Source organism: Mycobacterium ahvazicum (assembly GCF_900176255.2).
GTDB lineage: Bacteria > Actinomycetota > Actinomycetes > Mycobacteriales > Mycobacteriaceae > Mycobacterium > Mycobacterium ahvazicum.
In genome coordinates this window covers 848,251-905,466 of the sequence record NZ_FXEG02000005.1, presented here as the reverse complement: position 1 = coordinate 905,466, position 57,216 = coordinate 848,251, and the positions used below count along the sequence as shown (strand labels likewise).

Annotated in this window: 55 protein-coding genes, 1 tRNA gene and 1 pseudogene (2 of these 57 cut by a window edge); 36 read left to right on the top strand and 21 right to left on the bottom strand. The window is 67.5% G+C overall.

The window, feature by feature from the left end; all coding sequences use genetic code 11:
• Positions 1–639, top strand: the 3' portion of a protein-coding gene (locus tag MAAFP003_RS25485) for an MBL fold metallo-hydrolase (protein WP_096290394.1). Its footprint begins 156 nt before the window's first position; 639 of the gene's 795 nt are visible here — the last part of the coding sequence; its start codon lies off the left edge, out of view; its stop codon occupies positions 637–639.
• Between the two features lie 115 nt (positions 640–754).
• On the opposite strand, the gene crp is transcribed toward MAAFP003_RS25485, so the two are convergent.
• Positions 755–1,429, bottom strand: a complete 675-nt coding sequence (gene crp, locus MAAFP003_RS25480; RefSeq protein ID WP_036465140.1) for a cAMP-activated global transcriptional regulator CRP — start codon at positions 1,427–1,429, stop codon at positions 755–757.
• 84 nt (positions 1,430–1,513) lie between these two features.
• Complete coding sequence (locus MAAFP003_RS25475) at positions 1,514–1,900, bottom strand: hypothetical protein (protein WP_096290393.1); 387 nt, start codon at positions 1,898–1,900, stop codon at positions 1,514–1,516.
• A 173-nt stretch (positions 1,901–2,073) separates the two neighbouring features.
• Between MAAFP003_RS25475 and nth the strand changes: the two genes are divergently transcribed.
• From nth to marP, 4 genes are read left to right on the top strand one after another with little or no spacing between them, the layout of a single operon-like run.
• Complete coding sequence (nth, locus tag MAAFP003_RS25470) at positions 2,074–2,754, top strand: endonuclease III (RefSeq protein ID WP_096290392.1); 681 nt, start codon at positions 2,074–2,076, stop codon at positions 2,752–2,754.
• 13 nt (positions 2,755–2,767) lie between these two features.
• Positions 2,768–3,412 carry a TlpA family protein disulfide reductase gene (locus tag MAAFP003_RS25465; RefSeq protein ID WP_096290391.1) on the top strand — a complete coding sequence of 215 codons (645 nt, stop codon included), beginning with the start codon at positions 2,768–2,770 and terminating at the stop codon, positions 3,410–3,412.
• A 55-nt stretch (positions 3,413–3,467) separates the two neighbouring features.
• A complete protein-coding gene (locus MAAFP003_RS25460) occupies positions 3,468–4,250 on the top strand; it encodes an NUDIX hydrolase (protein WP_096290390.1) in 783 nt (260 codons plus the stop codon).
• Positions 4,251–4,255: 5 nt separating this feature from the next.
• Positions 4,256–5,449: an acid resistance serine protease MarP gene (gene marP, locus MAAFP003_RS25455; protein WP_096291415.1), complete on the top strand. Its 1,194-nt coding sequence runs from the start codon at positions 4,256–4,258 to the stop codon at positions 5,447–5,449.
• On the opposite strand, the gene MAAFP003_RS25450 is transcribed toward marP, so the two are convergent.
• Positions 5,450–6,400, bottom strand: a complete 951-nt coding sequence (locus tag MAAFP003_RS25450) for an alpha/beta fold hydrolase (RefSeq protein ID WP_096290389.1) — start codon at positions 6,398–6,400, stop codon at positions 5,450–5,452. It lies immediately after the preceding gene.
• Positions 6,401–6,943, bottom strand: coding sequence for a phage holin family protein (locus MAAFP003_RS25445; RefSeq protein ID WP_096290388.1), 543 nt, complete (start codon positions 6,941–6,943; stop codon positions 6,401–6,403).
• Between the two features lie 257 nt (positions 6,944–7,200).
• Here MAAFP003_RS25445 and MAAFP003_RS25440 point away from each other — a divergent pair, with 257 nt between their 5' ends.
• On the top strand, positions 7,201–7,899 hold the full coding sequence (locus MAAFP003_RS25440; RefSeq protein ID WP_096290387.1) for a chymotrypsin family serine protease: 699 nt from the start codon (positions 7,201–7,203) through the stop codon (positions 7,897–7,899).
• Position 7,900: 1 nt separating this feature from the next.
• Here the strand turns inward: MAAFP003_RS25440 and acs are convergent, their stop codons facing one another.
• Entirely contained in the window at positions 7,901–9,862 is a 1,962-nt protein-coding gene (acs, locus tag MAAFP003_RS25435; RefSeq protein ID WP_096290386.1) for an acetate--CoA ligase, read from the bottom strand.
• A gap of 218 nt (positions 9,863–10,080) precedes the next feature.
• On the opposite strand from acs, the gene MAAFP003_RS25430 reads away from it, so the two are divergent.
• Positions 10,081–10,548, top strand: a complete 468-nt coding sequence (locus MAAFP003_RS25430; RefSeq protein ID WP_096290385.1) for a DUF4232 domain-containing protein — start codon at positions 10,081–10,083, stop codon at positions 10,546–10,548.
• A gap of 3 nt (positions 10,549–10,551) precedes the next feature.
• On the opposite strand, the gene MAAFP003_RS25425 is transcribed toward MAAFP003_RS25430, so the two are convergent.
• Positions 10,552–11,367 (bottom strand): LppU/SCO3897 family protein, encoded by an 816-nt coding sequence (locus MAAFP003_RS25425; protein WP_096290384.1) that lies wholly within the window; start codon positions 11,365–11,367, stop codon positions 10,552–10,554.
• Positions 11,368–11,457: 90 nt separating this feature from the next.
• Between MAAFP003_RS25425 and MAAFP003_RS25420 the strand changes: the two genes are divergently transcribed.
• The 5 genes from MAAFP003_RS25420 to MAAFP003_RS25400 are packed head-to-tail and all read left to right on the top strand — an operon-like array spanning position 11,458 to position 17,297.
• Positions 11,458–13,071: a peptide ABC transporter substrate-binding protein gene (locus MAAFP003_RS25420; RefSeq protein ID WP_096290383.1), complete on the top strand. Its 1,614-nt coding sequence runs from the start codon at positions 11,458–11,460 to the stop codon at positions 13,069–13,071.
• Between the two features lie 3 nt (positions 13,072–13,074).
• Complete coding sequence (locus tag MAAFP003_RS25415) at positions 13,075–14,001, top strand: ABC transporter permease (RefSeq protein WP_096290382.1); 927 nt, start codon at positions 13,075–13,077, stop codon at positions 13,999–14,001.
• Complete coding sequence (locus tag MAAFP003_RS25410; protein WP_096290381.1) at positions 13,994–14,857, top strand: ABC transporter permease; 864 nt, start codon at positions 13,994–13,996, stop codon at positions 14,855–14,857. Before MAAFP003_RS25415 ends, MAAFP003_RS25410 begins: the two co-directional genes overlap by 8 nt.
• Positions 14,854–16,524, top strand: a complete 1,671-nt coding sequence (locus tag MAAFP003_RS25405; RefSeq protein ID WP_096290380.1) for a dipeptide ABC transporter ATP-binding protein — start codon at positions 14,854–14,856, stop codon at positions 16,522–16,524. Before MAAFP003_RS25410 ends, MAAFP003_RS25405 begins: the two co-directional genes overlap by 4 nt.
• 11 nt (positions 16,525–16,535) lie before the next feature.
• Positions 16,536–17,297, top strand: coding sequence for a Fic family protein (locus tag MAAFP003_RS25400; RefSeq protein ID WP_096290379.1), 762 nt, complete (start codon positions 16,536–16,538; stop codon positions 17,295–17,297).
• A 431-nt stretch (positions 17,298–17,728) separates the two neighbouring features.
• Here the strand turns inward: MAAFP003_RS25400 and MAAFP003_RS25390 are convergent, their stop codons facing one another.
• Positions 17,729–18,586: an HAD-IB family hydrolase gene (locus tag MAAFP003_RS25390; protein ID WP_096291414.1), complete on the bottom strand. Its 858-nt coding sequence runs from the start codon at positions 18,584–18,586 to the stop codon at positions 17,729–17,731.
• Between the two features lie 492 nt (positions 18,587–19,078).
• On the opposite strand from MAAFP003_RS25390, the gene ssd reads away from it, so the two are divergent.
• From ssd to MAAFP003_RS25355, 7 genes and pseudogenes are all read left to right on the top strand, one after another.
• The gene (gene ssd / locus MAAFP003_RS25385; protein ID WP_096291413.1) at positions 19,079–20,128 is read left to right on the top strand and encodes a septum site-determining protein Ssd; all 1,050 of its coding nucleotides are present in this window, start codon (positions 19,079–19,081) and stop codon (positions 20,126–20,128) included.
• A pseudogene (locus MAAFP003_RS25380) lies at positions 20,125–21,153 on the top strand (TadA family conjugal transfer-associated ATPase); the annotation flags it as partial. The gene ssd and the pseudogene MAAFP003_RS25380, both read left to right, overlap by 4 nt.
• A 390-nt stretch (positions 21,154–21,543) precedes the next feature.
• Positions 21,544–22,344 (top strand): type II secretion system F family protein, encoded by an 801-nt coding sequence (locus MAAFP003_RS25370; protein WP_096290377.1) that lies wholly within the window; start codon positions 21,544–21,546, stop codon positions 22,342–22,344.
• Complete coding sequence (locus MAAFP003_RS25365) at positions 22,341–22,934, top strand: type II secretion system F family protein (protein WP_207768610.1); 594 nt, start codon at positions 22,341–22,343, stop codon at positions 22,932–22,934. Before MAAFP003_RS25370 ends, MAAFP003_RS25365 begins: the two co-directional genes overlap by 4 nt.
• Positions 22,935–22,970: 36 nt before the next feature.
• A complete protein-coding gene (locus MAAFP003_RS25360) occupies positions 22,971–23,162 on the top strand; it encodes a DUF4244 domain-containing protein (RefSeq protein WP_096291412.1) in 192 nt (63 codons plus the stop codon).
• A 23-nt stretch (positions 23,163–23,185) separates the two neighbouring features.
• Positions 23,186–23,488 (top strand): TadE family type IV pilus minor pilin, encoded by a 303-nt coding sequence (locus MAAFP003_RS29755; RefSeq protein WP_243394199.1) that lies wholly within the window; start codon positions 23,186–23,188, stop codon positions 23,486–23,488.
• A gap of 40 nt (positions 23,489–23,528) precedes the next feature.
• The gene (locus tag MAAFP003_RS25355; RefSeq protein WP_341477112.1) at positions 23,529–23,816 is read left to right on the top strand and encodes an Rv3654c family TadE-like protein; all 288 of its coding nucleotides are present in this window, start codon (positions 23,529–23,531) and stop codon (positions 23,814–23,816) included.
• Position 23,817: 1 nt separating this feature from the next.
• On the opposite strand, the gene MAAFP003_RS25350 is transcribed toward MAAFP003_RS25355, so the two are convergent.
• Together MAAFP003_RS25350 and MAAFP003_RS25345 are read right to left on the bottom strand one after the other, a co-directional pair.
• Positions 23,818–24,855, bottom strand: coding sequence for a PAS domain-containing protein (locus MAAFP003_RS25350; protein ID WP_096290375.1), 1,038 nt, complete (start codon positions 24,853–24,855; stop codon positions 23,818–23,820).
• A 313-nt stretch (positions 24,856–25,168) separates the two neighbouring features.
• Positions 25,169–27,484, bottom strand: a complete 2,316-nt coding sequence (locus MAAFP003_RS25345; protein WP_096290374.1) for a DEAD/DEAH box helicase — start codon at positions 27,482–27,484, stop codon at positions 25,169–25,171.
• 248 nt (positions 27,485–27,732) lie between these two features.
• Here MAAFP003_RS25345 and cspA point away from each other — a divergent pair, with 248 nt between their 5' ends.
• The 3 genes from cspA to topA all read left to right on the top strand — a co-directional run bounded on the left by cspA (position 27,733) and on the right by topA (position 31,752).
• Positions 27,733–27,936, top strand: coding sequence for a cold shock protein CspA (cspA, locus tag MAAFP003_RS25340; protein ID WP_007166602.1), 204 nt, complete (start codon positions 27,733–27,735; stop codon positions 27,934–27,936).
• 178 nt (positions 27,937–28,114) lie between these two features.
• Positions 28,115–28,714, top strand: coding sequence for a hypothetical protein (locus tag MAAFP003_RS25335; RefSeq protein ID WP_096291410.1), 600 nt, complete (start codon positions 28,115–28,117; stop codon positions 28,712–28,714).
• A gap of 215 nt (positions 28,715–28,929) precedes the next feature.
• Positions 28,930–31,752, top strand: a complete 2,823-nt coding sequence (topA, locus tag MAAFP003_RS25325) for a type I DNA topoisomerase (RefSeq protein WP_096290373.1) — start codon at positions 28,930–28,932, stop codon at positions 31,750–31,752.
• A 7-nt stretch (positions 31,753–31,759) separates the two neighbouring features.
• Here topA and MAAFP003_RS25320 read toward each other — a convergent pair whose 3' ends face one another.
• A complete protein-coding gene (locus tag MAAFP003_RS25320; RefSeq protein ID WP_096291409.1) occupies positions 31,760–33,442 on the bottom strand; it encodes an adenylate/guanylate cyclase domain-containing protein in 1,683 nt (560 codons plus the stop codon).
• A gap of 89 nt (positions 33,443–33,531) precedes the next feature.
• Between MAAFP003_RS25320 and MAAFP003_RS25315 the strand changes: the two genes are divergently transcribed.
• The 4 genes from MAAFP003_RS25315 to MAAFP003_RS25300 all read left to right on the top strand — a co-directional run bounded on the left by MAAFP003_RS25315 (position 33,532) and on the right by MAAFP003_RS25300 (position 35,713).
• The gene (locus tag MAAFP003_RS25315) at positions 33,532–34,749 is read left to right on the top strand and encodes a DNA polymerase III subunit delta' (RefSeq protein ID WP_096291408.1); all 1,218 of its coding nucleotides are present in this window, start codon (positions 33,532–33,534) and stop codon (positions 34,747–34,749) included.
• Between the two features lie 65 nt (positions 34,750–34,814).
• Positions 34,815–34,890: transfer RNA gene (locus MAAFP003_RS25310), tRNA-Thr, on the top strand.
• A 117-nt stretch (positions 34,891–35,007) separates the two neighbouring features.
• Positions 35,008–35,271, top strand: a complete 264-nt coding sequence (locus MAAFP003_RS25305) for a hypothetical protein (protein WP_096290372.1) — start codon at positions 35,008–35,010, stop codon at positions 35,269–35,271.
• Between the two features lie 67 nt (positions 35,272–35,338).
• Positions 35,339–35,713, top strand: a complete 375-nt coding sequence (locus MAAFP003_RS25300) for a DUF3060 domain-containing protein (protein WP_096290371.1) — start codon at positions 35,339–35,341, stop codon at positions 35,711–35,713.
• Position 35,714: 1 nt separating this feature from the next.
• On the opposite strand, the gene MAAFP003_RS25295 is transcribed toward MAAFP003_RS25300, so the two are convergent.
• Positions 35,715–37,505: a hypothetical protein gene (locus tag MAAFP003_RS25295; protein WP_096290370.1), complete on the bottom strand. Its 1,791-nt coding sequence runs from the start codon at positions 37,503–37,505 to the stop codon at positions 35,715–35,717.
• 32 nt (positions 37,506–37,537) lie between these two features.
• On the opposite strand from MAAFP003_RS25295, the gene MAAFP003_RS25290 reads away from it, so the two are divergent.
• The gene (locus MAAFP003_RS25290) at positions 37,538–38,482 is read left to right on the top strand and encodes a GDP-mannose 4,6-dehydratase (RefSeq protein ID WP_096290369.1); all 945 of its coding nucleotides are present in this window, start codon (positions 37,538–37,540) and stop codon (positions 38,480–38,482) included.
• Here the strand turns inward: MAAFP003_RS25290 and MAAFP003_RS25285 are convergent.
• The 3 genes from MAAFP003_RS25285 to MAAFP003_RS25275 are packed head-to-tail and all read right to left on the bottom strand — an operon-like array spanning position 38,479 to position 40,827.
• On the bottom strand, positions 38,479–38,820 hold the full coding sequence (locus MAAFP003_RS25285; RefSeq protein ID WP_096290368.1) for a DUF2304 domain-containing protein: 342 nt from the start codon (positions 38,818–38,820) through the stop codon (positions 38,479–38,481). The two genes, MAAFP003_RS25290 and MAAFP003_RS25285, sit on opposite strands and share 4 nt — an antisense overlap.
• The gene (locus MAAFP003_RS25280) at positions 38,817–39,518 is read right to left on the bottom strand and encodes a glycosyltransferase family 2 protein (protein WP_096290367.1); all 702 of its coding nucleotides are present in this window, start codon (positions 39,516–39,518) and stop codon (positions 38,817–38,819) included. Before MAAFP003_RS25280 ends, MAAFP003_RS25285 begins: the two co-directional genes overlap by 4 nt.
• Positions 39,519–39,531: 13 nt before the next feature.
• Complete coding sequence (locus MAAFP003_RS25275) at positions 39,532–40,827, bottom strand: hypothetical protein (protein ID WP_096290366.1); 1,296 nt, start codon at positions 40,825–40,827, stop codon at positions 39,532–39,534.
• A gap of 137 nt (positions 40,828–40,964) precedes the next feature.
• Between MAAFP003_RS25275 and MAAFP003_RS25270 the strand changes: the two genes are divergently transcribed.
• The gene (locus tag MAAFP003_RS25270; RefSeq protein ID WP_096290365.1) at positions 40,965–42,038 is read left to right on the top strand and encodes a DUF475 domain-containing protein; all 1,074 of its coding nucleotides are present in this window, start codon (positions 40,965–40,967) and stop codon (positions 42,036–42,038) included.
• 5 nt (positions 42,039–42,043) lie between these two features.
• Here the strand turns inward: MAAFP003_RS25270 and MAAFP003_RS25265 are convergent, their stop codons facing one another.
• Positions 42,044–42,736: a hypothetical protein gene (locus tag MAAFP003_RS25265; protein WP_096290364.1), complete on the bottom strand. Its 693-nt coding sequence runs from the start codon at positions 42,734–42,736 to the stop codon at positions 42,044–42,046.
• A gap of 58 nt (positions 42,737–42,794) precedes the next feature.
• Positions 42,795–43,283, bottom strand: coding sequence for an inorganic diphosphatase (locus MAAFP003_RS25260; RefSeq protein WP_096290363.1), 489 nt, complete (start codon positions 43,281–43,283; stop codon positions 42,795–42,797).
• A gap of 126 nt (positions 43,284–43,409) precedes the next feature.
• Between MAAFP003_RS25260 and dacB the strand changes: the two genes are divergently transcribed.
• The 4 genes from dacB to hpt are packed head-to-tail and all read left to right on the top strand — an operon-like array spanning position 43,410 to position 47,534.
• Positions 43,410–44,795, top strand: coding sequence for a D-alanyl-D-alanine carboxypeptidase/D-alanyl-D-alanine endopeptidase (gene dacB / locus MAAFP003_RS25255; RefSeq protein ID WP_096290362.1), 1,386 nt, complete (start codon positions 43,410–43,412; stop codon positions 44,793–44,795).
• Complete coding sequence (locus MAAFP003_RS25250; RefSeq protein ID WP_096291407.1) at positions 44,792–45,931, top strand: zinc-dependent metalloprotease; 1,140 nt, start codon at positions 44,792–44,794, stop codon at positions 45,929–45,931. Before dacB ends, MAAFP003_RS25250 begins: the two co-directional genes overlap by 4 nt.
• Positions 45,910–46,869, top strand: a complete 960-nt coding sequence (gene tilS / locus MAAFP003_RS25245; RefSeq protein WP_096290361.1) for a tRNA lysidine(34) synthetase TilS — start codon at positions 45,910–45,912, stop codon at positions 46,867–46,869. Before MAAFP003_RS25250 ends, tilS begins: the two co-directional genes overlap by 22 nt.
• A gap of 11 nt (positions 46,870–46,880) precedes the next feature.
• The gene (gene hpt / locus MAAFP003_RS25240) at positions 46,881–47,534 is read left to right on the top strand and encodes a hypoxanthine phosphoribosyltransferase (protein ID WP_096290360.1); all 654 of its coding nucleotides are present in this window, start codon (positions 46,881–46,883) and stop codon (positions 47,532–47,534) included.
• Here hpt and MAAFP003_RS25235 read toward each other — a convergent pair whose 3' ends face one another.
• Positions 47,535–48,233, bottom strand: a complete 699-nt coding sequence (locus tag MAAFP003_RS25235) for an SIMPL domain-containing protein (protein ID WP_423790956.1) — start codon at positions 48,231–48,233, stop codon at positions 47,535–47,537.
• 405 nt (positions 48,234–48,638) lie between these two features.
• Here MAAFP003_RS25235 and MAAFP003_RS25230 point away from each other — a divergent pair, with 405 nt between their 5' ends.
• Positions 48,639–48,938 carry a PE family protein gene (locus MAAFP003_RS25230; RefSeq protein WP_096290358.1) on the top strand — a complete coding sequence of 100 codons (300 nt, stop codon included), beginning with the start codon at positions 48,639–48,641 and terminating at the stop codon, positions 48,936–48,938.
• Positions 48,939–48,946: 8 nt separating this feature from the next.
• Positions 48,947–50,194, top strand: a complete 1,248-nt coding sequence (locus MAAFP003_RS25225) for a PPE family protein (protein ID WP_096290357.1) — start codon at positions 48,947–48,949, stop codon at positions 50,192–50,194.
• Between the two features lie 42 nt (positions 50,195–50,236).
• Here the strand turns inward: MAAFP003_RS25225 and MAAFP003_RS25220 are convergent, their stop codons facing one another.
• From MAAFP003_RS25220 to MAAFP003_RS25205, 4 genes are read right to left on the bottom strand one after another with little or no spacing between them, the layout of a single operon-like run.
• Complete coding sequence (locus tag MAAFP003_RS25220; RefSeq protein WP_096290356.1) at positions 50,237–51,826, bottom strand: HNH endonuclease signature motif containing protein; 1,590 nt, start codon at positions 51,824–51,826, stop codon at positions 50,237–50,239.
• Positions 51,827–51,886: 60 nt separating this feature from the next.
• A complete protein-coding gene (locus MAAFP003_RS25215) occupies positions 51,887–52,900 on the bottom strand; it encodes a zinc-binding dehydrogenase (RefSeq protein WP_096290355.1) in 1,014 nt (337 codons plus the stop codon).
• Entirely contained in the window at positions 52,900–54,087 is a 1,188-nt protein-coding gene (locus MAAFP003_RS25210; RefSeq protein ID WP_096290354.1) for an LLM class flavin-dependent oxidoreductase, read from the bottom strand. Before MAAFP003_RS25210 ends, MAAFP003_RS25215 begins: the two co-directional genes overlap by 1 nt.
• A complete protein-coding gene (locus MAAFP003_RS25205; protein ID WP_096291406.1) occupies positions 54,084–55,052 on the bottom strand; it encodes an alpha/beta fold hydrolase in 969 nt (322 codons plus the stop codon). Before MAAFP003_RS25205 ends, MAAFP003_RS25210 begins: the two co-directional genes overlap by 4 nt.
• A gap of 96 nt (positions 55,053–55,148) precedes the next feature.
• On the opposite strand from MAAFP003_RS25205, the gene MAAFP003_RS25200 reads away from it, so the two are divergent.
• Together MAAFP003_RS25200 and ftsH are read left to right on the top strand one after the other, a co-directional pair.
• The gene (locus MAAFP003_RS25200; protein ID WP_279304559.1) at positions 55,149–55,565 is read left to right on the top strand and encodes a VOC family protein; all 417 of its coding nucleotides are present in this window, start codon (positions 55,149–55,151) and stop codon (positions 55,563–55,565) included.
• A 184-nt stretch (positions 55,566–55,749) separates the two neighbouring features.
• A protein-coding gene (gene ftsH / locus MAAFP003_RS25195) for an ATP-dependent zinc metalloprotease FtsH (protein ID WP_096290352.1) crosses the window boundary here: on the top strand, positions 55,750–57,216 show its 5' portion. The gene runs 888 nt beyond the window's last position; the window shows 1,467 of its 2,355 coding nt (coding positions 1–1,467); it begins with the start codon at positions 55,750–55,752; its stop codon lies off the right edge, out of view.

The window sequence follows — 57,216 nt, the reverse complement described above, 5'->3', positions numbered from 1 at the left end:
GTCATCGTGGACCCGGGACCCGACGACAACGAGCACATCGCCCGGATCGCATCGCTCGGGCGCATCGCCCTGGTCCTGATCAGCCACCGGCACAGCGATCACACCGACGCCATCGACAAGTTGGTCGAGCTCACCGGCGCGACCGTGCGCTCGGCGGGCAGCGGATTCCTGCGTGGCCTCGGCGGCGAGCTGGTCGACGGCGAGATCATCGACGCCGCCAACCTGAAGATCAAGGTGATGGCCACGCCGGGGCATACCGCGGACTCGTTGTCGTTTCTGCTCGACGACGCGGTGCTGACCGCCGACAGCGTGCTCGGCCGCGGCACCACCGTCATCGACAGCGAAGACGGCAGCCTCGCCGACTACCTGGAGTCGCTGCGGCGGCTGCGCGGTCTGGGCCGTCGCACGGTGTTGCCCGGCCACGGCCCCGACCTGGCCGACTTGGAATCCGTCACCACCGGATACCTGACGCACCGTCATGAGCGCCTCGAACAGGTGCGCGCGGCGCTGCGGGACCTCGGCGGCGAAGCGACCGCCCGCGAAATCGTCGAGTACGTCTATGTCGACGTCGACGAGAAGCTGTGGGACGCCGCCGAGTGGTCCGTGCAAGCGCAACTGGACTATCTGCGCCGAGAGTGAAGTCGACGAACGGTCGCTCAGTCCGCCGAGTCTGCGGTGCTGGCGCCGAGACTGCGCTCAGAGTGTGCCCATCGGTCAAATCGTCGCGTTGGACGCAGCCTCGATGAATTGACGACTAACGCGCGCGGCGGGCCAGTCTCTCGGAGTCCGAGATCAGCACGCTCTTACCCTCGAGCCGGATCCACCCACGGTGGGCGAAATCGGCGAGGGCCTTGTTGACGGTTTCCCGGGAAGCCCCCACCAGCTGGGCGATCTCCTCTTGGGTCAGGTCGTGGGTAACCCGCATCGCGCCACCCTCCTGAGTGCCGAAACGCTGGGCGAGCTGCAGCAGCTGCTTGGCCACCCGGCCGGGCACGTCGGTGAAGATGAGGTCGGCGAGGTTGTTGTTGGTGCGACGCAACCGCCGGGCGAGCACCCGCAGCAATTGCTCGGCGATTTCGGGCCGGTCGGCGATCCACGCGCGCAGCGCATCGCGGTCCATCGAAACCGCGCGCACCTCGGTGATCGTCGTGGCGCTCGACGTCCGGGGACCCGGGTCGAAGATCGACAGTTCGCCGAACATGTCCGACGGGCCCATGATCGTCAGCAGATTCTCCCGGCCATCGGGTGACCGGCGACCGATCTTGACCTTTCCCGAGACGATGATGTACAGCCGATCGCCTGGTTCCCCTTCCGCGAAAACGGTGTGTCCACGCGGGAAGTCGACGGGTTGTAATTGCTTGGTCAGTGCGGTGACTGCGCCGGGTTCAACCCCTTGGAAGATTCCTGCCCTTGCCAGGATCTCGTCCACTTTGACCTTCAGCTTTCCAACGAAGTGATATGGGTACCTACCTAGCTCGGGTTACGAGTCTAGAGGTAGGCCAACGTGCCAACGCTACACACGATTGACGTGTCTAGTCGCCTCATATTGCGGATTTCCGCCTGAATGCGCGTGTATTCGCATCGGCAAAGCGCGCGCGGGGGGATCGGTGAACGCGGTGGCGAGCAGCGATTCGGCGCGATGGCGACCGCTGGGCGGCGGGGACAGCGCGAGTTGCTGGGCCTGGCGTCGATGCAGATATTCCAGCGCTTCGGGCATGCCTTCTCGGGCCAGCGTGTGCATATCCATGGCCTGCGCCTGTTCGAGAAACTCGTCGACGTCGGTCGACGTGATCGACTCCCGGCCGAGCTCCTTTTCGAGCCGCCCCAGGCCGAGCGCAGCGAGCATCAGCAGCCCCGGCACGCACGCCACCAGCAACCATGACACAAGGAGAGTAAACATGGCCAAGGTCTCAGGGAGATTACGAAATCAGTACTCTGTCGTAGGTGACAGTGGCACGGCCGTCCGGGCGTTCGAAAACCACCGCGGCTTCCCCTGATTCCAAGCCCGATTCCGCCCTTGCCCGGCGTTGGGCCTCGGAAACCCGAGTCGGTTTGGTGCGTCGCGCGCGCAGGATGAATCGCGCACTGGCACAAGCATTTCCGGACGCACATTGCGAGCTGGATTTCAGATCGCCGCTGGAACTGGTGGTGGCCACCATTCTTTCGGCGCAGAGCACCGACAAACGGGTGAACCTCACGACGCCGGCTTTGTTCGCCAGATATAAGTCGGCACTGGATTATGCGAAAGCCGATCGCGATGAGCTGGAAAACCTCATCCGTCCCACTGGCTTCTTCCGCAACAAGGCGAGCTCGCTGATCGGGCTGGGTCAGGCCCTGGTCGAGAAGTTCGACGGCGAGGTGCCCTCGACGATGGAGGAGTTGGTGACTCTGCCCGGGGTCGGGCGCAAGACGGCCAATGTCGTCTTGGGGAACGCCTTCGACATCCCCGGGATCACCGTCGACACCCACTTTCAGCGGCTGGTGGCCAGATGGCGTTGGACCGAGGAAAAGGACCCGGTCAAAATCGAGCACGCGGTCGGCGAACTGGTCGAACGCAAGGAATGGACCCTGCTGAGCCACCGCGTGATCTTCCACGGCCGCCGGGTGTGCCACGCACGCAAGCCGGCCTGCGGGGTCTGCGTGCTCGCCAAAGACTGCCCGTCGTTCGGGCTCGGCCCCACCGAACCGGCGCTGGCCGCGCCCCTGGTGCAAGGCCCCGAAGCCGAACACCTGCTGTCGCTGGTCGGGCTGTAACACGGCCGGGACGTTGACCCCGAGAACTCGCTGGACCATCGCGATCTTGGCGGTGGTGGCGGCGCTGGTGGCGGCATTCGTCGCGCAACTGCGCGACGACTCCCGGCCAGCCGCGACGACGTCGCCCGCCAGCTCGGGGCCGAATCGAGAGCATCGCGACGCCGACACACCGGCCGCGCTGGCCGGCCCCCGCGCGCGAGCAAACCTGCCACCGTGCCCCGCGCCGGGCAACGGCGCCGGACCCGCGATCCTGCGCGGCGTGGTGGTCGAATGCGCGGCCGACGGATCCACCGTGGACGTCGCGCGTGCGCTGGCCGGCCGCCGGGTGGTCCTCAATATATGGGCGTACTGGTGCGCGCCGTGCGCGGCCGAATTGCCCGCGATGGCCGAATATCAGCGCCGGGTCGCCGCCGACGTCACGGTGGTAACCGTGCATCAGGACGAGAACGAGTCCGCCGCATTGTTGCGGCTGGCCGAGCTGGGCGTTCGGCTCCCGACCTTGCAGGATGGGCGGCGGCTGATTGCCGCAGCACTCAAGGTCGCAAATGTGGTGCCCGCGACCGTAGTGCTGAGACCGGACGGTAGCGTTGCGCAGACGCTGCTGCGCGATTTTGCGAGTGCCGACGAGATCGAGGCCGCGGTCGGAAAAAACGGATGACCGAGTTCGGCGGTCCGACAATGGCTGGGCAGGTGGACCCGACAAGGAGGCGCCGGTGAGTGGTGGGGGTGCCGCCCGCGCGCAGGGGACGGTTCCCCTGACGCCCGACGTCTGCCCGTCCTGGTTGCGCCCGCTGGTCGACAACGTGGGCCAGATCCCGGAGGCCTACCGGCGCCGGTTGCCCCCCGATGTGCTGGCGATGGTGACCGCGGCCCGGGCGGCGTCCGCCAACGACGACCGCGAGGCCGCTGTGCTGGTTCTGTTTTCGGGTCCCGAGTCCGGTCCAGGCAACGGCGCCGTACCCGACGACGCCGACCTGTTGCTCACCGTGCGGGCGTCGTCACTGCGACACCATGCGGGCCAGGCGGCGTTCCCCGGTGGCGCGGCCGACCCCGGCGATCGCGGGCCGGTTGCCACCGCGCTGCGAGAAGCCCACGAGGAGACCGGGATCGACGTCACCCGGCTGTACCCGCTGATCACGATGGAGAAGACGTTCATCGCCCCGTCGCAGTTCCACGTCGTCCCGGTGCTGGCCTACTCGCCCGACCCCGGACCGGTCGCGGTGGTCAACGAGGGCGAGACGGCGATCGTGTCGCGGGTTCCGGTGCGCGCGTTCGTCAATCCGGACAACCGGCTGATGGTTTACCGCGGGGACCTCGGCAATCGTTGGGCAGGTCCGGCGTTTCTGCTGAACCAAATGCTGGTTTGGGGATTCACTGGCCAGGTGATCTCTGCCGTTCTCGACGTCGCCGGCTGGGCAAAGCCGTGGGACACCAACGACGTCCGTGAACTCGACGACGCGATGGTGCTGGTCGGCCGGCAGGGTGGCGGGCGATGAACTCGATGACCCCGTCGCAGTGGCTGGATGTCGCAGTTCTCGCTGTCGCTTTCATCGCCGCCATCTCGGGCTGGCGTTCGGGCGCGGTGGGTTCGCTCTTCTCGTTCATCGGTGTGCTGCTGGGCGCGATCGCCGGGGTGCTGCTGGCGCCCCACATCGTCAGCCACATCGCCGCCCCGCGCGCCAAGCTGTTCGGCGCGCTGTTCCTGATTCTCGCGCTGGTCGTCGTCGGTGAGGTCGCCGGCGTGGTGCTGGGACGAGCCGTGCGCGGCGCAATCCGCAGCCGCACATTCAGAACCGTGGACTCGGTCATCGGGGTGGGGGTGCAGCTCGTCGTCGTGCTCACCGCCGCGTGGCTGCTGGCGACGCCGCTGACCCAGTCGAAAGACCAGCCCGAGCTGGCGGCCGCGGTCCGCGGATCGCGGGTGCTCGCAGAGGTCAACACCATCGCGCCCCCGTGGTTGAAGACTGTGCCCAAACGCCTTTCGGCGCTGTTGAACACCTCGGGGCTGCCCGCGGTGCTCGAGCCGTTCAGCCGCACTCCGGTGGTCCCGGTCGAATCACCGGATCCGTCGCTGGCCACCAATCCGGTGGTCACCGCCGCCGCGCCCAGTGTGGTGAAGGTACGCAGCCTCGCGCCCAGCTGCCAGAAAGTGTTGGAGGGCACGGGATTTGTGATCGCTCCCGATCGGGTCATGACCAATGCGCACGTGGTCGCCGGGTCCAGCAGCGTCCAGATCTACGCCAGCGGTAACCCGTTGGACGCCACCGTCGTTTCCTACGACCCTTCGGTCGACATTGCCATTCTTGCCATTCCGAACCTGCCGCCTCCGCCACTGGCTTTCAGCGACACCGAGGCGAAGACCGGCACCAACGTGGTGGTGCTCGGTTACCCCGGCGGCGGCAACTTCACCGCGACCCCGGCCAGGATTCGCGAGGCCATCAAACTCAGCGGCCCCGACATCTACCGCGATCCGCAGCCGGTCACGCGCGACGTCTACACCATCAGAGCCAATGTGGAGCAAGGTAATTCGGGTGGGCCGCTGATCGACCTCAGCGGTCACGTGCTGGGCGTGGTGTTCGGCGCTGCTGTCGACGATCCCGACACCGGGTTCGTGTTGACCGCCGGTGAGGTGGCCGGCCAGATGGCCAAGATCGGTGACACCCAACAGGTGGGCACCGGGACCTGCGTCAGCTGATCAGTGCACCTGCTCGAAAAACCTCATCAGGTGTCTGTTGATTTCCTCGGGCATCTCTTCGTGGCTGTAATGCCCTGCGCCGGCGACGGATACGTAGCGGCCCTGCGTCGCATAGCGCTGACTGTGGTCGACCGGATCGGCCAGCACGTAGGGGTCGGCGTCGCCGCGCAGATGTAGCAGCGGCACCCCGAGCTGGCGCGACATCGACTTCATGAATCGCCGGCCTTCACCGCGCAGCTGGCTGCGCACCGCCCAGCGCTGGTATTCCAGGGCGCAGTGCGCCGCACCGGGAATCTGGATCGCCGTGCGCAGATAACCGATCGCTTGCGAGAAGTCCTCGGAGGCAACCCATTTGGCGGAGCTACGGTGCTTGACCAGACGCTCGATCTCGGCGCCGTTGTCGCGGGTCAGCAGCCGCTCGGGCCATAGCGGCAGCTGATAGCGCAGCAGGGTCGGCAGCAGTGCGGAACTCTGGTCGCGGCGCGTCAACGCCGATCGGCGCAGCGCCGCCGGATGTGGCGAGCTGACCAGCGCGATGGCGCGCACCAGCCGCGAATGCAGCATTGCGGTGGTCCAGCAGCACAGCCCGCCGTCGGCGTGGCCGACGAGGGTCGCCGACGAATGCCCAAGCGCGCGAATAAGTCCGGCCGTGTCGCCGGCGAGCGTCCAGCCGTCGTAACCACGCGGCGGCTTGTCGCTGCCGCCGTAACCGCGCAGGTCGACCGCGACCACCCGGGCATCGGTCAGCCCACGCAGCTGATGACGCCAGGACCACCAGAACGAGCCGAATCCATGCAGCAGCATCACCAGCGGTCGTGCGGCTGCCGCCGCCGGTGCGCCCGGACCGGTCGGTAACGCCTCGACGACGTGGAATCGAATGCCGTTGGCGTGCACGTCCAAATGGCGCCAAGGCCCGTCGATGCGGACCATCGACGGATCAGGTACTGCCATTTACCAACCTGAGGGGTCGCCGGGGTTGCCGTTCTCGGGCTTGGCGTGCTTGCCGGGTGCGTCGGTCAGCTGCTTGGTCGCGGCGGCGTGCTTGTCGTGGCCCGGGGTGAGCGCGGTGCGCGTCTCCTTGACCGATTCGATGGTCTCCTGTGGTCCGCGGATCCGGCGCACCTTCAGATAGCCCAGCAGCGCCAGCACGGCTCCGACCACGACCATGAGCGCGAACACGATCAGGAAGGCCACCCAGCGCCACAACCAGTTGTCGAGCAGCTCGGCGAGAAAGAAGAAGAAAAAGAAGGTGGAGTAGAACAGCACCACCAGCGCGGCGATGAAGAAGACGCTGCCGGTGAGGCCCTTCTTGATGTCGCGGGTGATCTCCGCGCGGGCCAGCTCGACCTCGGCGCGCACCAGCGTGGACGCCTGCGTCGTCGCGTCTTTGATCAGGTCACCGATCGACGGTTCGCCGGGCCTGGCGTGCGGGTCGGCCAACGGAATCGTGGTCAGCGTGCTCGGCACACCATTACTGCGATCGACCTTGCTCACTAACGGTCCTCTCCGTTGAACTGCCCGGCTCCTGATAAAGCCGCTGCTTGGCTCGCATAGTCGCCGAGCCCGTTCGCTGTCGTCGCGGTTTATGTTGCCATGCGCCGCGATGCCAGACGAGGCCAGCCGAAGTCCGCGGGACCCGGCGACCGAAGGGTCCGGCCGCCGCCATTCGCACAGCAAGAGGGGCGCCGGGGTGATCATCTAGACTGGCGCAGCTGTTCTCCGACATCCGGCCCGCTGATGGGAGTTGCGCATTGCAAACGGCGCATCGGTGCTTTGTGGCGGCGCTGGTGGCCGTGCTCCTCGTCCAGCCCGCTTTGCCCGCACACGTCGCGGCCGCTGACGACCGGGTCCCGATGGGGGGTGGCGCCGGCATCGTCATCAACGGGGACACCATGTGCACGCTGACCACGATCGGCGGCGATGCCGCCGGTGAGCTGATCGGGTTCACCTCCGCGCACTGCGGTGGACCGGGCGCGCAGGTCGCCGCCGAGGCCGCCGAAGGCAGAGGCATCCTGGGCGTCATGGTCGCGGGCAACGACGCCCTGGACTACGCGGTGATCAAGTTCGATCCGGCCAAAGTGGCGCCGGTGGCCAACTACGGCGGGGTCATCATCAACGGCGTCGGTCCGGAACCGGGGTTCGGGCAGATCGCCTGCAAGCAGGGCCGGACGACCGGCAATTCTTGTGGTGTCACCTGGGGGCCGGGCCAGGATCCGGGAACCATCGTCATGCAGGTGTGTGGCCGCCCGGGTGACTCCGGTGGGCCGGTGACGGTCGACAACCTGCTGGTCGGGATGATCCACGGCGCGTTCAGCGACAACCTGCCGACCTGCATCATCAAGTACATCCCGCTACATACTCCGGCGGTGGTGATGTCGTTCAACGCGATCCTGGCCGACATCAACGCCAAGCACCGGCCCGGTGCGGGCTTCGTCCCGATACCGGTCTGAGCTACTTGGCCTCTCTGATCGCGTCGAAGACGCCCGGGTCAAGCAGTGTCGACGTGTCCCCGAGGTCGCGATTTTCGGCGATGTCGCGCAACAGCCGGCGCATGATCTTGCCGCTGCGGGTCTTGGGCAGTTCGGGCACCACGTGGATCTCGCGCGGCTTGGCGATCGGCGAGATCTCCCGGGCCACCTCGTCGCGCAACTCCTCGACGATGCCCTCGTGCATGTCGTACTCGGCGCACATCACGACGAACGCGCAAATGGCTTGGCCCGTGGTCTCGTCTTTCTTTGCGACCACCGCGGCCTCGGCCACTCCGGAGTGGCCGACCAGCGCCGACTCCAGCTCGGCGCTCGAAAGCCGATGCCCGGACACGTTCATCACGTCGTCGATGCGGCCCACCACCCAGATGGCGCCGTCGCGGTCGTAATAGGCGCTGTCGCCGGCGAAATACCAGCCCTGGTCGGCGAACCTGGACCAGTAGGTCTCGACGTACCTATCCGAGTCGCCCCAGATGCCGCGCAGCATGGACGGCCACGGCTGGTCCAGGACCAGGTAGCCGGTGACGTGTTCGCCATGGTGGACGGTCGGCGTCAGTTGATCGCCGTGGTCGTCGACGATGCTGGCCGAGATCCCCGGCAGCGCCCTCATCGCCGAACCAGGTTTGGCCGCAGCGACTCCGGGCAGCGGAGAGATCATCGCCGAACCCGTTTCGGTCTGCCACCAGGTGTCCACGATCGGCAGGCGGTCGGCGCCGATCACCCTGCGGTACCAGCGCCAGGCCTCCGGGTTGATCGGCTCGCCGACCGTGCCGAGCAGTCGAAGGCTGGACAGGTCGTGTGCATCGGGGATCTCGCGGCCCCACTTCATGAACGTCCGGATCAGCGTGGGCGCCGTGTAATAGATTGTGACGCCATACTTTTCGATGATTTCGAAATGCCGGTGCTGGCTGGGCGAATCGGGAGTGCCTTCGTAGAGGACCTCGGTGACGCCGTTGGACAGCGGACCGTAGACGCCGTAGGTGTGCCCGGTGACCCAGCCGATGTCGGCGGTGCACCAAAACACGTCGCGGTCAGGCTTGATGTCGAAGATGTTGTAGTGCGTGTACGACGTCTGCGTTAGGTAGCCGCCGCTGGTGTGCACGATGCCCTTGGGCTTTCCGGTGGTGCCCGAGGTGTACAGCAGGAACAGCGGGTGCTCGGCGTCGAAGGGCGCCGCGGTGTGTTCGGCCGACGCGGAATCCACCACGTCGTGCCACCACACGTCGCGGTCGTCGTTCCAGGACACGTCAATTCCGGTGCGCCGCACCACCAGAACCTTCTGGACCGGGCTGTCGCCGTCCGGCCCGGGCGCCACGGCCTCGTCGGCGGCATCCTTCAACGGTGCCGGCTTGCCGCGCCGGAACTGTCCGTCGGCGGTGATCAGCACCTTGGCCTGGGCGTCGGCGATGCGGGCGCTCAGCGCCTTGGCGGTGAAACCGGCGAACACGACGCTGTGCATGACACCCAGTCGCGCGCAGGCGAGCATCGCGATCACGGCTTCGGGGATCAACGGCAGGTAGATGGCGGCGCGGTCGCCGGCGACCAGACCGAGATCGGTCAGCGCGTTGGCCGCTTTGCACACCTCGTCCTGCAGGTCGGAGTAGGTCAGGCTGCGGCTGTCGCCGACCGGCTCGCCCTCCCAGTGAATCGCCACCCGGTCGCCGAGGCCGGCCTCGACGTGGCGGTCCACACAGTTGTAGGCGACGTTGAGCTTGCCGTCGGAAAACCACTTGGCGAACGGCGCCTGCGACCAGTCCAGCACCTCGGTGAACGGCTCGGTCCACGTCAGCCGGTTGGCCTGCCTGGCCCAGAACGCCAGCCGGTCCGCTTCGGCCTCGCGGTAGAGATCCTCGCGGGCGTTGGCCTGCTCGGCGAATTTCGCCGGCGGCGGATACGACGAAGGGCCTTCGGTGTGTGTGGCGGTCACGGGCTTCGCTCCTATGTCGAGTATGTCCAGGGCCGGGTTTCGAGCTGGTCAACCGTCTGTGAGCCTAGACCCGCCCGCCGAATCTGTGGACGCCAATCCGGGGGTAAACCTCGTTGTCATCCCGCATAATCACGGTTGTGCCGGAATGTCGCGGGCAGCGTGCCCGTTGTTTATTTCTCAGCATTGCCGCGGCCGCAACGAGTTACGCGGTCGCCGGCGTGCTGGGGCCGCACGCGTCGGCGGTGCCGGTCGGCGATCAGGCGGTGCCGTGTCGCTCGGAGCAGGTCGACGTGGCCGCTTCCCCGACGCAGGCCGCCGTGGGCCACCGATCGGTGACCCTGACGTTCAGCCTCGCCGGTGGTGCGGAAGAGTGCACGCTGACCGGCTACCCCGCGGTCGAGACGGGCGGCGGCGGGCCGGACATTCACGCCAAGCCCACGCCACGCGGCTACCTGGGCGGCTTGCCGAGCGATGTCGATGAGCCGCCCACCGTCACCCTGTCGCTGGCCTCACAGGGGCAGGCCATCGTGGAGGGCGTGGCCATAGACCGCAAGGGCAACCCGTGCCCCAATTACACCGCGCTGCAGGTCAACCCGCCGAACACGATCATCGTGTTCACGGTGCCGGTCACCATCGACGCCTGCGAATTGCAGGTGCACCCCGTCACCGCCGCCCAGCAGCAGTAGGACCTAGTACGGGCTCGCCCTTTCCAGGCAATAGACAACCGGGGGAGTGGGGTAGCTGACTCCGTTGAGCCCCGACGGGCAGTCCGAACTGTTCGCGGTGCCGTCGATGCGCTGGATGACTCGCATCACGCCCGACTCATGATCATTGCAGTCGCCCAGAGTCAGTTTGGGACTGTCGCGCTCGCCGGATACGAGATAACACTGGCCCTGTTTCAGGTTCAGGGCGAAACACAGGATGGTCGAGCTGTCGGTATAGCGGTCATAGATGGAACCCTCGCGCTTCCCGTCCGGGCACTGTGCCGACGGTCCGCCTTTGGCGGCAAGCAAGTAGGTATTCGCCGGATTGGCGCAGTCGTTGCCCGGACTCGAATCGAATGCCTCTGAGCGATAAGACGTTTGAGTAATGCACTCGCCAACCTGCATCGACGTGCGTTCTTGATGCTTGGCGAGCCGCGATGCCGCGTTGACGAAGTCTGCCACGATGCCGAGCACCAGCACGACGGCGCCGATCGTGATCAGCGCGGTGGATGCCCCGCTCGTGCGACGCGGGGGCGCGGGCGCGCGGTACGCCGGATAACCCGGGTAGGGCGGATAACCGGGGTAGGGCGGGTAGCCGGGATAGGGCCGCTGCGGGCCCGGATACCCCATCGGCTGCGGTGGGTAGGGGTAACCGGGGCGCGGCCGCCGGCGGCCGCGGTAACGCTCCCATAGGCCGACGATCAGACAGATCAATCCGATGAGGGGAACACCCAGAGCGAACGCCGTCTCGCCCAGCGCCACACCCGCGTCGTGTTCCGAGGCGAGAAGCGTGACCCCCATGTCGAAATCCTAGGTTGTCGACGCCGGCTGGTGCACTTCACCGGCGGTCCTTGCGTGGCCGATCTGCTCGCAGGCCCTAGGGTCGCTGTCATGCGTTGGATGCGGGCTATGACTGCCGTCGTCATGTTGACGACCGCGTCGCTGGCCGGCTGCGGTGGCGGCGTGCTGAGTCCTGAACTGGTGGTGGTGAACGGCGGCGAGCCGCCGAACCCGCTGATACCGACCGGCACCAACGACAGCCTCGGCGGGCGGATCCTGGATCGGCTGTTCGCCGGCCTGGTCTCCTACGACGCCGACGGCAAACCGTCGCCGGAGGTGGCGCAGTCCATCGAGACCACCGACAATGTCAACTACCGGATTGTTCTCAAACCGGGCTGGAAGTTCACCGACGGCTCCGCGGTGACGGCACATTCGTTCGTCGACGCGTGGAATTACGGTGCTCTGAGCGCCAATGCGCAACTGCAGCAGGACTTTTTCAGTCCGATCGCCGGATTCGACGACGTAGCCGGCCCGCCGGGCGACGGCAAGCCGACCACGATGTCCGGGCTTGCGGTGGTCAACGATCTCGAGTTCACGGTGCGGCTCAAGGCACCGACCGTCGACTTCAAGTTGCGCCTGGGTCATAATGCGTTCTATCCGTTGCCGGACAGGGCATTTCGGGACATGGCGGCGTTCGGGCGCAACCCGGTGGGCGACGGGCCGTATCGGCTGGCCGACAATCCCGACGGACCCGCCTGGGAACACAACGTGAAGATCGACATGAAGCCGAACCCCGATTACCACGGCAACCGCAAACCTCATAACAAGGGCCTGAGGTTCGAGTTCTACGGCAACCTGGATACCGCCTATGCCGACCTGCTGTCCGGCAATCTCGATGTACTGGACACGGTTCCGTCCAGCGCGCTGACAATCTACCGCCGCGACCTGGGCGACAACGCTGCCAGCGGACCCGTCGCGGTCAGCCAATCACTCGACACACCATTGCGGCTGCCGCATTTCGGCGGCGAGGAGGGCCGGCTGCGGCGGTTGGCCTTGTCGGCCGCGGTCAACCGCCCGCAGATCTGCCGGCAGATCTTCAACGAGACCCGCAGCCCGGCCCGCGATTTCACCGCCCGCTCCCTGCCGGGGTTCGACGCGAACATCCCGGGTAACGACGCACTGGACTTCAATCCCGAACGGGCACGGCAACTGTGGGCGCAAGCCAACGCGATCTCGCCCTGGAGCGGGCGGTACGCCATCGCCTACAACGCGGACAGCGGCCACCAGGAGTGGGTGGACGCGGTGGCCAATAGCATCAAGAACGTGCTGGGCATCGACGCCGTCGGCGCTCCGCACCCGACGTTTGCGGGGTTCCGCACCCAGATCACCAACCGCACCATCGACACCGCCTTCCGCGCCGGATGGATCGGCGACTATCCGTCGATGATCGAATTTCTCGCCCCGCTGTACGCCACCGGTGCGGGGTCCAACGACGTCGGATATTCCAGCCGGGAGTTCGACGCCGGGCTCGCAGCCGCCGAGGCCGCGCCCAGCCTGCAGCAGGCCGACGTGCTGGTCAACGTGGCGCAACGAATCCTGTTGCACGACATGCCCGCTGTACCGTTGTGGTACTACATCGCCGTGGTCGGGTGGTCGCCGGAGGTCAGCAACGTCAAGGTCACCTGGAACGGTCTGCCCGACTACGAGAACATCGTCAAGGCCTAAGACATGGGTTGGTATATCGCACGAAGGCTCGCGGTGATGGTGCCGGTCTTCCTGGGCGCCACCTTGCTGATCTACGGCATGGTCTTCCTGTTGCCCGGTGACCCGCTGGCCGCGATCGCCGGAGACCGGCCGCTGACACCCGCGGTCGCCGCGCAGCTGCGGGCGCGCTACCACCTCGACGATCCGTTCCTGTTGCAATACCTGCGCTACCTCGGCGGCGTGCTGCACGGCGACCTGGGCCGGGCCTATTCCGGCCTGCCGGTCAGTGCTGTTCTGGCACATGCCTTTCCGGTCACCATCCGACTGGCGCTGATCGCGCTCATCGTGGAGTCGGTGCTGGGCATCGGATTCGGTGTGATATCGGGCCTGCGCCAGGGCGGCCTTTTCGATTCGACGGTGCTGATCACCGGACTGGTCATCATCGCTATCCCGATCTTCGTGCTGGGCTTTCTGGCACAGTTCGTGTTCGGGGTCCGGCTGGGCATCGCGCCGGTCACCGTCGGCGAACGGGCCAGCTTCGCGCGGTTGCTGCTACCCGGAATCGTGCTGGGCTCGGTCTCCTTCGCTTACATCGTGCGGTTGACCCGGTCGGCGGTGGCCGCCAACGCGCATGCCGACTATGTCCGCACCGCCACCGCCAAGGGGTTGTCGCGGCCGCGGGTCGTGACCGTGCACATCCTGCGCAACTCGCTGATCCCGGTGGTGACGTTCCTGGGCGCCGATGTGGGTGCGCTGATGGGCGGGGCCATTGTGACCGAGGGCATTTTCAACATTCACGGTGTCGGCGGTGTGTTGTATCAGGCCGTCACCCGGCAGGAGGCGCCGACGGTGGTGTCGATCGTGACGGTTCTGGTTCTGATCTATCTGATCACCAACCTGCTGGTCGATCTGCTCTATGCGGCGCTGGACCCGAGGATCCGCTATGGCTGAGCACTCCGGCTTTTGGGGCCAGACCTGGCGCAAGCTGCACCGGCGCCCGAAGTTCATCGTCGCGGGCCTGATGATCCTGATCATCGTGCTGATGGCGCTGTTTCCGGCCTTGTTCACCGACGCCGACCCCGCCTACGCCGATCCCAGCCAAAGTCTGCTCGGCCCCTCGGCGGCGCACTGGTTCGGCACGGATCTGCAGGGCCACGACATCTATGCCCGCACGGTCTACGGGGCGCGGGCCTCGGTGACCGTCGGGCTGGGTGCCACGCTGCTGGTGTTCGTCGCCGGCGGGGCGCTCGGCGCGCTGGCCGGCTTCTATGGCGGCTGGATCGATGCGGTGGTCTCGCGCGTCACCGACGTGTTCTTCGGGCTGCCGCTGCTGCTGGCCGCGATTGTGCTGATGCAGGTCCTGCGCCACCGCACGGTGTGGACGGTGATCATCATCCTGGCCTTGTTCGGCTGGCCGCAGGTGGCCAGGATCGCTCGCGGTGCGGTGCTCGAGGTACGGGCCAGCGACTATGTGCTCGCGGCTAAAGCGTTGGGGTTGAGCAGGTTTCAAACCCTGCTACGGCATGCGCTGCCCAATGCCGCGGGTCCGGTGATCGCGATGTCCACGATCGCGCTGGGCGCCTTCATCGTCACCGAGGCCACGCTGTCGTATCTCGGTGTCGGACTGCCGACCTCGGTGGTGTCGTGGGGTGGCGACATCAACCTGGCGCAGACGCGGCTGCGGGCCGGCTCGCCGATTCTGTTCTATCCCGCCGGCGCACTGGCTTTGACGGTGCTGGCGTTCATGATGATGGGCGACGCCCTGCGCGATGCCCTGGACCCGGCCTCGCGAGCGGAGCGGGCATGACCGACCCCCTGTTGAGGGTCGAGGGCCTGGAAGTCAGGTTCGGCGACCACGACCCCGCGGTCCGCGGCGTCGACCTGAGCGTCATGCGCGGGCAGACCGTCGCCGTGGTCGGCGAATCGGGATCGGGCAAATCGACCACCGCCGCCGCGGTCCTGGGCCTGCTACCGCCCGGCGGGCGAATCACCGCCGGCCGCATCACTTTTGACGGGCGGGACATTACCTCGGCTGATCGCAAGCTGCTTCGTTCCATCCGTGGCCGACGCATCGGCTACGTACCCCAGGACCCGATGACCAACCTCAACCCCGTCTGGAAAGTCGGCTTCCAGATTCGGGAAGCGTTGCGCGCCAACCGGAGCGATCGCAAGCGCGGCGAAGCCGGGCGAAGCGGGTCGCGACCATCGGGCACCGATGGCCGACAAGCCCGCCGCCGGGCGGTCGAGTTGCTCGCCCAGGCCGGCATGCCGGATCCGGAGAAGCAGGCGGGCAAGTACCCGCACCAGTTGTCGGGCGGCATGTGTCAGCGCGCGCTGATCGCCATCGGGCTGGCGGGCCACCCGGAGCTGCTGATCGCCGACGAACCGACGTCCGCGCTCGACGTCACGGTGCAACGGCAGGTGCTCGACCACCTGCAGCGTCTCACCGACGAACTCGACACCGCGCTGTTGCTGATCACGCACGATCTGGCGCTGGCCGCCGAACGCGCCGAGCACGTCGTCGTCGTGCACCGCGGAATGGTGGTGGAATCCGGTGCCGCGCAGTCGATCCTGGCCGATCCGCAGCATGAGTACACGCGCCGGCTGGTGGCCGCGGCCCCGTCGCTGACGGTGCGGAGTTCGGCGCCGGCGCGCCCGGCGGCCGACAGCGGGGCGGGCGACATCCTCGTCGCCTCCGAGCTGACCAAGGTCTACCGTGAGTCGCACGGCGTACCGTGGCGCCGCACCCAGTTCTGTGCCGTCGACGCGGTGTCGTTCGGGCTGAAGCGGGCCGGCACCCTGGCCATCGTCGGCGAATCGGGCTCGGGCAAGTCGACGGTTGCCCGGATGACGCTGGGTTTGCTCCAACCGACCTCGGGCACAGTCGTTTTCGACGGTGACGAGATTTCTGATGCGCGCAACCGCGACGCGATGATGGCCTTTCGCCGGCGCGTGCAGCCGGTATTCCAGAACCCCTACAGCAGCCTGGACCCGATGTACTCGGTGTTCCGCGCGATCGAGGAGCCGTTGCGGATCCACCGCGTCGGCGACCGCGGGCAGCGCGAGAAAGCGGTGCGTGAACTCGTCGACCAGGTGGCCTTGCCGTCAACGGTGCTCGGTCGGTTGCCGCGCGAGCTCTCCGGCGGCCAACGTCAACGGGTCGCGATCGCGCGGGCGTTGGCGCTGCGGCCCGAGGTGCTGGTCTGCGACGAGGCGGTCTCAGCGCTCGACGTGCTGGTGCAGGCGCAGATCTTGGACCTGCTGACTTCGTTGCAGGCCGAACTGGGCCTGGCCTACCTGTTCATCAGCCACGACCTCGCGGTGATCCGGCAGATCGCCGACGATGTTCTGGTGATGCGCGCCGGGCGGGTCGTCGAGCGCGCGGCGACCGAAGAGCTGTTCACCAGGCCCCGCCACGAATACACCCGCCAATTGCTGGAGGCCATTCCCGGGGCGTCCATGCCACCCCGCTAGGTTGGCAATCTGTGACGGCAGACCCGCTGGCTCCGCTGATGGAGCTCCCCGGCGTCGCTGAGGCCAGTGACCGGGCCCGCGACGCGTTGGGCCGTGCCCACCGCCATCGAGCAAATCTGCGCGGCTGGCCGGTAACCGCCGCCGAGGCCGCGCTGCGGGCGGCCCGCGCTTCCTCGGTGCTCGATGGCGGTCCGGTGCGGTTCGAGGACTTAGCGGACAGCTCAGGGGTGAGCGATCCGGTGTTCGGCGGAGCGCTGCGGGTGGCTCAGGCGCTGGAGGGCGGTGGCGGCGCGTTGATCGGCGTGTGGCAGCGATCGCCGTTGCAGGCGCTGGCCCGGCTGCACATGCTGGCGGCGGCCGACCAGGTCGACGACGAACAACTGGGCCGGCCGCGGGCCGACCCCCAGATCGGGCCTCGTCTCGAGCTGCTCGGCGAATTGGTGACCGGTCGCACGCAGGTGCCGGCACCGGTCCTGGCCGCGGTCGCGCACGGAGAACTGCTGACGCTCAAGCCCTTTGGCAGCGCGGACGGAGTGGTCGCGCGGGCGGTGTCCCGGCTGGTGACGATCGCCAGCGGGCTGGATCCGCACGGGCTGGGTGTGCCGGAGGTGAGCTGGATGCGCAAACCCGGTGACTATCGCAGCGCCGCAAGCGGATTCGCCGAAGGTACACCGGCCGGCGTCGGAGCTTGGTTGGTGCTGTGTTGCCGGGCGATGCAGGCCGGCGCGCAGGAGGCGTTGTCGATCGCCGAGTCGTTGCCAGGCAAGGGCTGAGCCGCGTCCAGAAAAGGGTCCGGACATGCAGAGCGGGCGGCGTTCCGAAATATTCGGTCCGCCGCCCGCTAGCACGGAACTCGGTTACCAAGCGTGCATGTATGGGGCTGCGTGGGTGGCCTCGGCGATCTTGCGACGCTTCGAGCTACCACCCCACCCAAAGGGTTGTTCACGCTCTCTGCTTTTTCGCAATTACGCAGGCCCGCAACACTTCTGCCATCTTCGCGGCTATGACTCCGCGTGGGTGCCGAGCACCGTGCTGGGCGCCCGGTTCGGGAGAACGAACCTTCTCTTCCGGATCGACCTTGGCCTTACCGGGCTTCCGTGGTTCCTTTGTACTACTGGAGCCTTAGCACAGCAAGGCCCAATTCTGCGAACGTTGCGAATTCATAGGGATCGGTGCGGGGCGCCGGATTTGCTGGGACGCGCGCCTAGAACGCGAGGCGGCGCAGCAGCGAGTATGTCACCGCGCCGGCGGCCAGCGCGGTGATACTCACCGCGGCCGTGGTGGCGATCGCGGCACCTGAGGGCGCCGGAATCCGGTCTCGCAGCGAGACGGGCCGCGAGAAACTCAATACGGGCCAACCACGTTCGGTCGCTTCTTTGCGCAAACCGCGGTCGGGGTTGACCACGCTGGGATGTCCGACCGACTCGAGCATCGGTAAGTCGGTGATCGAGTCCGAATAGGCGTAGCAGTGTTCCAGCGGGTACCCCTCGCGGGCCGCCAGCTCGCGGATGGCTTGGACCTTGCCCTCGCCGTAGCAGTAGAAGGCGACGTCGCCGGTGTACTTGCCGTCCTCGACGACCATCCGGGTCGCCATCGCATGCGTGGCGCCCAGTGCGCGGGCGATCGGCGCGACGATTTCCTCGCCCGAGGCGGACACCACGACGACGTCGCGGCCGCACAATTTGTGCGCCGCGATCAGGTCCGCGGCCTCGGCGAACACGAGCGGAGTCACGATGTCGTGCAGCGTTTCGTTGACGATCGATTTGACCTGAGCGACGTCCCAGCCGGTGCACATGTTGGTCATGTGAGTGCGCATTCGGTCCATCTGGTCATGATCAGCACCGGAGAGCAGGAAGATGAATTGGGCGTAGCTGGACTTCAGCACGGCGCGCCGATTGAGCAGTCCCTGGTTGAAGAACGGTTTGCTGAACGCCAGGGTGCTGGACTTGGCGATGATCGTCTTATCCAGGTCGAAAAAGGCCGCGGTGCGAGCGTGCTTGGTGTCGGTCGCGGCCGTCTGCGGCGAGGTTTGCTGAGGCGCGTCCGAGTTGGAGACGGTCACCGACACAGCATAGGTCGGTCAGTCGGCGCGTCCGGGGGTTGCCGGCAAAACGGGGGCTGATCTGGGAGTAACAGACGAGGCCAGCGGTGTTTTTGCGGCCCGAATTATTTCTGGGAAAAAAACAACCACTTGCGGCACCGCCCACTGTCGTGTGTATAGTAAGCATTACTCGGCCTGAGCCGAGGGTGTATCAGCCCGACCCCCCGGGGCTGATGCACGACGACCTCCGCCTCCTCCCCCCCTGGCGGGGGTCGTCCCTTTTCTGGGGTAATTTTCCCGATAAACACGCGTTCTAACGTGGCCTCCGGTGCGTTGCGGGCACAGTGTTATCCCTCGGGCGGGCAAGCGTCGCACCCCGAAGTTTGTGCACACCCTCGTATCTCTCCACAAATCCCGATCTGGCACTGGTGTGCCATCCTGAGCTGCCCGCACGGTGGTGGGGTGACTATCGCGACCAGTGCCGAGGCGAGAGGTGCCGCGGGCGTACTCGCGGTGCTGACGGACCCGATTTTGCGCGACGAATTGGACCGGGTGGCCGCCGCCGTCGGCGTTCGAGTGGTGCATGCCGGCGGTGCGGCGGGGGGACGGAAAACGTGGTCGGCGGCCGCGGCGGGGGGGCTCGATGCGGCGGGCGCGGACCGTTGTCGGCGCGCCGGTCTACCGCGTCGCACTCACGTCAGCGTGTTGTGCGCCGCCGAACCCGCGACGGCCACCTGGTCGGCCGCGATCGGGGTCGGCGCTGCGCACGTGCTGAGCATGCCCGCGCAGGAGCACGAATTGATCCGCGAGCTCGCGGAGTCCGCCGAATCCATCCGGGACGACGAGCTGCGCGGACACGTCATCGGGGTGATCGGTGGGTGCGGCGGGGCCGGCGCGTCATTGTTCGCGGCCGCACTGGCGCGGATCGCGAATGATGCACTGCTGGTTGATCTTGATCCGTGGGGCGGCGGCCTGGATTTGTTGCTGGGCGGTGAGAGCGCACCCGGCTTACGGTGGCCCGACTTGGCATTGCACGGCGGACGGCTCAGCTGGCCGGCCGTGCGCGATGCCCTGCCGCGCCTGCAGGGCATCAGCTTGCTGTCCGGCACCCGGCGTGACCACGAACTGGACGCCGGGCCGGTGGACGCGGTCATCGATGCGGGCCGCCGCGGCGGCGTCACGGTGGTGTGCGATCTGCCCCGTCGGCTGACCGACGCCACCCGGACCGCACTCGATGCCGCCGACCTTGTTGTCGTCGTCAGTCCGTGCGATGTGCGGTCCTGCGCGGCGACGGCGGCGATGACGCCGGTGCTGGCCACGATCAATCCCAATCTCGGCCTGGTAGTCCGTGGCCCGTCGCCGGGTGGATTGCGGGCGGCGGAAGTCGCCGACATCTGCGGCCTGCCGCTGCTGGCGTCGACGAAGGCTCAGCCGCAACTGGCCGAGCAACTCGAACACGGCGGTCTGCGGTTGGGGCGGCGATCGGCTCTGACGGCGGCGGCTCGCCGGGTGCTCACGGTGCTGCCGCGCGCGGGAGCCCGGCCGAAAGCCAGTGCGGCGTGAGCGAATCGCTGATTGAGCGGGTACGCGAGCGGTTGGCGACCGAATCGGCTCCGTTGCGACCCAACGTGGTGGCCGCCGCGATCCGGGCCGAATCCGGCGGGATGCTCGGCGATACCGAGGTCCTGGCCAACCTCCGGGTGCTGCAGACCGAACTGACCGGCGCCGGGATCCTCGACGCACTGCTCTGTGCGGACGGCACCACCGACGTCCTCGTCACCGCCCCGGACGCGGTGTGGGTCGACGATGGAAACGGTCTGCGTCGCAGCCATATCCGGTTCGCCGACGAGGCGGCGGTACGACGGCTGGCGCAGCGGTTGGCGATGGCCGCCGGGCGTCGTCTCGATGACGCACAGCCGTGGGTGGACGGCCAGCTGAGCGGTATCGGCGCCGGCGGACTTGCGGTCCGGTTGCACGCGGTGTTGCCGCCCGTGGCTGCCGGCGGCACGTGTTTGTCGCTGCGGGTCTTACGGCCGGCTACCCAGGATCTGGCGGCGCTGACCGCCTCGGGCGCGATCGAACCGTCGGCTGCGGTGTTGGTAGCCGACATCATCGCGGCCCGGTTGGCCGTTCTGGTAAGCGGTGGCACCGGCGCCGGAAAGACGACATTGCTGGCGGCCATGCTGGGTGCGGTATCGCCGGCCGAACGGATCGTCTGCGTCGAGGACGCGGCCGAATTGGCGCCCCGGCATCCGCACCTGGTCAAGCTGGTCGCGCGGTGCGCCAATGTCGAAGGCGTAGGCGAGGTTTCGGTGCGCCAACTCGTCCGGCAGGCGCTGCGGATGCGGCCGGACCGCATTGTCGTCGGAGAAGTCAGGGGCGCCGAAGTGGTCGACCTGCTCGCAGCGCTGAACACCGGCCACGACGGCGGGGCCGGGACGGTGCACGCCAACAATCCGGGCGAGGTTCCGGCCCGGCTGGAGGCGCTGGGCGCGCTCGGCGGTTTGGACCGGACCGCGTTGCACAGTCAGCTCGCGGCGGCGGTTTTATCTGTAACGGGTTGTGGGGTGTGTAGGACTGTCACCCACGTGGGTTTTAGATGGGGTTTTCTCGTAGGGGACACTGTTATCTGTAACGGTGTCACCGACGTTGGCTCGCGGTGGGTGTTGCTGTGTCAGACCCCTGACACACGTCCTACACATGCGTACGGATTAGCAGACCTACCCGGTCGGTAGTACACATGTAACTTACGTGCCTACCAGCGGCAGCGAACGGTTTCACAGTTCCCGTTACAGATAAGAGCGCCAGGTACTGCTGCACGTCGCCCGGGACCGCAGCGGCCGGCGCCGCCTCGCTGAGATCGCGGTGCTGTGCCAGGTCGGGGAACGAGTTCAGGCGGTAACGGCGTGGCACGCCGAGCGGGGGATGACCGACGCTGCCGACGAACTGCATGCCTTGCTGCAAAGCCGGTTGCCGGCATGAACGGTATCCCGGCCGGTGCGTTGCTGGTGGCGTTGGCGCTGTTGGCTCTTCCGCCATCACCGCGACGGCGGCTCAGGCCGACGCCAGCGCGCCGACGGGTTGTCGGCGGCCGTGGGCTGGGTTGTCTGGCGGCATGCGCCGGTGTTGCCGGCGCGGCGCTGCTGCCGATGACGACTGTCCTGGCCGGCGCGGCCGTGGCCGCCACGACGAGCCTGCGCTACCGCCGGCGTCGGCAGCGCCTACGCGCCGCCGAGGAGGGCCGGACATTGGAGGCCGCGCTGGATGTGCTGGTCGGCGAGCTGCGAGTGGGTGTCCATCCGGTGCAGGCGTTTGCTGTTGCTGCCGACGAAACCGCCGGTGCGGTGTCGATCTCGCTGCGAGGCGTCGCGGCGCGGGCGCGACTGGGCGCCGACGTCGTGGCCGGCTTGCGCGCCGCGGCGTGCTCCTCGGGCCAGCCCACGCACTGGCATCGACTGGCCGCGTGCTGGCAGCTGGCCGCCGAGCATGGCCTCGCGATCGCCACGCTGATGCGTACCGCCCAACGCGATATCGTTGAGCGGCAGCGATTCTCGTCGCGGGTTGATTCCGCCATGGCCGGGGCGCGGGCCACCGCAGCGATACTGGCGGGACTGCCGGTGCTGGGGGTGTTGCTGGGCCAACTGATCGGGGCGCGTCCGCTGAGCTTCCTGCTGAGTGGACACGCCGGCGGATGGCTGCTCGTTGTCGGCTCGGTGCTGACGTGCACCGGGCTGCTGTGGTCCGACCGCATCGTCGCGCGTGCGGGAGCCGGGCCGTGAGCATCGCGGCGGTCTTGCTCGCCGTGGCGCTGTTGATCGGGCCGGGGCCGTCGGTGGTGCGGGCGCGCGCCGGCACAACGCCTCGTGCGCAACGGTTTCGGATCGCGCGGGCCGACGAGAAGGCCCGCGGAACGGACCCGCTGGCCGTCGCATCCAGCTTCGACGTGCTGGCAGTGTGTCTGGAGGCCGGGATGGCCGTGTCGACCGCGGCCGCCGCGACCGCAGCGTCCGCCCCGCCGAGGCTGGCCCGGGTATTGCGGCGCGCCGCCGATCTGCTGGCCCTGGGATCCGATCCCGCTGTGGCATGGTCAATCTCGCCCGAGAAGACGGTCGACGTGCAGACCGATGCGCTCCTGCGACTGGCCCGACGTTCGGCGTCCTCGGGTGCGGCACTGGCCGGCGGCGTCGCAGAGCTGGCCGACCAGTCTCGGCACGACGCCGCGCATACCGCCGCTGCGGCCGCCGAGCGCGCGGGCGTGCTGATCGCAGGCCCGCTCGGGCTGTGCTTCCTGCCGGCGTTCATCTGCCTGGGCATTGTCCCGGTGGTCGCCGGGCTGGCCGGAGATGTTCTGCAGTCGGGCTTGTTGTGAAGGCATTACAACAGAGGAGATACATTGGTGATCAACATGTTTCGCGTAATGATGGCGCGGATGGCGGTCCTTGCCGCCGACGAGTCGGGAATGTCCACCGTCGAATACGCGATCGGCACTATTGCGGCGGCCGCCTTCGGCGCGATTCTCTACACCGTCGTCACCGGCGATTCGATCGTGTCGGCGTTGACCAACATCATCGGTCGCGCGCTCAACACCAAGGTCTGATCGGCTGCGCCGGTGCGAGCACCGTGGAAGCGGCTTTGGCGATCGCCACACTGGTGGTGGTGCTGGCGTTTTGCCTGGCCGGCGTTGCGGCCGTGGCAATGCAGGTTCGCTGTGTTGATGCCGCCCGCGAGGCGGCCCGGCTGGCCGCGCGCGGTGACGAACGTTCAGCCGTCGACGTCGCGCGTAGCATTGCGCCGGGCGGATCGCGGATCCAGGTGCGCCGCGACGGCGATTTCGTCGTGGCCACGGTTATCGTGCACTCAAAGTTGCTGCCCGCCTTGGATATCAGTGCTAAGGCCGTCGCGGCGGCGGAGCCGTCGCGATGAGCGCGGGGCGGCGACCGTCCTCGCGGCGGCAATAGTCGCGGTGCTGCTGTGCGTCACGGGCGCCGGCGCGTACATCGGCTCGGCGGTGGTGGCACGCCATCGTGCGCAGGCGGCTGCCGATCTGGCCGCGCTGGCCGCCGCGGCGCGGCTACCTACCGGAGCCGCGGCGGCCTGCGCCCGGGCGAGTGCGATAGCCCGCACGATGCGAGTCGACGACGTGGGCTGCCGGGTGGAAGATCTCGACGTCGTCGTCACCGTGCGCGTGGCGGTGGTGTTCGGCGGTGTGGCTCAGGCCGCCGCTCGGGCAGGGCCGGTCGACGCGGCGTAGCTCAGGCGTTGTCGTCTGTGGCTTTTGCCAGCCCGGCGTTGGCCAGCTCTTCGTCGCTGGGCAAGCGCAACGAGAGCAGCCCGACGAAGGTCTCCGGTTCCAGTTCCACACGATTGGCGGTCACGTGCACCGGCACCCAGTCGCCGTCGAAGCCGCGCATCCGCAGCACCCGGTTGGTCGATCCCTTATCGAATTCCTGTGTCATGGCTGACATTTGGGGCACGTCGTCGGGATGGACCTTCGGCCTGGCCTTGTCGGAGCCTCGCCAGTCGTAGAAGGTGCACGGCTCGTCGAGCCATTTCAGCAGGGTCCAGGTGTTGAGGTCGACGAGTGCCCGGTGAACGCCGGCCTGCCGCAGCCCGTCGAGGATCCGCAACGCCAGATCGTCGGTGGAAACGTTCGGCCCCTTGAGCTCGGCGCGCCAGTTCATCGCACGTGCGACGAGGTGGTCCTTGCCACTGGGTCCGGGCTCGAGCGCGCTGCGGCCGATGAAGCCTATCCGGATAGGATTGCCCTGCCAGTCGGTGAGATCCCATGTGCTGCATATGGTTTGGCCGGGTTCGGCTTTGACCGCCATGGCAAGAACTTTGGTTTCGTTCGGGTTGAGCTCGCGCGAAGGAAGGTCTTCGGCAAAGGCCCGCCCGAAGGTGACTTCGACCTCGGGGTTCTTGCCGCTGATGACCAGCGATTCCCGCGTGTCCGTGGCCACGCCGAGGGTCAGGTCCCACTTCAGCGGACCCGCGGTGGGCCGCTCCGGCGGGTCGATGTCAGCGGGCCCGGTCCACACATGCACACCGTGGATGCAGCCGTCGGACATCACCACCGGTTCGGTGCGGATCACGCGGTCGTGCTTGGGCGTGATGCTGGTCAGGCTCTGGCCGGTGCGCATCGACTCGGCGATCGCGGTCCGGACGGCGGCGAGATGGGGACTGCGGCGGAGGAAGGTCGTGATAGGGACAAGGTTCTTGAGCTGCCGCCCCTGTGCAACCACGGCAGGCTCTTCCCCCAGTGTCTCCACGAGCAACCAGTCGTGGGCCATGCGCTCGATTTTAGGGCGCGCGGGCGCATCTGAGGATCCCCAGGCGCGCCGACATCGCCTCAGCAAATCCGTCACGGAACCAGTTCAGCGATACTTCGAATCGACTTCGCCGGCGCTAAGTTACTGGTAAGTTTGCAAACGCCATCACAGCCTTGGTAGGTTTTCTGCTCCGGCCGTTGGTCGCGCTTTGAGACAGCATGTCGGCGTTTCTTTAGCAAAGAGGAAACGCATTCGGCGGTTGTTATATGCAGATTCCGTGGAGGTCGACCGTCGAGGGGTCGGTCGCCGTCCCGTGGATCGCTCAGCGCGATCGCTACGGCAACTCCGCAAGCACCAGTCTGAGCACTTGCACAGCTCCCGCCTTATCGAGCGGGTTATTCCCATTTCCGCACTTGGGGGACTGGACGCACGACGGGCAACCCATCGGGCATTCGCACGCTTCGATGGCCGCGGCGGTAGCACTCAACCAGGTCCGCGCCTGCCGAAATCCACGTTCGGCGAAGCCCGCCCCGCCCGGATACCCGTCGTAGACGAACACGCTGGGCTCACCCAGCGGACCGAGGGCGGTGGACATTCCGCCGATATCCCCGCGATCGCAGCTGGCGACCAGTGGCAGCAGCCCAATTGCGGCGTGTTCGGCGGCGTGCAACGAGCCGGGAATCCGCGTTGCGTCAATTCCCTTGCTTGCCAACGCTTCCGGCGTGATCGTGTACATGACCGCGGTGGTGTCCAGGATGTGTTCGGGCATGTCCAGCTCGATGAAATCGATGACCTCCCCGGACAGGCGCCGACGTAGGTACCCCACCACCTGGTGGGTGACCCGGACCGGCACCACGCCCAGGGTCACCGGGCCGAACGTCGACTGCTCGCCGCTGCCGGTGACCTTGATGTCGGTGATTTCGCGCGCGAACGTCGCATAACCGGGATCCTCGGCGTGCACGAACGCGATTGCCTCCTCGAGATCCAGCGAATCGACGACGTACGTGTCGCCCTGGTGGAGGTACACCGCGCCGGGGTGCACCGACGCGGGAGCCTGACCGAGTCCGGTGCTGCCCAGCAGTCGCCCGGTGTCGGCCTCCACGATGACGATCTGGCCACCCGCCGAGCCCCGGATGTCGACCGCGCCATGCGGTTCTAGGCCGGGTGCCGGGAAGTACTTGCCGCCGCGCCGGCGCAATAACCCGTCGTCGACCAGCCCCTCGGCCACCCGCATGGCGCCGAGTTCTCGGACTTCGGCGTCCTCGAGTGGCAATTCGGTTGCGGCGCAGAGCAGTTGGGGCCCGAGGAGATAGGGGTTCGCCGGGTCGATCACCACCCGCTCGACCGGTTTGTCCAGCAGCGCTGCGGGATTGTGCACCAGATAGGTGTCCAGCGGATCGTCACGGGCGATCAACACCACCAGGGCCCCCTGCCCGCGGCGCCCCGAGCGGCCGGCCTGTTGCCAGAACGAGGCAACCGTCCCGGGGAAGCCGGCCAGCACCACCGCGTCCAGCCCGGCGATGTCTACCCCCAATTCCAGCGCGTTGGTGGTGGCTAAACCCCGCAATCGGCCCTCCGCCAGCGCGCGCTCCAGCGCGTTGCGGTCCTCGGCGAGATAGCCGGCCCGGTACGACGCCACCTGCTGCGACAGGCCCGCGGCAATGTCGTCCAGCCGCGCCCGGGCACCCAGGGCGGTCAGTTCGGCGGCCCGCCGGGAACGCACGAACGTCAGGGTCTGCGCGCCCTCGGCGATCAGGTCGGCCATCACCCGTGCCGCCTCGACACCGGCCGACCGTCGCACCGGGGCGCCGTGCTCGCCGGTGACGTCGGTGCGCAGCGCGGGTTCCCACAACGCGACGGTGCGCTCGCCCTGCGGTGAGCCGTCTTCGGTGACCTCTTCGACCGGCAGACCGATGAGTTCGGCCGCCGTCGCGCCGGGCGCATCCGTCGTCGCACTGGCGAAAATGAAGGTCGGCTGACAACCGGGTCGAGCCGAGTAGCGCGCACACAGCCGCAGCAGGCGGCGCAACACCATTGCTACGTTCGAGCCGAAAACACCTCGGTAGTAATGACATTCGTCGACGATTACGAAGCGCAACCCGCGCAGCAAGACGGCCCAGCGCGGATGATTTCGCAAGATGGACAAATGGATCATGTCCGGGTTGGAGAACAGCCAGCGGGAACGCTCGCGCGCGAACCGGCGAACCTCGGCGGGGCTGTCGCCGTCGTAGGCGGTGGGCGCGACATCGGAAAGTCGCGGCACCGCGGCGGTCAGTGCATGCGCGGCGCGCAACTGGTCGTGACCAAGCGCTTTTGTCGGCGACAGGTACAGCACCCGGGCCAACGGATCGGTCGCCAGCGCATTGAGTACCGGCAGTTGATACGCCAGCGACTTGCCCGACGCGGTACCGGTGCTGACCACGACGTGGCGACCGTCGTGGGCCAATTCGGCCGCCCGCGCCTGGTGTGACCACGGGGCTGCGATGCCGCGGTCGGTAAAGGCCGCGATGACGTCGGATTCGGCCCACTTCGGCCAAAGATGGGGCCGGCCGCTGCGGGCGGGCAGCTCCGCGACATGGCGCAGCGGGTGCTCGTCCGGCGCGGTTCCGGCGAGCGCGACGGCCAGCAGGTCGCTGCCGAAACTCGCCACGTCACACCCTCCAAGAATCAGTCAGGGACACAAGTCTGTCGCCGAGACCATGAACATGGTTGACTGTTTGCGGTCGTAGCTTCTGTGTTCGTGTCAAAACTTCGCAGGATCGACGTTGCGACCCGCGGTTCCTGCGAGGTTAGCGGTCGGGTGAAGTTCCGACGACTCCGCGAGGTATGGCGGTGACAACGGGCCCGGGGCACCGAAAAGCGGTGCTCCGAACCTTGAAGAAAAGGAAAGATCGAGAAATGCCACAGGGAACTGTGAAGTGGTTCAACGCGGAGAAGGGGTTCGGTTTCATCGCCCCCGAGGATGGTTCCGCGGATGTTTTTGTCCACTACACGGAGATCCAGGGTTCGGGCTTCCGCACCCTCGAAGAAAATCAGAAGGTCGAGTTTGAGATCGGCCACAGCCCTAAGGGCCCCCAGGCCACCGGAGTCCGCTCCGTCTAAATCGAGCAGATTCTGACGAAAACCCCCCGTGCAACCCGCTTTGCGGGTGTCGCCGGGGGGTTTTCACTATCTATTCACTCCTGCGCAACCTTGGGCTGGAAGCGGGCGACACGCCGCGTGTCGCGCCGCGCCGAATGCCTCAAAGCGGGGACGGGCGGCCTGGCTTACTGTCGGTGTGGTGAGCCAGCTTTCCTTCTTCACAGCGGAGGCGGTGCCGCCCGCCGTCGCCGATCTGTGCGGGGTGCTGGCGGCCTCTGGCCAAATCGTGACGGTGGGCGTCCCAGACGGCTCCGAGGGCCGTGGCGCCCGGCTGTCGGTCGTTGTGGATCAGCTCTGGCGCGCCACAGCGCTGGCCGAGATGATCTCCGAGGCCGGCCTGGTCCCCGAGATCGGTCGCACGGACGAAGACACACCTCTGGTGCGAACGGCGATCGATCCGTCGCTGAGCGCGATCGCGGCGGAATGGACCCGCGGCGCGGTCAAAACGGTGCCGCCGCGGTGGCTGCCCGGTCCGCGCGAATTGCGGGCGTGGACCATCGCCGCGGGCACGCCCGAGGGCGAGCACTACCAGCTCGGTCTGGATCCCCACGCCCCCGACACCCATTCGCCGCTCGCATCGGCGCTGATGCGGGTCGGGATCGCGCCCACCCTGATCGGTACCCGCGGCGGGCGCCCGGCACTGCGGATCAGCGGCCGACGCAGGCTATCGCGGCTGGTAGAGAACGTAGGGGAACATCCTGACGGCGCCGAGGCGTTGGCGCTGTGGCCGCGGGTCTAGCCGCGCGGCCCGGGATATCCGGCAGCCGCTGAGACCTGTGGTTTCGGGGAGTCGGTTTGCGTCGGCCCGCCTCAGGGTGCGAAATTGTCAGGTGCCCGAAGGGAAGGAACGTCGGCGTATCTGAATTTCAGCGGAATTTCAGACGTGTGCCTGTCATTCTTCCTGCAGGGCGGCCTCGATTGGAGGCCGGGAGAAGAGATGGAGCGTAAGCGCAGGTGGCTGACCCCACAACAGGCCGCGACAGCAGCGGCAACGGCAGCCGGAGGCGACTTGTCATCGTCGAGTCGCCGACTAAAGCGCGCAAACTAGCGGGCTACCTGGGCTCCACTTACATCGTCGAGTCGTCCCGAGGACACATCCGCGACCTGCCACGAGCCGCCGCCGACGTGCCCGCCAAATTCAAGTCGGAACCCTGGGCCCGGCTCGGGGTCAACGTCGACGCCGACTTCGAACCGCTCTACATCATCAGCCCGGAAAAGAAGAGCACGGTCACCGAGCTCAAGGGCCTTTTGAAAGATGTCGACGAGCTCTACCTGGCCACGGATGGTGACCGCGAGGGTGAGGCCATCGCCTGGCACCTGATGGAAACGCTGAAGCCGCGCATCCCGGTCAAGCGGATGGTGTTCCACGAGATCACCGAGCCGGCCATCCTCGAGGCCGCACAAAACCCCCGCGACCTCGACATCGACCTGGTCGACGCGCAGGAAACCCGTCGCATCCTGGACCGGTTGTACGGCTACGAAGTCAGCCCGGTGCTGTGGAAGAAGGTTGCGCCCAGGCTGTCGGCCGGCCGGGTGCAGTCCGTGGCCACCCGCATCATCGTGCAGCGCGAACGCGACCGCATGGCGTTTCGCAGCGCGGCGTATTGGGACATCGTTGCCCAGCTGGACGCCAGCGTGTCCGACGCCAACGCGCAGCCGCCTACCTTCACCGCCCGGCTGACCTCGGTAGACGGACTGCGGGTCGCCACCGGACGTGACTTCGACTCGCTGGGCGCGCTGCGCAATAGGGGCGTCGGGGGCACCCCGGAAGTCACAGTGCTCAACGAGGCGCAGGCCACGCAGCTGGCCACGGGATTGCGGGGAGCGCAGCTGTCGGTCGCCTCGGTGGAGGAGAAGCCCTACACCCGCCGCCCCTACGCGCCGTTCATGACGTCGACGCTGCAGCAGGAGGCCGGCCGCAAGCTGCGGTTCTCGTCCGAGCGGACGATGAGCATCGCCCAGCGGCTCTACGAAAACGGCTACATCACCTATATGCGTACCGATTCGACGACGCTGTCGCAGTCGGCGATCAACGCGGCGCGCACCCAGGCCAGCCAGCTCTACGGCGACGAGTACGTGTCCCCTTCGCCGCGGCAGTACACCCGCAAGGTCAAGAACGCCCAGGAAGCCCACGAGGCGATCCGCCCGGCGGGCGAGACGTTCGCCACTCCGGATGCGGTGCGCCGTGAGCTCGACGGCGACGAGTTCCGTCTCTACGAGCTGATCTGGCAGCGCACGGTGGCCTCGCAGATGGCCGACGCACGCGGGACCACGCTGAGCTTGCGGATCGCCGGCACCGCGCGAAACCAGGGCCCGGAGGGCGACCAGCCCGTCGTGTTCTCGGCCAGCGGTCGCACCATCACGTTCGCCGGCTTCCTGAAGGCCTACGTGGAAACCGTGGACGAATTGGCCGGTGGCGAGGCCGACGACGCCGAGCGCCGGCTGCCCCAGCTCACCGAGGGCCAGCGGCTGGCGGCGCTCGAGCTCACCCCCGACGGACACGCCACCAGCCCGCCGGCGCGCTTCACCGAGGCGTCATTGATCAAGACCCTCGAAGAACTCGGCATCGGCCGGCCGTCGACCTACACCTCGATCATCAAGACCATCCAGGACCGCGGCTACGTGCACAAGAAGGGCAGCGCGCTGGTGCCCTCGTGGGTCGCGTTCGCCGTAACCGGTTTGCTGGAACAGCATTTCGGCCGTCTCGTCGACTACGACTTCACCGCGGCGATGGAAGACGAGCTCGACGCGATCGCCTCGGGCAGTGAGCAACGCACCAACTGGCTCAACAACTTCTACTTCGGCGGCGACCACGGCGTGCAGGATTCGGTGGCGCGCGCCGGCGGGCTCAAGAAGCTCGTCGGTGTCAACCTCGAGGGAATCGACGCTCGAGAAGTCAACTCCATCAAGCTGTTTGATGATTCTGAAGGCCGCCCGGTCTACGTCCGGGTCGGCAAGAACGGGCCGTACCTGGAGCGCACGGTCGCCGGTGAAGACGGTGAGACGAAGCCGCAGCGCGCCAATCTCAACGACTCGCTGACGCCCGACGAGCTGACGCTGGAGGTGGCCGAACAGCTCTTCGCCACCCCGCAAGAGGGTCGGTCGCTGGGTGTGGACCCGGAGACCGGACACGAAATCCTGGCCAAGGACGGCCGTTACGGGCCGTACGTCACCGAGGTCCTGCCCGAGCCGCCGCCGGAGGACGGTGACGCGGCCCCGGCGAAGAAGGGCAAGAAGCCCACCGGCCCCAAGCCGCGCACCGGCTCGCTGTTGCGCACCATGGATCTGCAAACCGTCACGCTCGAGGACGCGCTGAAACTGCTGTCGCTGCCCCGGGTGGTCGGTGTCGACCCCGCCTCGGGCGAGGAGATCACCGCGCAGAACGGGCGCTATGGCCCATACCTGAAGCGCGGCACGGATTCTCGTTCGCTGGCGACCGAAGAGCAGATGTTCACGATCACCCTGGACGAGGCACTGAAGATCTACGCCGAGCCGAAACGCCGCGGCCGGCAAGCTGCTTCGGCCCCGCCGCTGCGCGAGTTGGGCAACGACCCGGCGTCGGGCAAGCCAATGGTGGTGAAGGACGGGCGATTTGGGCCGTACGTCACCGACGGCGAGACCAACGCCAGCCTGCGCAAGGGCGACGACGTGCTGTCGATCACCGACGAGCGCGCCGCCGAGTTGCTGGCCGACCGGCGGGCCCGGGGCCCGGCGAAACGTCCCGCGAAGAAGAGCACGCGCAAGGCCCCGGCGAAAAAGGCCGCCAAGCGCAGTTAGCGCGGAATCACATAATTTCGGTGGTGACTTCTTCGATGCTTGGCCGCCGGACCGAAACATTGCGCGGGACAGCAAGATTCAGTGGCCGGGCCAGCTGAGTGGGCGCCGCGCGCCCGCGCAATTCGACCACCTCGCCGACATCCCAGCACAACGCTTCGGCGTCCAGCGCGCCGCTGACGGCGATCGCCGACGCCAGCACATGGCCGGGCTCGAGCTTGGCCAGCTCGGTCAGCCGGGCCGCCTCGTTCACCGGGTCGCCGATCACGGTGTACTCGAAGCGGGCCTGCGCGCCGATATGGCCGGCGATGGCCCGCCCGGAGGACACGCCGATACCGAACTCGGCCGCGCCGATCACCGGCAGGAGTTCGTCGTGCAGCTCCCGGGCGGCCGCCAGCGCGCCACCGGGGGCGTCCGGGTGCTCGATGGGTGCGCCGAAGATGGCCAGCGCGGCGTCGCCCTGGAACTTGTTGACGAAGCCGCCGTGGCGCCCGACGGTGTCGACCACCACCCGGAAGAACTCGTTGAGCAGGTGGACCACTTCGGCCGGCGGCCGGGTCGCGGCGAGCTGCGTCGAGCCGACCAGGTCGACGAACAGCACCGCGACGTCGCGTTCCTGGCCGCCCAACTCGGTGCCGCGTTCCAGCGCCCGGCGCGCCACGTCCTCACCGACGTAGCGGCCGAACAGGTCCCGCAGCCGCTGCCGCTCGGACAGGTCGCGGACCATGTCGTTGAAGCCGGCCTGCAGCAGGCCCAGCTCGCTGGCGTCGTAAATCTGCATGTGCGCGTTGTAGTTACCGCGCTGTACCTCCGAGAGGGCCCAGCGCAGCTGGCGCAGCGGGTCGGCGATCGACATGGCGACCAGCAGCGTGCTGATCAGCCCGACGCCGAGCGCGGTCAGGGCCAGCAACAAGATGGGGTTGAACAGGCTCTCCGGCGCCGCGCGCAGTAGCGAAACCTTGTCGGCCACAACGGCCAGCACGATCGCCAGCAGCGGCACCGCGGTGGACAGCATCCAGGTCAGGATCTGGCGCAGGATGACACCCGGCGCCTTGACGTTCTCCGGCACCCCGCTGCGCAGGGCGGCCACGGCCACCGGCCGTAATACTCGTTCGGATTGTAAATAGCCGATGATCGCGGTGGCCGCCGCCCCCAGGGCGGTCGCGACCGTGACGACGGGCGCGGCGAACCGGGCCACCGACCAGCTGGCGACGACGAACACCACACCGCCGATGCACCAGTAGACGACCGTGCTCAGGGTGCGGTAGTACGGCATCCGCAGGGCGCGGCTGCGGGCCAGTTCGGTGGCGGCCGGGTCGGCCTCGGCGAGCATGTTGTCGCGACGCTGCCAGCGGAACACCGGCATCAACAGTCTGAGGTTGACCACCACGCCGACCAGAAACAGGATGACCAGCGTGCTGGCGAAGACCGCCAGGTTGAGCGTCGGCAGATCTTGCAGTTGAATACGGTCCTGGGGTGGGAGTCCGTAGCGCAGGAAGCCGAGCACGAACAGCGCGCCGATGATGTCGGCCTGCAGCATGCTCAGCGAGAACAGTGGCCATGGAGTGCGCACTACCCACCGGACGAACGCGCTGATTCGCCCGGGCAGTGCACCCGGTGTTGCCACCAACCCACCGTATCGGTCAGCAGGGACTAGCCGGTAACCCTGAATCGCTTCGGCAAGTCGCCCGATCCTGGCGAAATGTCGGAAAAGATCACGGAATTGTCGCGATACGGTAGCCGGAGGGTGGACGTCGGTCTGTCTCACTAGTGTTGCCGGTGATGTCCGGAGTGTTTACGCGGCTGGTAGGCCAAGACGCGGTCGAGGCCGCGCTGCTGAGCGCTGCGAGGGCCGCCCGAAGTGATCCCGATCACAGCGATGGGGACCACGGGACTATGACACATGCCTGGCTGATCACCGGCCCGCCGGGTTCGGGGCGTTCGGTGGCCGCGTTGTGCTTCGCGGCGGCGCTGCAATGCACCGCCCCTTCGGACGACGGCGGCCCGGGCTGCGGGCAGTGCCGGGCCTGCACGACGACGCTGGCCGGCACCCACGCCGACGTTCGCCGGGTGATCCCCGAAGGTCTTTCCATCGGCGTCGACGAGATGCGTGCGATTGTGCAGACCGCGTCGCGGCGGCCGACGACCGGGCACTGGCAGATCGTGGTCGTCGAGGACGCCGATCGGCTGACCGAGGGCGCCGCCAACGCGCTGCTGAAGGTGGTCGAGGAACCACCCCCGTCGACGGTGTTCCTGCTGTGCGCGCCGTCGGTCGATCCCGAAGACATCGCGGTCACGCTGCGGTCGCGATGCCGGCACGTCGCTCTGGTGACGCCCTCCACCGAGTCGATCGCGCAGGTGCTGATCGACAGCGACGGCCTGAGCGCAGACACGGCGAGCTGGGCGGCGTCGGTCAGCGGCGGCCACGTGGGGCGGGCGCGCCGGCTGGCGACCGACTCGCAGGCCCGGGAGCGGCGGGAGCGGGCGCTGGGACTGGTGCGCGACGCGGCGACCCCGGCGCGCGCCTACGCCGCCGCCGAAGAGCTGGTGGCCGCGGCCGAAACCGAGGCCGTCGTACTGACCGCTGATCGCGCCGAGGCCGAGACCGAGGAGCTGCGCACCGCGCTGGGAGCCGGGGGCACCGGTAAGGGCACCGCCGGGGCCATGCGCGGCGCCGCGGGCGCGATCAAGGATCTCGAGCGGCGGCAGAAGTCCCGCCAGACCCGGGCCTCGCGCGATGCGCTGGACCGGGCGCTGATCGACCTGGCCACCTACTTCCGTGACGCGCTGGTGGTCTCGGCCCGCGCGGGTGGGGTGCGGGCCAACCATCCGGACATGGCCGAGCGAGTGGCGGCGCTGGCGGCGCACGCCGCGCCCGAACGGCTGTTGCGTTGCATCGAGGCCGTGCTTGCGTGCCGCGAGGCGCTGGCGGTCAACGTCAAGCCCAAGTTCGCCGTCGACGCGATGGTGGCCACCATCGGGCAGCAACTGCGGGACTGAACGGGCCGGTTTTTGGGCGTGCGCGCCCGGCTGCCGTAGACTCGTGCCGCCCAGCTTGAGGGTGCGCCGCCTTAGCTCAGTCGGTAGAGCGATTCACTCGTAATGAATAGGTCGGGGGTTCGATTCCCCCAGGCGGCTCCATCAGCCCACCGTGAGTTGGGTCACCTTCACCCCTGATGGGGCAGCCTCCGGGTCGCTGCGGCGTTGCGTAGTGCAGTCGCTCGATCAAAGAGCGGCACTACTTCAAGCGAGGCCGCGATGCACAACGAAGTCCACTACTCCTTCGGCGAGGCGGTGTGGGGCGTAGCGGGAATCATCCTGCTGCTGGCCTTCGGCGATGTTCTGGTCGTACTCGCTCTCGCCTTGGTGATCGCGGGCGTGATCGCCGCGATCTTGAGCTATCGCCAAGTGCATCGCGAGCAGCAGGACCGCGACGTGGCTCCGGTGACTGAGCTCCGCCCGGCGCCGGCGGTTCATCGGCACCCGGTGGCCACGCCGATCCAGGGGCCCAGCGCCGCGTAGTCGCAGCGATTAAAACCCCGGCGCTTTAAATCCTCGGCCGCACCGGTGGGCGGTGCCAGTGTTGACCATGCTTCGTGTGCTGATCGTGGGTGTGGTGTTTTCCGCGATTGCTTCGGCGCCAAGCGATATCGCCTTGACGTGTGGGTCACCGGCCAAGATCGACATCAGCTTTTCGGCCGCGACCTATGACTGCGGGAATCAATCGCCGATCAGGATCGTGGGCGAGGACTCGACGGTCACGTTGACCGGGTCGTGCGGCGAGGTCGACGTCAGCGGCACCGCTAACACCGTGAATCTGCAAACCGTGGCCGCGATCGTGGCCACCGGCACCGGGAACCACATCACCTGGGAGAAAGGGCCCGGAGGTGGCGTCCCGCGAATCAGCAACCCGGGCCACAGCAACGACATCCGGGGACCAGGCGGCTTTGTGGCCGGCGCGTGATTCAGGCCGGCGCCAGAAAACCCACCGGTCCCGACGCGATGCACAGCGCCAGCGCAGTGGTATTGGCGCGAACCATGATCGCGTCGCCGGCGCCCGGCACCCGGGCGTAGACCCGGTTGAGGCCGGGGTGCACCGGAACCTTGACGCCGGGCCCCTCCGGCAGCGACACGGTCATCGAGCCGTCGCTGTTGGCCAGGTAGTTGAATTCGACCGTCCAGTCGGCGGGCAGCAGCGGCCCGTCGAGCATCATCCGCGCCGGGGTGTCCGGCTGGGCGAAGTACCCGCACTGCGGCATCGGCCCGGGTTTGATGGTCCGAATCCAGCTGACCCGTGCCGGGATCAGCCGGCCCGCACTGTCGAACATTCTCAATTGCGTTGTCGCCGTGGCGAATTCAGGTCTATCCCGCAGTAGGGCGAACAGGTGGCTGGCCAGGTTCTCCGGATAGGCGACCCGTTGCAGGATCAGCGGATCGACCTCCTGATCCAGCAGTTGAGCAGTCGAATTAGCATGGGCCGCAGCCAAACTGGCTTGCGCGTTGCGCAGATAGCGCTGGGTTGGGTTGTCGCGCCAACTGGCCAGGAACGTCGCCGTCGAGTACAGGCTGCTGGCCACGAACAGTGCGGCCAGGCCCGTCGTCACCACCGCGCGTCGCGTCGAGGCGTCCAGCCATCGCCCGCCCAGTGATCGGTTCGGTGCACACAGTCCGACGGCCGCCAGCAGTGCCAGCACGACGACGAGATCCGGCAGATAGCGCAGGGTTTGGGCGAGTTCCAGCGCGGTCAGCCGCGACGAGCGCATCAAATAGATCGGCACCTGACAGGCCGCCGCGTAACCGACCGCGGTCAGCCACACCGGGCCGAGGCGTTGCTTGCGGACCAGCGACAGCGCCAGCACCGCGATCAGCACCAGCCAGCCCAGCGCCATCGCCAGCGGCGGAGGAGTGGCCCACGGCGAGGCCGGCGCCCAGCGGTCCCAGTGCCAGGGCCCGCCGGCCAGGCCCGGCACGATGCCGTGGGTGATGGACCGCATCAGCAGGTCCCCGGTCATCGCGAGGTCGGAGCTCCAGCGCTGCTGATTGACCACCGCGAGGTAAAGCGCCACCCAGGCCACCGTCAGGATCAGCGACGCGATCCACAGCCGTGCGGCCCCACGCCAGGCCGTCAGCAGCGCCGTTCGGTCGCCACGCACATGGCACAGCAGCGCCGTCACGGCGAACGCGACGAACGGAATCACCGCAGCCTTCTCGAAGAACAGCAACCCGCCCAGATACACCAGCACGCCGGTCAGCGCATAGCGCTGGTTGCCGGTGCGCACCAACAGCACCGCGTCGGCGCACACCCAGGCCAGCGCCGCCAGCATCGGCAGCGAATTCAGCGCCGCCGCCCACCATGCGAAGCCCGGCACTCCCAGCGGGGTGAACAGCGCGAACGTCAGCGGGATCAGCAGCACGCGACGCCAGCCCAGGATCACGTACAGCGCGCGCAGCAGTGCCAGCGAGGCCAGCAGCTGCAGCACCACCAGGCTGATCGCCGGCCCGGTCCAATCCAGCGGGGCCAGCCGGATCAGCGCCCCCGCTATCAGAAACGCCGCGGGCATCATGTGGCCGTCGTGGTCGTCGAACAGGTAGGACGGCGACAGCAGGCCCTCGGTTCCGGCCTTCCCGATCAGGATCAGATCGTCCCAGTAGAAGTAGCCGCCGAACGCCAGCACCGCCCGTATCACCAGGGCGGCCACGATCAGCGCGGCCGCCGCGAGGGCGACCCGCGGCATCCGGGCGATGGCGGCGGGCATGGTTATTTCTTACCGGTCGGTATGGTGGGCCGGTGCGCGCACTGGTTACCGGGGCAGCCGGATTCATCGGGTCCACGCTGGTCGACCGCTTGCTGGCGGACGGCCATTCGGTGGTAAGCCTGGACAATTTCGCGTCGGGCAAGGCGCGCAACCTCGAGCATCTGGCCGACAATCCCGATCACTTCTTCATCGAGGCGGACATCGTGACCGCCGACCTCGAGGCGATTCTCGACGAGCACCGGCCCGAGGTGGTGTTCCACCTGGCCGCCCAGATCGACGTGCGCCACTCAGTGGCCGAGCCGCAGTTCGACGCCTCGGTCAATGTGATCGGCACGGTGCGGCTGGCCGAGGCCGCGCGCCGCACCGGCGTCCGCAAAGTCGTGCACACCTCGTCGGGGGGATCCATCTACGGCACCCCGCCGCAGTACCCGACGCCCGAGACCACGCCCACCGATCCGGCGTCGCCGTACGCCGCGGGCAAGGTGGCCGGCGAGATCTACCTGAACACGTTCCGGCACCTGTACGGCCTGGACTGCTCGCACATCGCGCCGGCCAACGTCTACGGCCCGCGCCAGGACCCGCACGGGGAGGCGGGCGTGGTGGCGATCTTCGCGCAGGCGCTGCTGTCCGGTAAGCCCACCAAGGTGTTCGGCGACGGCAGCAAGACCCGCGACTACGTGTTCGTCGACGACGTGGTGGACGCCTTCGTCAAGGCCTCCGGTGCGGCCGGCAGCGGACAGCGGTTCAACATCGGCACCGGAATTGAGACCTCCGACCGCCAGCTGCACACGGCGGTCGCCAAAGCCGTTGGCGGACCCGACGATCCGGATTTCCATCCGGATCGCCTCGGCGATCTGCGGCGGTCCTGTCTCGATATCAGTTCGGCGGCAAGGGTTTTGGGCTGGCGCCCGCGGGTTGAACTCGAAGAAGGCGTGCGTCGCACGGTCGAGTTCTTCCGGCAGGTTCACACCGGCTAGCGCGGCTCCGGTGCCTGGGCGCCCTCCAGTGCGACGGCCCGGGCCAGGCGCGCATAGCGCAACTCCAGGTCCTTGAACCGCATATACGTGCTCAGGGTGGTAAAACTGAACGCCATGATCAGCGCGTAGAGCATCAGGTCGGTGCCGCGGCGCACCCCGAACCAGTGCGCGACCACCGTGGTGTCGTCGGGCCGCAACACGGCGTAGATACCGCCCAGCACAAACAAGATGTAGCCGACCTTGACCCAGGCCTTCGACCGCGAGCTGCGCCGCGACCACAGCAGGTAGATCAACAGCGCGATGATCGACCCGATCAGCAGCACCTGGATCCAGTTCATCTCGGAATCCTTCCTCGCAGGAACCCATCGAAAATGATGTTGACGCCGTTGAGTAGCGGCTGGCCCTTGGACTTCGAGTAGTCGGTGTAGAGCACCTCAACCGGCTGTTCGACTACCCGCCAATGGTTTTCGGCGATCAGCATGATGAATTCGTTGGCGTGGCTCATTCCGCTCATCGTGATGTCCAGCCCGTCGGCCACCGTCTTGTTGAACACCCGCAACCCGTTGTTGGTGTCGGTCAGGCCAAGCCGGCGACCGCGCGGGCTCAGCCGGGCGGCCGTCTGCAGCACGATCCGTTTCAGTAACGGCGGCCGGCTGCTCTCCAGCCCGCCGAACCGCGTCCCGATGACGATGTCGACGTTTTCGGCGACGAGCCGGTCGACCATCGCGCACACATCTTTGACGCGATGCTGCCCGTCGGCGTCGAACGTCGCGAAGATCCGCGCACCGGGCTGGCGGCGGGCGTACTCGACGCCGGTCTGGATGGCCGCACCCTGCCCCAGGTTCACCGGATGGCGCACCAGATGAGCCCCCGCCCTGCGGGCGATTTCGCCGGTGCCGTCGGCGCTGCCGTCGTCGACGCAGACGACGTTCTCGAAAACGGAGCGGACATCGGCGACCACCTCGCCGATGACCGTGGCTTCGTTGAAGGCGGGAATCACGATCCAGACGCCCTGGTAATCCGTTTCGATGTTCACAGGGTAGCCAGGATCAGCCGGTTAGGCGCCCGGCGCGCGCCAGGGCCACCAGGTGTACGCCGATTCCCACCAGCGGACCGCACAGCAGCGCGACCACGGTCCGGGTCTCCAGCGGCAGCGGCAGCAGCAACAACAGGCCCGACGCCGCGGTGGCCCCGACCCACCCCAGCGCGTAGGCCCGGTGCAGCGCGGCGGCCACGGCCGCGGCGCCGGTCAGCGTCAGCACCGCGATCGACAACGCCGCACCGGTCAGCCACGCCAACAGCGCGCTGCCGGCGTCGTAGGAGGCGCCGAAGGCGACGCGCAACAGCCATGGCCCCACCAGGCCGGCCGCCAGCACCCCGATGGCGCCGATTCCGCCGATGATCGCCGCCGGTGCGAGCAGCGCCCGCAATCGGTCGCTGCGCGCGTCTACGAAATGCGCGATCAGGTTGCCCTGCATGGCCGTCAACGGCACCAGCAGCGGCGCGCGGGTCAGCGTGACGGCCAGGATGATTACACCGCCTTGTGCCCCAAGGTGATTCGAGGTCAGCTTGAGCAGCACCGGGAATCCCATCACCAGGATCGCGCTGGCGCCGGCGGCGGTGATCGAGTGCGCGGTGCCCCGCAGGAACGTCGCGGTGTTGCCGGGTGTCAGCAGCCGGGCCGCCGCGCGCGCGGTGGGTGAGGTCACCAGGATGACCAGCCAGGCCACCGCGCCGGCCACTGTCGCCCACAGAAAGCCGGTCAACCCCCACCCGAGCAGCACCGTGGCCACCGCGATCGTCACCCGCATGACCGCATCGGTGACCATCAGTGCCCCGTACTGGGTCCACTGGTCGGTGCCGGCCAGCATGCCCAGCAGCGTGGCGTGCAGGCAGAACCCGGCCAGGCCGACGGACAACAGCGCCACCGACAACCAGCGTTGCTCGGCGAACACCCACCCACCCCACAGCGGCGAGCTGCCCGCGATCAGAATGGCCGCCGCGACGCCGACCATCGCGGCAACGCGCAGCGGGTGGTTGCGGAATTCGGGCCCCGGCAATGCCTCGACGTAGCGGGTGGCGCGGACCTCGCGGGTGGTTTCTTGCAGCAGCCCGAAGGCGGCGCCGGTGACCAGGCCGAACGCTCCCCAGAACACCCCGAACACCGAGAAGCCGCTGGGCGCCAGGTCGCGAGCCGCCAGATAGATCACCGCGTAGCCGCACACCGCGGTCAGGGCTGTCGCGGCGCCGACCCGGGCCATGCTGCTACGTGTGACCGGTCCCGCGGATGCTCCCGCGGACCCGGCGGCGCCCAGTGGGGACGCCGCCCCGCCCACTTCGGTCATCGGGGCGGCGCTTTCGGCCGGCCGCCCCCAGCCACCGCCAGTTTCGCCACAATTTGAAAATAGTAAGTGCGCGATTGCCATGGCTGGCGGTGGCGACCACCTTCGCCCTATTGTGAGCGGCTGTCTAGGAAGGACCCATGGCCGCCGCTCGCATCTTCGGGATTTCGCTGTTGGTCACGTTGGCGGCCCTCGCACTCGGCTATGCCCACGGCGGGCTTAATGCCCTGTTTCTTCTGGTAGCCCTGGGCATCCTCGAGGTGTCGCTGTCCTTCGACAACGCGATCATCAACGCCGCGGTGCTCAAGCGAATGAGCCCGTTCTGGCAGCAGATGTTCCTGACGATCGGGATTCTGGTCGCCGTGTTCGGTATGCGGCTGGTGTTCCCGCTGCTCATCGTGTGGGCGACCGCGGGCCTCGACCCGGTTCGCGCGCTGCACCTGGCGCTCAACCCGCCGCCGCACGGCGCACTGGAATTCCCGGACGGCGCGCCCGGTTACGAAAAGCTGGTGCTGTCGGCCCACCCCCAGATCGCGGCTTTCGGCGGCATATTTCTGCTGATGCTGTTCCTGGATTTCATCGTTTACGACCGAGACATCAAGTGGCTCAAGTGGATTGAAGTCCCATTCGCGAGAATCGGCCGGCTCGGCCAGGTCTCGGTGGTGGCCACCGTCATCGTGCTGGTGCTGGCCGGCACGCAATTGACTCACTCCGGCGACGAGTGCGCGACGGTGCTGACCGCCGGGCTGCTGGGCCTGGTGACGTATCTGATCGTCAACGGTGTGAGCACGGCGTTCCAGCCGTCCGATGTCGAGGACGCCGCCGCCACCGCGCCGCCGGCGGCGGTGGGCAAGGCCGGCCTGACGCTGTTCGTGTACCTCGAGGTGCTCGACGCCGCCTTCTCGTTCGACGGCGTCACCGGCGCGTTTGCCATCACGTCGGACCCCATCGTCATCGCCCTCGGTCTGGGGTTGATCGGCTCGATGTTCGTCCGGTCGATCACGGTCTACCTGGTCCAGCAGCAGACGCTGGACCGCTACGTGTACCTGGAACACGGAGCGCACTGGGCGATCGGCGCATTGTCGGTGATCATGCTGCTGTCCATCGAGCCGCGCTATGAAATCCCCGAGGTCGCCACCGCCTCGGTCGGCGTGATCTTCATCGGGGCGGCGTTCGGATGGAGCGTGCTGCGCAACAGGCGAGGCGCCGCCTAGGGCGGTTACGCCTCGATTTGTCCGGCGATGCGGCGTTCGATACTGGCCCGCGCGGGCGCCGGCAGCACGATGAGCCCGTCGAGTTCCCGGCCGGCTCGTGCGTAGGCGATCTGGCGCTCCTCACGAGTGGCACCCTCGTCCTGCGCCAGGTGCAGCAGGGCCTGGGCGCGCGCCAATCGCTGTTGTTCGTCTTCGGAGAAATCGCTGCGACGGCGGCGAATCGCCTCGGCCTCGGCGATCTCGAAGGCGCTGATGTACTCGTGGACCCCGTCGCGGTAGTCCAGGTACGCCGAGCGATCGCCGGCCAGGTCCTCAGGCCGCTCGGGCCGCAACAGGTCCGCATGCCGCTTGGCCTTGTGGAACGCGACGGTCAGCGGATCGCGCATGTTCGTCATCAGCGGGAAATCCAGCAGCTTGGCGACGTCGACCTCGTACTCGAGCCACCGCGCATCCGTACGGTCATGTGCGGCAAGCAGTTTCGTGAGATCCCGGCGAAAGCTTTCCTCGTCGCCGCGCGACCGGCCGGAAGCCTGGGCGACGGCGATCTTGGCCTGCTGTTTGAGCCGGTACCGTTCCTGCCGTCGCTCCGCCCGGCGCTCGTTGGCGGCCGCCACCGCCCGCACGCCAGTCCCGACCGCACCCGCGAACGGGAAGATCAGCCACCAGAAGTTCGCGGCGAAATGCAGCACCGGAGTCACCTCGCCAGGATGCCACCGAGAATCGGTGTGCGGGGTGGGCGCAATTACGCCAGCAGCGTTAGTGCCCGCCCTCTTTGAACCGGGCGATCGAGCGCTCGACCTCTGCCTCGGCTTCGGCGCGACCGACCCAGTCCGCCGCCTTGACGTACTTGCCCGGCTCCAGAGCTTTGTACTGCGAGAAGAAGTGCTTGATGACGTCCAGCTGGTAGGACGGAACATCGCCGATGTCCTGGATGTGATCCCAGCGGTGGTCGCCGGCCGGAACACACAGCACCTTGTCGTCACCGCCGGCCTCGTCGACCATCTTGAACATCCCCACCGGCCGCGCCTCGACCAGCACGCCGGGGAACACCGACTCGGGCAGCAACAGCAGCACGTCCAGCGGGTCGCCGTCCTCACCGAGGGTGTTCTCGATGAAGCCGTAGTCGGTCGGGTAGACCATCGACGTGTAGAGGTAGCGGTCCAGCTTCACCCGCCCCGTCTCGTGATCGACCTCGTACTTGTTCCGCTGGCCTTTCGGGATCTCGATGACCACGTCGAATTGCACTGTCTGACGCTCCTTTGAAGAGAAGTAATTCTGGGTGGACCCGAGTAGATCGGTTCGTCGCGGATCACCCTAGTCGAGCGAGTTTTCCCAGATTCGGCAGAATAGGACCAAACAGTCAGGAGAGTGATGGGTCGTACTCGCTGGCGGAAATCCACCCAGGTGTTCATCGGATTGGCCGTGCTGGCGTTCGTCGCCGCCGTGGTGGCCGCGGCAACCTTCTTCACCTCGGGTGGACACGGCAGCAGCGGCACACATGTTGCGGTACCGCCGCCGCGTGCACCGGTCGTGAAGCCGGGAATGGTGCCCGTCGCCGACACCGCCGAGACGCCGTCGGCCGGTGCGCTGGCCGCCGTGCTGGCCCCGGTGGCCGCCGACCCGAACCTCGGCCGGCTTGGCGGCCGGATCACCGATGCCCTCACCGGCAAGGAGCTTTGGCAGGTCGCCGCCGACGTGCCCTTGGTGCCGGCGTCGACCAACAAGGTCCTGACGGCGGCTGCGGCGTTGCTCACGCTGGACCGCCAGGCCCGCATCACCACCCGGGTGGTGGCCGGCAGTCAGAACGCCCAGGGACCGATCGTGTTGGTGGGTGCCGGTGATCCGACGCTGTCGGCGGCACCGCCGGACGTGCCGACCTGGTACCGCGGCGCACCACGCATCAGCGATCTGGTGGAGCAGATTCATCGCAGCGGCATGACGCCGACGACCGTGCAGGTGGACACCTCGGCGTTCACCGGCCCCACGATGGCGCAGGGCTGGGATCCCGCCGATATCGACAACGGCGACATCGCGCCGATCGAATCGGTGATGATCGACGCCGGACGCATCCAGCCCAGCACCGTCAACTCCCGGCGGTCCAAGACCCCGGCGCTGGACGCCGGGCGTGAGCTGGCCAAGGCCCTGGGCCTGGATCCCGCCGCGGTGACGATCGCGTCGGCCCCCTCCGGGGCGCGGCAGCTGGCGGTCGTGCAATCGGCGCCGCTGGTCCAGCGCCTCGGCGAGATGATGGATCACTCCGACAACGTGCTGGCCGAATGCATCGCCCGTGAGGTGGCCGCGGCGATCAACCGGCCGCGCAGCTTCGCCGGCGCGGTCGACGCGGTGACCAACCGATTGAGCACCGCACACGTCGACACCACCGGCGCCATGCTGGTGGACTCCAGCGGGCTGTCGGTCGACGACCGGCTGACCGCCAAGACCCTCGACGGCACGGTGCAGGCCGCCGCGGGCCCCGATCAGCCGTCGCTGCGGGCGCTGCTGGATCTGCTGCCGATCGCCGGCGGCAGCGGGACACTGGCCGACCGTTTTCTCGACCAGGCGACGAATCAGGGACCGGCCGGGTGGTTGCGCGCCAAGACCGGCTCGTTGACCGCGATCAACTCGCTGGTCGGAGTCGTCACCGACCGCACCGGCCGCGTGCTCACCTTCGCGTTCATCTCCAACGCCGCCGGCCCCAACGGACGCAACGCGATGGACGCCCTGGCCACCCGGCTGTGGACCTGCGGGTGCACATGACCGCCCAACCCGACCTGACTCTCGGTACCGCCGTCGACTGGCGGTTCGCGGCGACGGTCGGCGCCCGACTGGCCCGGCCCGGCCCGCCCCCCCGCGCGTACACCCGCCGGCTCTTATACACCTCTGCCGCTGCCCACGATACCCCCTGTGGTAATCTCTGTGCGTGCCGGCTTCCTTACAAAAAAACCTCGACGACGACACGCTGGGCGATCGACGAGCTGGCGAGTTCGGCGACGAAAGCCGAACCACTCGTGCGCGACGTGACCGGCCTGGCCACTGCCGGGGCGGTGCCGGCGGCCCGCATCGTCGACCGCGGCGGGGGGGGCCGCGCCGCGGCGGGCTCCATGCGGGGGATGACGAACGGAACCGACAAGCCGCGGGGGCGTGTCACCGGCCGGCTCACCGGCGCGCAGACCGGGGCCGTGCTGGCGTTTGTGGCGTCGGGGATCCTCGGCCAGTACGACCCGTTCTTCGCCGACAAAGAGGGCTGCCTGCTGCTGGTGTATCCCAACGTGATCGCCGTCGAGCGCCAGCTGCGGGTCGATCCGGCCGATTTCCGGCTGTGGGTGTGCCTGCATGAAGTGACGCACCGGGTGCAGTTCACCGCCAACCCCTGGCTGCCCCACTACATGTCGGACGCGCTGGCGTTGTTGACCCGCGACACCGGTGACGATTTCGGCCAGGTGGCGGGCCGGCTGGCCGAGTACGTGCGCAACCGCGGTCTCGGCGCCCCGGACGCTTCCGCGTCGGGGATCGTCGGCCTGGTGCGCGCCGTCCAGTCCGAGCCCCAGCGCCAGGCGCTGGATCAGCTCCTGGTGCTGGGCACCCTGCTGGAGGGCCACGCCGACCATGTGATGGATGCGGTCGGCCCCAAGGCAGTGCCGTCGGTGGCGACCATCCGCGGCCGCTTCGACGATCGCCGTCACCGCAAGCCGCCGCCGCTGCAGCGCCTGATGCGCGCCCTGCTCGGCCTGGACGCCAAGCTCAGCCAGTACACCCGCGGCAAGGCGTTCGTCGACCACGTGGTGGACCGGGTCGGGATGCAGCGGTTCAACACCGTGTGGTCCGGCCCCGAAACGCTGCCGCTGCCCGCCGAGATCGAAAACCCCCAGCGATGGATCGACAGGGTCCTGTAGGGCGGCTGCGCGCGGCTGTCGAGGCGTTCGCGAAGGCCTATCTGGCCACCGGGGACCAATGGGGTGTGGCGCTCTCGGGCGGGCCGGACTCGCTGGCCCTCACCGCGGTCGCGGCCCCGCTGCGGCCCACCACGGCGCTGATCGTCGACCACGGTCTGCAGCCCGAGTCGGCCGACGTCGCCGACACCGCGCGCGAGCAGGCGATCGCGTTGGGATGTGTTGACGCCCAAGTCATCCGGGTACGGGTGGGCAATGACGGAGGCCCGGAGGCCGCGGCCCGCGCGGCCCGCTACGCCGCGCTGAGCGCTTACCAGCTCGGCCCGGTGCTGCTGGCGCATACCCTCGACGATCAGGCCGAGACGGTGTTGCTCGGGCTGGGCCGCGGCTCCGGGGCGCGCTCGATCGCCGGGATGCGACCGTATGACCCGCCGTGGTGCCGGCCGCTGCTGGGCGTCCGGCGCGCCGTCACGCATGCCGCGTGCCTCGAACTCGGCCTGACCGCGTGGCAGGACCCGCACAACAGCGACCGCCGCTTCACCCGGTCCCGGCTGCGGCACGAGGTGATGCCGCTGCTCGAGGACGTGCTGGGTGGCGGGGTGGCCGAGGCGCTGGCCCGCACCGCGACGGCGCTGCGGGAGGACACCGAGTTCATCGACACGCTGGCCGCCCAGGCGCTGCCCGGCGTGCAGGCCGATCCCGGCCTGCGGGCCGAGGCGCTGGCCACGCTGGCCGACCCGGTGCGGCGCCGGGTGATCCGGGGCTGGCTGCTGGCCGGTGGGGCGTCCGGGCTGACCGACAAGCAGATCCGCGGGGTGGACGCACTGGTTACCGCGTGGCGCGGACAGGGCGGGGTGGCGGTCGGCTCGGATTTGCGCGGCCAGCGGTTAATCGCGGGACGCCGCGACGGCGTGCTCACGTTGCGGCGTGAGCCTGTGTAAATGACCGCAAATTGTCGTCGCCGTTGGTTGTTCGGCCGCTGGCATGGCACGCTGTGGGCGTGGCCCAGACCTCCTCGGCGATAACGCCCGAGCAGCCCGTGGACCTGTACCCGGGGGATATCAAGTCTGTGCTGCTCACGACCGAGCAGATCCAGGCCCGCATCGGCGAGCTCGGCGGGCAGATCGGCACCGACTATCGCCAGTCCGTCGCCGAGACGGGTGAGGACCTGCTGTTGATCACGGTCCTCAAGGGCGCCGTGATCTTTGTCACCGACCTGGCTCGCGCGATCCCGGTGCCTACGCAATTCGAGTTCATGGCCGTCAGCTCCTACGGGTCCTCGACGTCATCGTCGGGTGTGGTGCGCATCCTCAAGGACCTGGACCGCGATATCAACGATCGCGACGTGCTGATCGTCGAGGACATCGTCGATTCCGGCCTGACCCTGTCCTGGTTACTGCGCAACCTCAAGACCCGCCATCCCCGCTCGCTGCGGGTGTGCACGCTGCTGCGCAAGCCCGACGCGGTCCGGGCCAACGCCGAGATCGCCTACGTGGGCTTCGACATTCCCAACGACTTCGTTGTCGGCTACGGCCTGGACTACGACGAGCGCTACCGCGACCTGTCGTATATCGGAACCCTGGACCCCAGGGTCTACGAGCAGTAGCTAATCCAGTTCCCACGCCGCGGTCACCGAGAAGCTCACCGTCTGCTGACCCGGCTCCAGTGGCACCGCGGTGGCCATGGCTTTGGGCGGCGCCGGTGGTGCCCCGGCTACCGGCGAACCCCCGGTCGACTCCGAGATGGACAGCACCTTGCCCAGCCGCAGCCCGGACATCTGGGCGTACTGGTCGGCCCGGTTCTTGGCGTCGTTGAAGGCTCGCGCCCGGGCGTCCTTGACGAGCTGTGAGTCGTCGGCGATCGAGTAACTGACCGAACTGATTCGGGTGGCGTCACCGCCCGTGCTGACGATCAGCGCGAGCATTCGTGACGCGGCATCGGTCGGGTGGATCTTGACCTGGATGGCGTTGGTGGCGCGGTAGCCGGTGATTGTGGGCTCGGGACTGCCGTATTGCGGCTGCAGCGTCACCTGGGTGGTGCTGATGTCCTTGCGGTCGAGACCGGCACCGACCAGCGCATTGATGACGGCTTGCTGGCGGTCGTTGGTCTGGTTCATCGCCGTGGTGACGTCGGGTGCGCTGAATTCGATGCCGACGTCGGCGGTCAGCGTGTCCGGGACGCCCTGCACTTGCCCGGAGCCCACCACCGTGACCTGACGAGGATTCGCTCCCGGTGCGGGTGCCGCATTGTGGGAATCACACGCCGACACCGTCACAATGGCCAACGCGGCGGTGGCCACGGCCATCGGGTAGCGGACGAAACTCTCAGCGCGGTGTTCGGTCGCCATGCCTGGCACCCTAGCCGTTTGTCGGCTTGCCGCGGGTGATTATCCGGCTCGCGGGGCTTCTGCCCTCGCGAAATTGCGGGCCTCGGATCGTTTTCGCGCAAGGATAACCCCGGCCCGGGCGGGCATGGAAAAATTCACACAACTCTCCAATCATATTGGTTTGCAAACTCTTTCATGCCTAAGACAAAGAGTCGCAGCGTATGAGACTGGCCCTGTGAACAATCTTCGACTCGGTAATGAATTGGCCAGTCCGGGGCTGTCATTGGCGGAGGTGTCGCGTCTAGCGTTTCCAGGCGTCCGATTCAGGGACCGGCCTTCGGTTGCTGAAAGTTCGTGCAAATCAACAGGTTTTGAGGGGGAGATGTGTTTTATCTGAGGGCACAGCCGGACGTCCTGAATGCGGTTGCCGGTGAGCTGCACGGCGTCAATGCGGCGGTGCGAGAAAGAAGTTCGGCCGCGGCAACAACGACGACGGGCGTGGTCCCGGCGGCGGCCGATGTGGTGTCGATATTGACTGCGGCCCAGTTTGCTTCGCACGCGGAGCTCTTCCAGGTCGTCAGCGCGCAAGCTGCGGTGGTCCGGGAGCAGTTGGCGGCAACGCTCGGCATCAGTGCCGGTTCGTATGCCGCCACCGAAATCGCCAACGCCACCGTGGTCGGTTAGGCGAGCAGATGTTGGATTTCGCGCAGCTGCCGCCGGAGATCAACTCCACGCTGATGTATGCGGGGCCCGGTTCGGGCCCCCTGCTGGCCGCCGCGGCGGCCTGGGAGGGGTTGGCCGCCGAGCTTTATGCCGCGGCGGCCAACTACGGGTCGCTGATCACCAGCCTCACCGACGGACCGTGGGAGGGGCCGTCCGCCGCGTCGATGCTGACCGCGGCCGTGCCACAAGTCGAGTGGTTGCTGAACACGGCCGGACAGGCCGAACTGGCCGGCAGCCAGGCCGCGGCAGCCGCCACGGCCTTTGAGGCGGCGTTCGCCGAAACGGTGCCGCCACCGGTGGTCGCGGCAAACCGTACGTTGCTGATGGAGTTGCTGGCGACGAACTTTCTCGGCCAGAACACTGCGGCGATTGCGGCCACCGAGACGCAGTACGGCGAGATGTGGGCGCAGGACGCGGCCGCGATGTACGGCTATGCGGGGGCATCAGCCGCGGCGTCGACCCTGCCGCCGCCCCGGCCGGCAGCGCCCGCGACCAACCCTGCCGGGCAAGCCGGCCAGTCCGCGGCGGTGGCCCACGCGGCGGGCAACAGCGCGGGCAGTAGCACTCAGGGGCTAAACGCGGTGCCCCAAACGTTGTCGTCGCTGGCCGGATCGCCGAGTAATGCCCAGGCGGCTCCGGGATTCAATTTCGGAGGGATCGGCATGAACGCCGAAGGAGATGGGCTTCAGCTAAGCGGTCCGCTGGGCGATCTTTTCGAGGGCCTGACCGGGTCGCAGGTTCTGGATGCCAGCTCGCCGTTCGACGCGTTCATCCGGTTGATCTCGCCGACGCGGCTCTTCACCACCTCGTTCAAGGACATCCAGGGTCTCGCTCAGGGCTTTGCGCCCCAGGCCGCCAAGGCTGCCAGCGAGGGGGCCGCCCACGCGGCGGAGGGTGCGGCGAGGGCTGTTGAGGCTGCGCCGCAAGCACTTTCGGGGGCCTTGGGCAATGCCGCGGGATCGGTGGGTCGGGCGGCATCGGTGGGAGGCATGTCGGTTCCAGCCTCTTGGGCGGGAGCTACGCCAGGGGTCAACCCCGCCGTCGTGACGGTGAACGGCGCTGGTGCTGCCGCGGCGGCGGTGCAACCCGGGACCAATGCCGTCGGGGGGATGCCGCTGATGGGGACCGGCGCCGGGCGGGCCGCAGCGGCCCACTTTGCGCCTCCCCGATACGGTTTCAAGCCCATGGTCATCGCTCACCCCCCGGCGGGAGGGTGATGCGATGGGGTTGCTAGAAGGGTGGGTCGTCGGGCAGGGTTGCTAGAAGGGTGGGTCGTCGGGCAGAGGCGGCGGGGCCGGGATGTCTGGAGTCCAGTTCGCGGGTAATTCCTCTGGCTCACGCGGATCATTGATCCATGTGCAGAAGGGGCTGGTGCTCGCCGCGCCCTTGAAGGCAAACAGCATGTTGCGCGCATGATTTCGGAACTGTCGAGCTGCGATCTCCTGCTTTCTGGCTTGCGCAAGTTCTCGCCGTGCATCGTTTTCTTGACGTTGCTTTCGATTGTGGCTGCGCGCCTGGGTGATTCGTGACTTTCGCCGCTTGGACGCGCTCCGCCCGCGGGGCGCCGGTGCGGCACACGCGGCCTGGCGCGGTTGTGGAAAAAGGTCATCGCCGGCCGGGCTGGTTTTATATGTGCGACCGGTAGGCGATGTCCAGATGACAGTCCCGTCGGCCAGTTGAGTGTCGCGCCATGCACCGAAAGTCTTGAGTCGATGATGTTGGCGACAAAGGCATTTCAGGTTAGCCGGTGTGGTCAGTCCGCCGGCCGCGGGATTCTCGTGATTGAACGCAATGGTGTGGTCGATGTCGCAAACACCAGCGGGTCGACCACATCCGGGAAAGCGGCAGGTCAGATCCCGGCAGCGGATCGCCCGTTCGAGCGCTGCCGATGGTTGATAACGCAGCACTTCTTGCGCGCTGGTCACCGGATCGGCGACGAGCAGTGAGGCGAACGTCGCCAACTCACGAACCTGCTCCGCGTCGATGACTCCGTACCCCTCCAGGTAGCCGGGCTGCGTGCCCTTGGCCAGGACGGTTTGCTCGCTGGCCACAACGTTGATCACCACCCGTGCGCTGCCTTGATCGCATGCGGAGGCTTCTGCGGGTGCACTGACGGGGCAACCCGATTGCCCGCAAGCGCACCGGAGCCGGTGGCCCTGGGCCAGCGCGGCGAGCGCATCAGCACGGCGTTGATCGAATGTCCGAGGGTCCCCCGGGCACACTTGCTTGGCAAGTTCGGAGAGTCGGCGATCAAAGGTGGCCGCAGCTGCGGCTGCGACCGTGCCGTAGACCTCGGCCATCCCATTGTCGAGGGCATTGATGCCGATGTGTCGCTCGCCGTCGGCGCTCTCGCGTCGCTCACGGGCGGCATCCGGGTCGATGCCGCGCACCGTGGCGTCGACCGCGTTGACGATGCGCTGCCTCGACCAGCTGTGCCAGTTGCGGATACGGGTGGCCAGCGACTGGTCAAGTCGGGCGGCCAGCTCAGCGTCGGTGACCAGATCGGTGCGTCTGATGATCAATTGCACAGTGCGCCAATCGGTTTGCCCTTCGGCCAGAAGAGCTGCGATCTGGGGCAGTCTGGTGTGCAGGGCGTCGGCATCCGACACCAAGTAACTGGCCGCCATGGGCGACAGATTCATGGCGGCCGCCACCTCGGCCGCGGTGTGCTCGAACCCGTCGATCACGGCGTAACCCGGGCGCGGCTCGCTTTGTTCGGTGGCGGCCACCCGATGCCGCAGCAAGGCCGCGACGGCGGCCAGCCGGCGGGCCACCAACATCGACTCCTGTCGGTGTGTGGATTCGACGACCTCGATCAAAGCGACCGGATCGATCATCGTATCGAACATAGGTTCGATTATAGCCGCGGCGTCCGACGAGTCAGCCGGGTCGGCGCGTCACCCGGCCGCCTAAGGCGTGACGAGAATCTTGCAGTGCCGCTCGGGGTCGGCGAGGTCGTCGAAGGCGGCGCCGACCCCGTCCAGGCCCACCTCGCCGGTGATCAATGGGCTGACATCGATCTCGCCCTCGGCCAGCGAGCGCAGCGACTCGGCGAACTCCTCGGGGCCATAGGCCAAACAGAATTGCACGTTGATCTCTTTGGCGATAGCGAAGAAAGGATGAAAAGTGTCGGCCTCCATGCACACCCCGGCCACGACCAGACGGGTGCCCGGGCGCGAGCGCAACACGACGTCGTCGATGATCCCGGGCACGCCGATCGCCTCGAACACCACCGCTGCCTTGACCGTGTCGAATGGCGAACCGTCGGCGGCATCCAGGGTCTGATGTGCGCCCATCGCGGCAGCAAGTTCCCGCCGCTTCACCGAAAAGTCAGATGCCACAATATTTTCCACGCCGCGCGCCCGCAAGGATGCGATGATCGCGATGCCGATCGGGCCGCAGCCCAGCACCAGCGCGGTCTCGCCCGGCTCGATGTTCGACTTGTTGACGGCGTGCAGTCCCACCGCCATCGGCTCGGTCAGGGCGGCGTGTTGGGGGTCCAGGCCGTTGGGCACGGGCAGCAACAGCGGTGCCGAGAGCAGCATCCGCTCGGCGTAAGCGCCGATGGTGTGATTGCTGTAGACGATGGGTTCTACGCCCTTGGCGGACAACAACACCGGAATCGACGTGACGATCGAGCCAAGCGGATACGTGTCGGTGTCGGGTCCGGCCTCGAGCACCTCGGCGCTGAATTCGTGGCCCATGAAGATGTCGTGCTTGAGGTCGACGTTCATGCCGCCGGTGGCGCCCGCCACCCGCTCGGTCATTTCCAGCACCTTCTCGCCGTGTTTGGCGAAATGCAGGTCGGAGCCGCAGATTCCGCAGGCCTTGACCGCCACCAGCACCTGACCGGTTTCGGGTACCGGGTCTGCGACGTCGTCTCGATAGATCATCCGGCCGTCGCGCAGCACCGAGGCGCGCATCAGTTCGCCGCGCCTTCGTGCTCGCCGACGTGCTCGGTGATGGCTTTCACGACGGCCTCACCGGCACGGCCGATCAATTGGTCGCGATGGTCTTTGGCCCAGTCGTGCGAGGCCCGCGATGCCGCCAGTTGCCCCTTGAAGTGCGGAATAACCTTGCGGGCCATCAGGTCATAGCAGTGGTAGGTCGCCTCGGGCGAGGCCCAGTCATGACCGAGCATCAGCAGCGTCCCGAAGCCGCCCGATCGATCCAGCAGGTCCTCGATGTGTGCGATTGCGTCATCGGGTGTGCCGATACAGCAATTCCCTTTGGCCGCATAGTCTTCGACGAACTCGTAAGGAGTTTGCGAACCTTCCACGGTGTTGGCCAGCGGGACGAATCCCGCGGCGCCGAAGTAGTTCGCGAAATCCTGCAGCCCATAAGTACAGTCGTTGATCGCCTGTTCGCGGGTGTCGGCGATGTGCATGATGGACAGCCCCCGCCAATCGGTCCGATTCGGTTCGTCCCGCCCGACTTTGGCGGCCTGCTCGCGCACCACGTCCCAGGTGGTCTCCAGCGCGGCGAAACCGCCGGGCACCGACATCGAGAGCGACAACAGTGATGTGCCGAGCGCGCCGGCCAGGCGCGGACCGGACGGCGAAATCATTGCCGCTGTCGAGATTTCGGGATAGGGCCAGGTGTACGGGCGAATGTGCAGCTGTGCGTCGCGCAACGTGAACCAGTCGGTGTGACGGTCGATGCGCTCGGTAGGCCCCGCACGGAACAGTGCCAGGATCGCCTCGAGCGACTCCTGCATCATGTGCCGCTGATCGACCGGATCGATGCCCATCATGTGGGCATCCGACGGCAGTGCCCCGGGGCCGGTGCCGAACATCACCCGGCCTCGGGTCAGGTGATCCAGCAGCACCCAGCGGTCGGCCACCATCAGTGGATGGTGGTAGGGCAGCGAGACCACACCGGTGCCCAGCCGGATGTGCTTGGTCCGCTCCGCGGCGGCCGCGATGAACACCTCTGGGCAGGCGATCAACTCGTAGCCGCCCGAGTGGTGTTCGCCGAACCAGGCCTCGTCGAAGCCCAAGCGGTCCAGGGTAACAACACGTTCCATGTCGTATTCCAGTGCGACCGTGGGTGATTGGCCGGTCGGGTGAAACGGCGTGATGAAGACGCCGAAACGAAGGGGTGCGTTCACCGCAGCTCCAATCCGTCGAGAAATTCCAGCAATGCGGTGTTGACCTCGTCGGGCCGCTCCTGTTGCAGCCAGTGGCCGGCGCCCTCGATCATCAGCTGTCGGTAGGGCCCGGAGACGAGCTCGGCCGCGCGGTCGGCGCGGGTGAAAGCGAGCACGGGATCGGCTGTGCCGCCGATGAACAGGCACGGCACCGAGATCTTCGCGTCGGCGAGGTCGGCGGTGAGCTCCCAGTTGCGGTCGAAGTTGCGGTACCAGTTCAGGCCGCCGGTGAATCCAGTGCGGGAAAACTCGGCGATGTAGTGATCGAGTTCGTCCTGGCTGATCCAATCGGGCAGCTCATCGGGCTCGGGAAGGCGGTCGATGAAGCCCTCCGGGCCCGGTGCCACCATCCGCATTCCCGCGGCCTTGTCACCGTCGGTCCGCAGACCGCCCATCAACCGGCGAATCGCGCGGGCGGGATCGCTGTTGAGTTCGGCGTCGGCGACGCCTGGCTCCTGGAAATACAGGATGTAGAAGAAGTTCTCGCCGAATGTCTTGCGCCAGGCCTGCGTCGGCGCCACCTGCGACCGCGGCGTGGCCGGCACGCTCAGCGCGGCGACGGCCGCGACCCGGTCGGGGTGCAGCAGCGGCGCATGCCACACCACGGGGGCGCCCCAGTCGTGGCCGATCCAGACGGCCCGCTCGGCACCGACGTCGTCGAGCAGGCCGACGATGTCGGTCGTCAGCTCGCGGATGTTGTAGGCCTCGATCGCATCGGGGCGCGAAGACCCGCCATACCCGCGCTGGTCGGGTGCCAGCACGTGATAGCCGGCTTCGGCGAGCACCGGAATCTGGTGTCGCCAGGAGTACGCCAATTCAGGGAAGCCGTGAGTCAAGACCACCACCGGCGCACCGCGGTCGCCGGCTTCGACGACTCGCAGCTGCACCCCGTTGGTCTCTACTAACCGTTCGGTTGATGTGGGCACCAACACACCAAATCACAACCCCTCTGGCCTGAGAAGTATTCAGCGGGGTTGAAAATGCCCGTTCATTTCGCGGCCGGTTCTGGTTGCCTGATAGGCGTGAGACGGCTGGACCACATCGTGTTGTGGACGAACAATGTTCAGGCATCGATGGACTTCTATACGAACGTGATAGGGCTGACGCCGGTGCGGTTCGACGAGTTCGCTGCCGGCGAAGCACCGTTTCCGAGCGTGCGGGTGTGCGAGGACTCGATCATCGACCTGATGCCGGTGGCCGGCATCGGCGCCACCGACGTCCTGACCAAGGTCGCCGGCAGCGCCGGCCATCCGGTCAACCACGTCTGCCTGTCGATGTCGCTGCCGGAATACGAGGCACTGGATCGGCGGCTGCAGGCCGCCGGAGTGGACACCAGCGCCCGCCTCGAGCGCAGCTACGGAGCCCGGGGATGGGCGCCGCACATCTACTACTTCTCCGATCCCGACGGCAATGTGATCGAGGCCCGCTATTACGACTAGTCGCTGGACCGGGCGCACGAGCGGTGTCATGCCAGGGGGGCTTCTCCCAATGCGAGGCGTCCCCGAACTCAATTTGCGGTGCTCTGCTCCCTATCGGGAACCGCCGCGCGTTGGTATAGCGGTAGCCTGAACTTTTCCAGTTGCGTGTATCGGGGAAGGACCTGGCCGAAACGGCCGATGATTGATGAACCGGAAAAACGTGATTCGCATAGTCACGGCGATCGCTGTAGTAGTGCTGCTCGGCTGGTCGTTCTTCTATTTCAGCGATGACACCCGCGGATACAAGCCCGTCGACACCTCGGTGGCGATGTCCCAGATCAGTGGGGACAACGTCAAGAGCGGGCAGATCGACGACCGTGAGCAGCAACTGCGGTTGACCCTGAAGAAGGGCAACAACGACACCGACAACTCCGACAAGGTCATCACCAAGTACCCCAACGGCTACGCCGTCGACCTGCTCAACGCGCTGAACGCGAAGAACGCCAAGGTCAGCACCGTCGTCAACGAAGGCAGCATCCTGGGTGAGCTGCTGGTTTACGTGCTGCCGCTGCTGCTGCTGGTCGGGCTGTTCGTGATGTTCTCGCGCATGCAGGGCGGCGCCCGGATGGGCTTCGGCTTCGGCAAGTCGCGCGCCAAACAGCTCTCCAAGGACATGCCCAAGACCACGTTCGCCGACGTAGCCGGTGTCGACGAGGCGGTCGAGGAGCTATACGAGATCAAGGACTTCCTGCAGAACCCGTCGCGGTATCAGGCGCTGGGCGCCAAGATCCCCAAGGGCGTGCTGCTCTACGGGCCGCCGGGAACCGGTAAGACGTTGCTGGCCCGCGCCGTGGCCGGTGAGGCCGGCGTGCCGTTCTTCACGATCTCGGGTTCCGATTTCGTCGAGATGTTCGTCGGCGTGGGCGCCTCCCGGGTGCGCGACCTGTTCGAACAGGCCAAGCAGAACAGCCCGTGCATCATCTTCGTCGACGAGATCGACGCGGTGGGCCGCCAGCGCGGCGCCGGGCTCGGCGGTGGCCACGACGAGCGTGAGCAGACGCTGAACCAGTTGCTGGTCGAGATGGACGGCTTCGGCGATCGCGCCGGGGTGATCCTGATCGCGGCGACCAACCGGCCCGACATCCTCGACCCGGCGCTGTTGCGCCCTGGCCGCTTCGACCGGCAGATCCCGGTGTCCAACCCCGACCTGGCGGGCCGGCGCGCGGTACTTGCCGTGCACTCGAAGGGCAAGCCGATCGCTCCGGACGCCGACCTCGACGGGCTGGCCAAGCGGACCGTCGGCATGACCGGCGCCGACCTGGCCAACGTCATCAACGAGGCCGCGCTGCTGACCGCGCGGGAGAACGGCACCGTCATCACCGGGCCCGCCCTCGAGGAGGCCGTCGACCGCGTGATCGGCGGACCGCGCCGCAAGGGCCGGATCATCAGCGAGCACGAGAAGAAGATCACCGCCTACCACGAGGGTGGGCACACCTTGGCCGCCTGGGCGATGCCCGACATCGACCCGGTCTACAAGGTGACGATTCTGGCGCGCGGGCGCACCGGCGGCCACGCCGTCGCGGTGCCCGAAGAGGACAAAGGCTTGCGCACCCGCTCGGAGATGGTCGCGCAGCTGGTGTTCGCGATGGGTGGGCGCGCCGCCGAGGAACTG

Coding starts and splice junctions, on each gene's coding strand:
- MAAFP003_RS25300 (WP_096290371.1), top strand. CDS start 35,339: ATGCTTCGTGTGCTGATCGTGGGTGTGGTGTTTTCCGCGATTGCTTCG.
- MAAFP003_RS25215 (WP_096290355.1), bottom strand. CDS start 52,900: ATGCGCGCCTCGGTGCTGCGCGACGGCCGGATGATCTATCGAGACGAC.
- marP (WP_096291415.1), top strand. CDS start 4,256: ATGACCCCGTCGCAGTGGCTGGATGTCGCAGTTCTCGCTGTCGCTTTC.
- MAAFP003_RS25225 (WP_096290357.1), top strand. CDS start 48,947: ATGTTGGATTTCGCGCAGCTGCCGCCGGAGATCAACTCCACGCTGATG.
- MAAFP003_RS25350 (WP_096290375.1), bottom strand. CDS start 24,855: ATGGCCCACGACTGGTTGCTCGTGGAGACACTGGGGGAAGAGCCTGCC.
- MAAFP003_RS25370 (WP_096290377.1), top strand. CDS start 21,544: ATGAACGGTATCCCGGCCGGTGCGTTGCTGGTGGCGTTGGCGCTGTTG.
- MAAFP003_RS25235 (WP_423790956.1), bottom strand. CDS start 48,233: ATGGCCGTGGCCACCGCCGCGTTGGCCATTGTGACGGTGTCGGCGTGT.
- MAAFP003_RS25270 (WP_096290365.1), top strand. CDS start 40,965: ATGGCCGCCGCTCGCATCTTCGGGATTTCGCTGTTGGTCACGTTGGCG.
- MAAFP003_RS25295 (WP_096290370.1), bottom strand. CDS start 37,505: ATGCCCGCCGCCATCGCCCGGATGCCGCGGGTCGCCCTCGCGGCGGCC.
- MAAFP003_RS25220 (WP_096290356.1), bottom strand. CDS start 51,826: ATGTTCGATACGATGATCGATCCGGTCGCTTTGATCGAGGTCGTCGAA.
- tilS (WP_096290361.1), top strand. CDS start 45,910: ATGGATCGACAGGGTCCTGTAGGGCGGCTGCGCGCGGCTGTCGAGGCG.
- cspA (WP_007166602.1), top strand. CDS start 27,733: ATGCCACAGGGAACTGTGAAGTGGTTCAACGCGGAGAAGGGGTTCGGT.
- MAAFP003_RS25305 (WP_096290372.1), top strand. CDS start 35,008: ATGCACAACGAAGTCCACTACTCCTTCGGCGAGGCGGTGTGGGGCGTA.
- MAAFP003_RS25275 (WP_096290366.1), bottom strand. CDS start 40,827: ATGACCGAAGTGGGCGGGGCGGCGTCCCCACTGGGCGCCGCCGGGTCC.
- MAAFP003_RS25360 (WP_096291412.1), top strand. CDS start 22,971: ATGTTTCGCGTAATGATGGCGCGGATGGCGGTCCTTGCCGCCGACGAG.
- MAAFP003_RS25415 (WP_096290382.1), top strand. CDS start 13,075: ATGGGTTGGTATATCGCACGAAGGCTCGCGGTGATGGTGCCGGTCTTC.
- dacB (WP_096290362.1), top strand. CDS start 43,410: ATGGGTCGTACTCGCTGGCGGAAATCCACCCAGGTGTTCATCGGATTG.
- nth (WP_096290392.1), top strand. CDS start 2,074: ATGAATCGCGCACTGGCACAAGCATTTCCGGACGCACATTGCGAGCTG.
- MAAFP003_RS25450 (WP_096290389.1), bottom strand. CDS start 6,400: ATGGCAGTACCTGATCCGTCGATGGTCCGCATCGACGGGCCTTGGCGC.
- MAAFP003_RS25410 (WP_096290381.1), top strand. CDS start 13,994: ATGGCTGAGCACTCCGGCTTTTGGGGCCAGACCTGGCGCAAGCTGCAC.
- MAAFP003_RS25425 (WP_096290384.1), bottom strand. CDS start 11,367: ATGGGGGTCACGCTTCTCGCCTCGGAACACGACGCGGGTGTGGCGCTG.
- MAAFP003_RS25315 (WP_096291408.1), top strand. CDS start 33,532: ATGTCCGGAGTGTTTACGCGGCTGGTAGGCCAAGACGCGGTCGAGGCC.
- MAAFP003_RS25285 (WP_096290368.1), bottom strand. CDS start 38,820: ATGAACTGGATCCAGGTGCTGCTGATCGGGTCGATCATCGCGCTGTTG.
- MAAFP003_RS25405 (WP_096290380.1), top strand. CDS start 14,854: ATGACCGACCCCCTGTTGAGGGTCGAGGGCCTGGAAGTCAGGTTCGGC.
- MAAFP003_RS25475 (WP_096290393.1), bottom strand. CDS start 1,900: ATGTTTACTCTCCTTGTGTCATGGTTGCTGGTGGCGTGCGTGCCGGGG.
- MAAFP003_RS25420 (WP_096290383.1), top strand. CDS start 11,458: ATGCGTTGGATGCGGGCTATGACTGCCGTCGTCATGTTGACGACCGCG.
- MAAFP003_RS25250 (WP_096291407.1), top strand. CDS start 44,792: ATGACCGCCCAACCCGACCTGACTCTCGGTACCGCCGTCGACTGGCGG.